General features: G+C 70.6%; 46 protein-coding genes (1 of these 46 cut by a window edge). 22 read left to right on the top strand and 24 right to left on the bottom strand.

All coding sequences use genetic code 11. The features are described from left to right. From ABZT49_RS05820 to ABZT49_RS05810, 3 genes are all read right to left on the bottom strand, one after another. Window positions 1-251: the 5' portion of a putative quinol monooxygenase gene (locus ABZT49_RS05820; protein WP_355284252.1), read on the bottom strand. Its footprint begins 73 nt before the window's first position; only the first 251 of its 324 coding nucleotides appear in the window; the start codon lies at window positions 249-251; its stop codon lies beyond the left edge, outside the window. A 63-nt stretch (window positions 252-314) separates the two neighbouring features. Then, window positions 315-1676, bottom strand: a complete 1362-nt coding sequence (locus ABZT49_RS05815) for a flagellar biosynthesis protein FlgA (protein ID WP_355284250.1) — start codon at window positions 1674-1676, stop codon at window positions 315-317. 188 nt (window positions 1677-1864) lie between these two features. Further along, window positions 1865-2770, bottom strand: coding sequence for a LysR substrate-binding domain-containing protein (locus tag ABZT49_RS05810; RefSeq protein ID WP_355284248.1), 906 nt, complete (start codon window positions 2768-2770; stop codon window positions 1865-1867). Between the two features lie 231 nt (window positions 2771-3001). Here ABZT49_RS05810 and ABZT49_RS05805 point away from each other — a divergent pair, with 231 nt between their 5' ends. Together ABZT49_RS05805 and ABZT49_RS05800 are read left to right on the top strand one after the other, a co-directional pair. Further along, window positions 3002-4027: a TRAP transporter substrate-binding protein gene (locus tag ABZT49_RS05805; protein WP_355284245.1), complete on the top strand. Its 1026-nt coding sequence runs from the start codon at window positions 3002-3004 to the stop codon at window positions 4025-4027. Continuing rightward, a complete protein-coding gene (locus tag ABZT49_RS05800) occupies window positions 4024-5898 on the top strand; it encodes a TRAP transporter large permease subunit (protein ID WP_355284242.1) in 1875 nt (624 codons plus the stop codon). Before ABZT49_RS05805 ends, ABZT49_RS05800 begins: the two co-directional genes overlap by 4 nt. A gap of 258 nt (window positions 5899-6156) precedes the next feature. Here ABZT49_RS05800 and ABZT49_RS05795 read toward each other — a convergent pair whose 3' ends face one another. From ABZT49_RS05795 to ABZT49_RS05780, 4 genes are all read right to left on the bottom strand, one after another. Beyond that, complete coding sequence (locus ABZT49_RS05795; protein WP_355284239.1) at window positions 6157-7884, bottom strand: FAD-dependent oxidoreductase; 1728 nt, start codon at window positions 7882-7884, stop codon at window positions 6157-6159. Between the two features lie 9 nt (window positions 7885-7893). Beyond that, window positions 7894-9120 carry an NADH:flavin oxidoreductase/NADH oxidase gene (locus tag ABZT49_RS05790; protein ID WP_355284236.1) on the bottom strand — a complete coding sequence of 409 codons (1227 nt, stop codon included), beginning with the start codon at window positions 9118-9120 and terminating at the stop codon, window positions 7894-7896. 206 nt (window positions 9121-9326) lie between these two features. Continuing rightward, the gene (locus tag ABZT49_RS05785) at window positions 9327-10016 is read right to left on the bottom strand and encodes an EthD family reductase (protein ID WP_355284234.1); all 690 of its coding nucleotides are present in this window, start codon (window positions 10014-10016) and stop codon (window positions 9327-9329) included. A gap of 11 nt (window positions 10017-10027) precedes the next feature. Next, window positions 10028-10777, bottom strand: a complete 750-nt coding sequence (locus tag ABZT49_RS05780; protein ID WP_355284231.1) for a glucose 1-dehydrogenase — start codon at window positions 10775-10777, stop codon at window positions 10028-10030. Window positions 10778-11026: 249 nt separating this feature from the next. On the opposite strand from ABZT49_RS05780, the gene ABZT49_RS05775 reads away from it, so the two are divergent. The 5 genes from ABZT49_RS05775 (at window position 11027) to ABZT49_RS05755 (ending at window position 17057) form a co-directional block, all read left to right on the top strand. After that, window positions 11027-12253, top strand: a complete 1227-nt coding sequence (locus ABZT49_RS05775; protein ID WP_355284228.1) for an ABC transporter substrate-binding protein — start codon at window positions 11027-11029, stop codon at window positions 12251-12253. A gap of 30 nt (window positions 12254-12283) precedes the next feature. After that, window positions 12284-13216 (top strand): branched-chain amino acid ABC transporter permease, encoded by a 933-nt coding sequence (locus tag ABZT49_RS05770; protein WP_355284225.1) that lies wholly within the window; start codon window positions 12284-12286, stop codon window positions 13214-13216. 5 nt (window positions 13217-13221) lie between these two features. Next, on the top strand, window positions 13222-15018 hold the full coding sequence (locus ABZT49_RS05765) for a branched-chain amino acid ABC transporter ATP-binding protein/permease (RefSeq protein WP_355284222.1): 1797 nt from the start codon (window positions 13222-13224) through the stop codon (window positions 15016-15018). After that, window positions 15015-15779 carry an ABC transporter ATP-binding protein gene (locus tag ABZT49_RS05760; RefSeq protein ID WP_355284219.1) on the top strand — a complete coding sequence of 255 codons (765 nt, stop codon included), beginning with the start codon at window positions 15015-15017 and terminating at the stop codon, window positions 15777-15779. The genes ABZT49_RS05765 and ABZT49_RS05760 overlap by 4 nt, the downstream gene beginning before the upstream one ends. Window positions 15780-16202: 423 nt before the next feature. Beyond that, window positions 16203-17057, top strand: a complete 855-nt coding sequence (locus tag ABZT49_RS05755) for an IclR family transcriptional regulator (RefSeq protein ID WP_355284216.1) — start codon at window positions 16203-16205, stop codon at window positions 17055-17057. 35 nt (window positions 17058-17092) lie between these two features. Here ABZT49_RS05755 and maiA read toward each other — a convergent pair whose 3' ends face one another. From maiA to ABZT49_RS05725, 6 genes are all read right to left on the bottom strand, one after another. Continuing rightward, window positions 17093-17728, bottom strand: a complete 636-nt coding sequence (maiA, locus tag ABZT49_RS05750) for a maleylacetoacetate isomerase (protein ID WP_355284213.1) — start codon at window positions 17726-17728, stop codon at window positions 17093-17095. Continuing rightward, entirely contained in the window at window positions 17725-19035 is a 1311-nt protein-coding gene (fahA, locus tag ABZT49_RS05745) for a fumarylacetoacetase (protein WP_355284210.1), read from the bottom strand. Before fahA ends, maiA begins: the two co-directional genes overlap by 4 nt. Then, the gene (hmgA, locus tag ABZT49_RS05740; protein WP_355284208.1) at window positions 19035-20396 is read right to left on the bottom strand and encodes a homogentisate 1,2-dioxygenase; all 1362 of its coding nucleotides are present in this window, start codon (window positions 20394-20396) and stop codon (window positions 19035-19037) included. Before hmgA ends, fahA begins: the two co-directional genes overlap by 1 nt. Before the next feature lie 98 nt (window positions 20397-20494). Next, window positions 20495-20728 carry a DUF2783 domain-containing protein gene (locus ABZT49_RS05735; RefSeq protein ID WP_355284206.1) on the bottom strand — a complete coding sequence of 78 codons (234 nt, stop codon included), beginning with the start codon at window positions 20726-20728 and terminating at the stop codon, window positions 20495-20497. Next, the gene (locus tag ABZT49_RS05730; RefSeq protein WP_355284203.1) at window positions 20728-22389 is read right to left on the bottom strand and encodes an FAD-dependent oxidoreductase; all 1662 of its coding nucleotides are present in this window, start codon (window positions 22387-22389) and stop codon (window positions 20728-20730) included. Before ABZT49_RS05730 ends, ABZT49_RS05735 begins: the two co-directional genes overlap by 1 nt. 73 nt (window positions 22390-22462) lie before the next feature. Further along, window positions 22463-23416, bottom strand: coding sequence for an MBL fold metallo-hydrolase (locus ABZT49_RS05725; RefSeq protein ID WP_355284199.1), 954 nt, complete (start codon window positions 23414-23416; stop codon window positions 22463-22465). A gap of 227 nt (window positions 23417-23643) precedes the next feature. Here ABZT49_RS05725 and ABZT49_RS05720 point away from each other — a divergent pair, with 227 nt between their 5' ends. Both ABZT49_RS05720 and ABZT49_RS05715 read left to right on the top strand, forming a co-directional pair. After that, window positions 23644-24093, top strand: coding sequence for a MarR family transcriptional regulator (locus tag ABZT49_RS05720; RefSeq protein WP_355284196.1), 450 nt, complete (start codon window positions 23644-23646; stop codon window positions 24091-24093). A 668-nt stretch (window positions 24094-24761) separates the two neighbouring features. Then, window positions 24762-25994, top strand: a complete 1233-nt coding sequence (locus ABZT49_RS05715) for an ABC transporter substrate-binding protein (RefSeq protein ID WP_355284193.1) — start codon at window positions 24762-24764, stop codon at window positions 25992-25994. 33 nt (window positions 25995-26027) lie between these two features. Here the strand turns inward: ABZT49_RS05715 and ABZT49_RS05710 are convergent, their stop codons facing one another. The 6 genes from ABZT49_RS05710 to ABZT49_RS05685 all read right to left on the bottom strand — a co-directional run bounded on the left by ABZT49_RS05710 (window position 26028) and on the right by ABZT49_RS05685 (window position 32465). Then, on the bottom strand, window positions 26028-26891 hold the full coding sequence (locus tag ABZT49_RS05710; RefSeq protein WP_355284191.1) for a MurR/RpiR family transcriptional regulator: 864 nt from the start codon (window positions 26889-26891) through the stop codon (window positions 26028-26030). Between the two features lie 323 nt (window positions 26892-27214). Beyond that, window positions 27215-27655: an RbsD/FucU domain-containing protein gene (locus ABZT49_RS05705; RefSeq protein ID WP_355284188.1), complete on the bottom strand. Its 441-nt coding sequence runs from the start codon at window positions 27653-27655 to the stop codon at window positions 27215-27217. Further along, window positions 27649-28695, bottom strand: coding sequence for an ABC transporter permease (locus ABZT49_RS05700; RefSeq protein WP_355284186.1), 1047 nt, complete (start codon window positions 28693-28695; stop codon window positions 27649-27651). The genes ABZT49_RS05705 and ABZT49_RS05700 overlap by 7 nt, the downstream gene beginning before the upstream one ends. Beyond that, the gene (locus tag ABZT49_RS05695; RefSeq protein WP_355284183.1) at window positions 28695-29690 is read right to left on the bottom strand and encodes an ABC transporter permease; all 996 of its coding nucleotides are present in this window, start codon (window positions 29688-29690) and stop codon (window positions 28695-28697) included. The genes ABZT49_RS05700 and ABZT49_RS05695 overlap by 1 nt, the downstream gene beginning before the upstream one ends. Further along, on the bottom strand, window positions 29683-31164 hold the full coding sequence (locus ABZT49_RS05690) for a sugar ABC transporter ATP-binding protein (RefSeq protein WP_355284180.1): 1482 nt from the start codon (window positions 31162-31164) through the stop codon (window positions 29683-29685). The genes ABZT49_RS05695 and ABZT49_RS05690 overlap by 8 nt, the downstream gene beginning before the upstream one ends. A 302-nt stretch (window positions 31165-31466) precedes the next feature. Next, window positions 31467-32465, bottom strand: coding sequence for a substrate-binding domain-containing protein (locus ABZT49_RS05685; RefSeq protein WP_093565686.1), 999 nt, complete (start codon window positions 32463-32465; stop codon window positions 31467-31469). A gap of 257 nt (window positions 32466-32722) precedes the next feature. Here ABZT49_RS05685 and ABZT49_RS05680 point away from each other — a divergent pair, with 257 nt between their 5' ends. The 12 genes from ABZT49_RS05680 (at window position 32723) to ABZT49_RS05625 (ending at window position 48796) form a co-directional block, all read left to right on the top strand. Beyond that, a complete protein-coding gene (locus ABZT49_RS05680) occupies window positions 32723-33712 on the top strand; it encodes a sugar phosphate isomerase/epimerase family protein (RefSeq protein WP_407943448.1) in 990 nt (329 codons plus the stop codon). Between the two features lie 133 nt (window positions 33713-33845). Further along, window positions 33846-34736, top strand: coding sequence for a PfkB family carbohydrate kinase (locus tag ABZT49_RS05675; protein ID WP_355284174.1), 891 nt, complete (start codon window positions 33846-33848; stop codon window positions 34734-34736). Window positions 34737-35192: 456 nt separating this feature from the next. Continuing rightward, on the top strand, window positions 35193-36251 hold the full coding sequence (locus ABZT49_RS05670; protein ID WP_355284171.1) for a phosphotransferase: 1059 nt from the start codon (window positions 35193-35195) through the stop codon (window positions 36249-36251). Further along, entirely contained in the window at window positions 36248-37579 is a 1332-nt protein-coding gene (locus ABZT49_RS05665; RefSeq protein WP_355284169.1) for an aspartate aminotransferase family protein, read from the top strand. The genes ABZT49_RS05670 and ABZT49_RS05665 overlap by 4 nt, the downstream gene beginning before the upstream one ends. A gap of 176 nt (window positions 37580-37755) precedes the next feature. Continuing rightward, the gene (locus tag ABZT49_RS05660) at window positions 37756-38637 is read left to right on the top strand and encodes a polysaccharide deacetylase (protein WP_355284167.1); all 882 of its coding nucleotides are present in this window, start codon (window positions 37756-37758) and stop codon (window positions 38635-38637) included. A gap of 7 nt (window positions 38638-38644) precedes the next feature. Continuing rightward, window positions 38645-38971 carry a hypothetical protein gene (locus ABZT49_RS05655; RefSeq protein ID WP_355284164.1) on the top strand — a complete coding sequence of 109 codons (327 nt, stop codon included), beginning with the start codon at window positions 38645-38647 and terminating at the stop codon, window positions 38969-38971. A 45-nt stretch (window positions 38972-39016) separates the two neighbouring features. After that, complete coding sequence (locus ABZT49_RS05650) at window positions 39017-40039, top strand: GTP-binding protein (RefSeq protein WP_355284161.1); 1023 nt, start codon at window positions 39017-39019, stop codon at window positions 40037-40039. A gap of 104 nt (window positions 40040-40143) precedes the next feature. Continuing rightward, window positions 40144-41817 carry a CocE/NonD family hydrolase gene (locus tag ABZT49_RS05645; protein ID WP_355284158.1) on the top strand — a complete coding sequence of 558 codons (1674 nt, stop codon included), beginning with the start codon at window positions 40144-40146 and terminating at the stop codon, window positions 41815-41817. 19 nt (window positions 41818-41836) lie between these two features. Next, the gene (locus ABZT49_RS05640) at window positions 41837-42742 is read left to right on the top strand and encodes a LysR family transcriptional regulator (RefSeq protein WP_355284155.1); all 906 of its coding nucleotides are present in this window, start codon (window positions 41837-41839) and stop codon (window positions 42740-42742) included. 146 nt (window positions 42743-42888) lie between these two features. Next, the gene (locus ABZT49_RS05635; protein ID WP_355284153.1) at window positions 42889-45081 is read left to right on the top strand and encodes a hydroxymethylglutaryl-CoA lyase; all 2193 of its coding nucleotides are present in this window, start codon (window positions 42889-42891) and stop codon (window positions 45079-45081) included. A 73-nt stretch (window positions 45082-45154) separates the two neighbouring features. Continuing rightward, window positions 45155-46582 carry an MFS transporter gene (locus tag ABZT49_RS05630; RefSeq protein WP_355284150.1) on the top strand — a complete coding sequence of 476 codons (1428 nt, stop codon included), beginning with the start codon at window positions 45155-45157 and terminating at the stop codon, window positions 46580-46582. Window positions 46583-46846: 264 nt separating this feature from the next. Further along, window positions 46847-48796 (top strand): aconitase family protein, encoded by a 1950-nt coding sequence (locus ABZT49_RS05625; RefSeq protein WP_355284148.1) that lies wholly within the window; start codon window positions 46847-46849, stop codon window positions 48794-48796. 26 nt (window positions 48797-48822) lie between these two features. Here the strand turns inward: ABZT49_RS05625 and ABZT49_RS05620 are convergent, their stop codons facing one another. The 4 genes from ABZT49_RS05620 to ABZT49_RS05605 form a co-directional block, all read right to left on the bottom strand. Beyond that, window positions 48823-49698 carry an SMP-30/gluconolactonase/LRE family protein gene (locus ABZT49_RS05620; RefSeq protein WP_355284145.1) on the bottom strand — a complete coding sequence of 292 codons (876 nt, stop codon included), beginning with the start codon at window positions 49696-49698 and terminating at the stop codon, window positions 48823-48825. A gap of 43 nt (window positions 49699-49741) precedes the next feature. Next, a complete protein-coding gene (locus ABZT49_RS05615) occupies window positions 49742-51808 on the bottom strand; it encodes an ABC transporter permease (RefSeq protein WP_355284143.1) in 2067 nt (688 codons plus the stop codon). Then, the gene (locus ABZT49_RS05610; protein WP_355284140.1) at window positions 51805-53352 is read right to left on the bottom strand and encodes a sugar ABC transporter ATP-binding protein; all 1548 of its coding nucleotides are present in this window, start codon (window positions 53350-53352) and stop codon (window positions 51805-51807) included. Before ABZT49_RS05610 ends, ABZT49_RS05615 begins: the two co-directional genes overlap by 4 nt. A gap of 186 nt (window positions 53353-53538) precedes the next feature. After that, window positions 53539-54687 (bottom strand): sugar ABC transporter substrate-binding protein, encoded by a 1149-nt coding sequence (locus ABZT49_RS05605; protein ID WP_355284138.1) that lies wholly within the window; start codon window positions 54685-54687, stop codon window positions 53539-53541. A gap of 212 nt (window positions 54688-54899) precedes the next feature. Here ABZT49_RS05605 and ABZT49_RS05600 point away from each other — a divergent pair, with 212 nt between their 5' ends. Further along, the gene (locus ABZT49_RS05600; RefSeq protein ID WP_355284135.1) at window positions 54900-55622 is read left to right on the top strand and encodes a GntR family transcriptional regulator; all 723 of its coding nucleotides are present in this window, start codon (window positions 54900-54902) and stop codon (window positions 55620-55622) included. Window positions 55623-55895: 273 nt separating this feature from the next. Here ABZT49_RS05600 and ABZT49_RS05595 read toward each other — a convergent pair whose 3' ends face one another. Further along, window positions 55896-56843 (bottom strand): AEC family transporter, encoded by a 948-nt coding sequence (locus tag ABZT49_RS05595; protein WP_355284132.1) that lies wholly within the window; start codon window positions 56841-56843, stop codon window positions 55896-55898. Window positions 56844-56971: the final 128 nt, after the last annotated feature.

Below are 56971 nucleotides of genomic sequence, written 5' to 3'. Positions count from 1 at the left end.
AAGCCGGCCCGGAACCGGGCGAGGTGCGGGGTCTCGAGATGCGCGTCGAAGGCGGTGCGGTCGTCGTAGACCTCGTAGAATACCACCGCGAGCGGGTCGCTCTCGCTCACCGCGACGTCGAAGGCGCGGCAGCCGGGCTCGTGCGCCACCGAGGAGCGGGCGTCGTCATGGGCGAGGGCGAGGAACGCGTCGAGCGAGCCCGGCCGCACCCGAAACTCGGCGATGACCACGAAGGGCCAGGAAGGTGACATGATGGACCTTGTCGGAAGAGAGCGCGCGGCGCCGGACGATCCGGCGCCGCCGATGACCGGGGATCAGGCCGCCTTCGGGGTGGTCGCCTGCCGGGTCGTGTCTTCCATCTGGCGGCGTAGGGCCACCACGTCGAGGTCGTTGACGAGCTCGACGTCGTCGACGCTCACGATCTGGTCGCGGGCGACCGGGCGCTTGAGCTTGACGTTGTGGGCGAGCCCGATCGGCAGGGCGCCGAGCGCCAGGCTCTTCGAGGCCGGGATCGCGTTCGCCCACACCGCGTAGCCGCCCTCGCCGTCGAGCATCTCGCCGGCTTTCAGGTCGCTCTTGGCGGTGGCGACGGCGTCGCCGCGGAACTCCTTCGAGCAGCCGGTCGGCTCGTTGCGCAGCACCGCCGAGAGCACGCTGACGCTGGTCTCGAGCCCGATCATGTGGAACGGGCGCCACATCGAGCCGTACCAGCCCGACGGATCGGTGAGCAGGCCGTACTGCTTGAAGCAGGCCCGGGTGTACTCGCTCGTCGCCTTGAAGGTGACGAACACGCCGTAGCGGATGTTGTTGAACACCTCGCGCCCGTCCGGCTCCTGGCTCGCCGCGATGTCGACGAGGCCCGCGCGCGGCAGCCGCCCGCCGTCGCTCACCGGGCGGAAGACCTTGGCGAGGTCGTGCAGGCCGGTCGGCGGGAAGGCGAGGCCGTCATCGGGGCAGTCGAGCCCGGTGCCGTTGGCCACCGCTGCCATCTCGATCGCCGCCTTGGTGCCGTCGGTGAACGAGTTGTACATCTTCGGGTTGAAGTCGCCCTTCCGCACCTCCTCCTCGGACCAGCCGAAGAAGCCCCAGACGGTGTCCGGGGTCGAGTAGCGGTAGCGCGGCTCGAAGTTCATGCCCTTGCCGGCCGAGGTTAGCTCGAAGCCGCAGGAGCGGGCCCAGTCGACCAATTCGCAGATGATCGCCGGCTGGTCGCCATAGGCCATCGAGTAGACGACGCCCTGGCGCCGTGCCCGCTCGGCGAGCAGCGGCCCGCACAACACGTCGGCCTCGACATTGACCATCACGACGTGCTTGCGGGCGTCGATCGCCTGGATCGCGTGGCGGATGCCGGCGATCGGGTGCCCGGTCGCCTCGATGATGCACTCGATCTCGTCGCAGGCACTGAGCGCCCCGGCATCCTCGGTGATGAAGGTGCGGCCGCTCTTGACCGCGTCGCCCATCGAGGTCGCCGCATAGCGCTCCTCGGGCCAGCCGACCCGGGCGAGGGAGGCGCGGGCGCGGCCGGCATCGAGGTCGGCGACGGCGACGACGTGCATCCCCTCGATGCGCTGCGCCTGGGCCAGCACCATCGAGCCGAACTTGCCGGCGCCGATCAGGCCGACGCGGACCGGACGGCCGGACGAGGCGCGGGCGAGGAGCAGGGTGGAGAGGTTCATCGGTTTCCTCCAGCGGTTCTCTTCTTGCCGACCGGTCTCTCGCCGCCGATCCTCGAAGGATGGCAGGGCCGGTCTCGGCGCGGTCCCGGCATGGTCTCGAACGGCCCGCCGGGATCTGACGGCCGGAACGCTAGAAGCCGGCTCCGTGAAGGACAATCCAGATTTCCGAGGCGACCGTGAAGCGCGGCTTAAAGGTTCGCGGCGTCGCGCTCCGCCGTCCAGAGGTCGCGCTCGCGGCGGATCCAGTCGAGGAAGGCGCGGACCTTGCGGTGGCGCAGGTGGTCGGGCGGGCACGTCACCCACTGGGTGACGAGGGTGATCCGCGGCGGCGAGGCGAGCGGGCAGGCGAGCCGCCCGGCCCGCAGGTCGCCCCACAGCATCAGGTCGCTCTCGAGCGCGATGCCGAGCCCGCCGGCGGCGGCGTCGATCGCCATGTGGGTGCGGTCGAACAGGAGCCGGCGCCAGCGCGCGGCCGGCCGGATCCCGGCGCGGGTGAACCAGTGCGGCCACTGCACCTGCGACTTCACCGAGTGGATCAGCAGGTGGCGGAAAAGATCCTCCGCCGCGAGGCTGCCGGGCGCGGCGAATGATGGCGCGCAGACCGGCCGGAAGCTCTCCTCCACCAGCCCCTCGGCGAACAGGCCGGGCCAGCCGCCGGTGCCGTGGCGGATCTCGATGTCGACGTTCTCCTTCTGGAACGCCGTCGGCTCGTTGGTGCCGTCGAGGCGCAGCTCGATGTCGGGATGGGCGGTGATGAAGCCGGAGAGGCGCGGCAGCAGCCACTTGGTCGACAGGCTCGGGGTCGCCCGCACGGTCAGCGTCGTCACCGAGCGGAAGCCCTGGATGCGCTCTGTCGCCTCCATGATCCGGTCGATCTCGGGCCCGATCATCTCGAAATAGCGCTCGCCGGCCTCGGTCAGCACGATGGCGCGGCCGGCCTTGCCGATCAGCGCGGTGCCGAGGGCGAGTTCGAGGGACTGGACCTGCTGGCTCACAGCCGAGGGCGTGACGCCGAGCTCCTCCGCCGCCCGGGTGATGCTGCCGGAGCGGGCGACGGCGTGGAAGACCGTGATGGCGCGGAGCGGGACCGACATCCCGACACTTTAGCCGCGCTACACGAAACCGCAAATAATCTGGATTGTCCTACATCGACGCGGTTCCTACTCTCGGCGACCAAGCGAGACGAGCCGTTCCGGATCCAAGGAACGCCGCAGGGGAGGATGACGGGCGCGAACGCCGCGCGCCCGAGCCTGCGCCTCCTCCGTCTCGACCCAAACGATGCCGCACCGCGGGCCCCGCGGATGACGGCGCGCCGGAGGAAACCCATGACGTCCACGCCCCAATCAGGACCGTCGCGCCGCCTGTTCCTGGCCGGCGCCGCCGCCTTTCCGCTCGTCGCGATCCGTACGCAGCCGGCGCGGGCGGCGGAGTTCACCTACAAGCTCGCCACCGGCCAGTCTCTGACCCAGCCGATCAACGCCCGGCTCGACCAGGCCTGCCAGCGCATCCGCGAGGCGTCGGGCGGGCGGATGGAGCTGAAATTCTTCCCCGCGAGCCAGCTCGGCTCCGACACCGACCTGATCACCCAGGTGCGCTCGGGCGGCATCGAGTTCCTCAACATCGCCGGCTCGGTGATCTCGACCGTGGCCTCGGGCGCGGCGATCACCAATGTCGGCTTCGCCTTCTCGGACTACGACCACGTCTGGCGCGGGGTCGACGGGCCGGTGGGCGAGTATGTCCGTACCCAGATCGAGAAGGCCGGCCTGATCGTCGCGGCGAAGGCCGCCGATAACGGCTTTCGCCAGATTACCTCGAACGCCAAGCCGATCAAGACGCCCGACGACCTCAAGGGCTACCGCATCCGCGTGCCGGTGGCGCCGATCTTCACTTCGCTGTTCTCCAGCCTCGGGGCGAGCCCGACCTCGATCAACTTCAACGAGCTCTACACCGCGCTGCAGACCCGGCTGGTCGACGGCGAGGAGAACGGGCTGGTGACGATCGAGGCCGGCAAGCTCTACGAGGTCCAGAAATACCTCACCGAGACCAACCACATCTGGGACCCCTTCTGGCTCGTCGCCAACCGGCGCGCCTTCGGCAAGCTGCCCGGGCCGCTCCAGGAGATCGTCCGGCGCGAGCTCGACCGGGCGGCGATGGAGGAGCGCGAGGACGTCCAGCGCCTGACCGGTACGCTGAAAGGCCAGCTTACCGCCCGCGGCCTCACCTTCGAGACCGCCGACAAGGCCGCCTTCCGCAAGGCCCTGACCCAGGCCGGTTTCTACCGCGACTGGCGCGAGAAGTTCGGGCCCGAGGCGTGGAAGGCCCTCGAAGCCGTGACGGGGGATCTGGCATGAGCGCGGTGGCCGACCTCCACGCCCGGCCGGCGGCCGCCCTTCCGGCGGCCGACTGGCTCTCCTCGGCCGAGCGGGCTCTGCGCCTCGCCGTCGAGGTGCCGGCGGCGGTTCTCGTCGCCGCCGAGGCGGTGATCCTGTTCGCCGGCATCGTCTCGCGGGCGATCGGCCACTCGATCATCTGGAGCGACGAGCTCGCCTCGATCCTGTTCCTGTGGCTCGCGATGCTCGGCAGCGTCGTGGCGGTGCAGCGGGGCGAGCACATGCGGCTGACCTTCGTGGTCGGCGCGCTCTCGCCCCGGGCCCGGGCCTGGTGCGAGGCGCTGGCCATCGGGGCGGTCTTCGCCTTCCTGGCGCTCCTGATGCACGCGGCCTACGACTACACCGAGGACCAGTCCTTCGTGGAGACGCCGGCGCTCGGCTGGTCGGGCACGGTGCGGGCGCTCGCCGTGCCGGTCGGCTTCGTGCTGGCATTGCTCTCCTGCGCCTTGCGCCTCGCCCGCCACCGTCCGGCCGACCTGATCGCGGTCGGCGCCGTGCTCGTCGGGATCGTCGCGCTCCTCGCCCTCGGGGCACCGTGGCTCACGGCGATGGGCAACTGGGCGCTCCTGGTGTTCTTCGTCGGCCTCCTCGGGATCGGGATTCTCGCCGGCGTGCCGATCGCGTTCTCGTTCGCGCTCGCCACCTCCGCCTACCTGCTCACCACCACCTCGACGCCGCTCACCATCGTGGTCGGGCGGATGGACGAGGGGATGAGCAGCCTGATCCTGCTCGCCATCCCGCTCTTCGTGCTCCTCGGCCAGCTCGTCGACGCAACCGGGATGGCCCGCGTGATGGTGGCGTTCCTCGCCTCGCTGCTCGGCCACGTGAAGGCCGGCATGTCCTACGTGCTGCTCGGCGCGATGCTGCTCGTCTCGGGCATCTCCGGCTCGAAGACCGCCGACATGGCGGCGGTGGCGCCCGTCCTGTTTCCCGAGATGCGCAAGCGCGGGATGAAGGACGGCGAATTGCTCTCGATCCTCGCCGCCTCGGGGGCGATGAGCGAGACGATCCCGCCCTCGATCGTGCTGATCGCCATCGCCTCGGCGACGGGCGTGTCGATCGCCGCCCTGTTCACCGCCGGGATCCTGCCGGCCCTGGTCCTCGCCCTCGTGCTGGCGGCGGTGGCCCGCTACCGCGCCGGCAAGGAGGAGGACGCCGTCGTGATCCCGCGCGCGCCTGTTTCAGTGGTGAAGAAGACGCTGCTGATCGCGCTGCCGGCCCTGCTGCTGCCGTTCCTGATCCGCACCGCGGTGGTCGAGGGCGTCGCGACCGCGACGGAGGTCTCGACCATCGGCATCGTCTACTCGCTGGTGCTCGGCCTCGTGATCTATCGCGGCGGGCTCAAATCGCGGGAGATCCTGCCGATGCTGGCGCGGACCGCCTCGCTGTCGGGGGCGATCCTGTTCATCGTCGGGGCGGCGAGCGCGATGGCCTGGGCGCTGACCCAGTCGGGCTTCTCGCACGACCTCGCCCGGGCGATGGCGGCGGTGCCGGGCGGCAAGACCGGCTTCCTGTTGATCTCGGTCGTCGCCTTCACCGTGCTCGGCAGCCTGCTCGAAGGCATCCCGGCGATCGTGCTGTTCGGTCCGCTGCTCTTCCCGATCGCGCACCAGTTCGGGATCCACGAGGTGCATTACAGCATGATCGTGATCCTCGCGATGGGACTGGGCCTCTTCGCCCCGCCCTTCGGCCTCTGCTACTACGCCGCCTGCATCATCGGCGGGGTCGCGCCCGAATCGGGGATGCGCCGGATCTGGATCTATCTCGGCGCGCTGTTCCTCGGGCTCTTGGTCCTCACCTTCGTGCCGTGGTTCTCGATCGGGTTCTTGTGAAGGCGTGTCTGCCTCTCTCGACGATCCTGAAACCCTCCATCGTCATCCCGGGGCCGCGCAGCGGAACCCGGGATCCATAACCGCCGACGGTTGAGAATGAAGCGGACGGCGTCCCGCTTCTTCCTGGAGCGTCAGCGGTTATGGATCCCGGGTTCTCGACTTCGTCGAGCCCCAGGATGACGTCGAGAGTTGTCGAATGCACCGGAGGATGAAAGCTCTGCCGGGGCGCTTGCTTGAACGGATCGAGAGGATCCCGCCTCACGCCGCATCAGGCCGGGCCGGCGCGAGGGCGGCCGCCTCCCCGGCGAGGTGACGGCCGGCGATGTAGCCGAAGGTGAGCGCCGGACCGAGCGTGATGCCGCCGCCCGGATAGTTGCCGCCCATGATGCTCGCCATGTCGTTGCCGGCGGCGTAGAGGCCCGGGATCGGGCGGCCGGCCCGGTCGAGGACGCGGGCGTGGCCATCGGAGCGCAACCCCGCGAAGGTGCCGAGATCGCCCACCACCACCTCGACGGCGTAGAACGGCCCGGTCGCGATCGGCGCGAGGCACGGGTTGGGCGTGAAGTCCGGATCGCCGTTGAAGCGGTTATAGGCCGTCGAGCCCTTGCCGAAGGCCCGGTCCTCCCCGTCCTGCACGTCGCGGTTCCAGGCGGCGACCGTCTCCTCCAGACCGCCTGCGTCGATGCCGGCGTTGCGGGCGAGCTCGGCGAGCGTCCGGCCGGTCTTCAGGTAGCCGGAGCGGATGTTCGGGCCGACCGGGACGGGGAAGGGCTTGACGAAGCCGAGGCCGAAGCGGGTCAGGAACGGCTTGTCGACGACCAGGAAGGCGCGGGCCGCCTCGCCCTGCGCCTTGGCGGCGAACAGCGCCTGCACGAAGTCGTGGTAGGAATTCGCCTCGTTGACGAAGCGCCGGCCGTTCGGCAGCACGGCGATCAGCCCGGGCTTGGCGCGGTCGATGAAGTGCGGGAAGACACCGAAGCCGCCGCCCTTGCGCGGCACCCGCGACACCGGCACCCAGGCGGCGGCGTTGGGGTAGCTGTCCTCGACCACCGCCCCGGCCTCCTCGCCCAGGCGCAGGCCGTCGCCGGTATTGCCGGCCGGGGCCGGCGAGAAGTGGCCGCGATTGTCCCGGTCGTGCGGGAACATCGTCCGGCGGCGGCTCTCGTCGTTGGGAAAGCCACCGGCGGCCAGCACCACGCCGCGCCGGGTCCGCACCGTCACGGCCGCGCCGTCCCGTTTGACCGTGGCGCCCTGGACCGCGCCGTCCTCGACGATCAGCCCGGTCGCCGGCGCTCCGGTCCAGACGTCAACGCCGAGGTCGAGGGCGCTGCGGAAGAGCCGGGCCGCCAGCGCGTTGCCGTTGGTCAGGAGCATGCCGCGCCCGCTCTTGAGGAGGTCGCTTGCATGCGAGGCGAGGCGCTTGCCGACGTAGAGCGCCGAGGCGAGCGAGCGCGTCACGTTGAAGAAGTGCTTCAGCTCCGGTCCGGAGCCGATCATCAGGCCGACGAAGGTCAGCTCGGGCAGGGGCGGGCGCAGCCGCTTCAGCTCAGCTCCGAGTGCCTCGCCGCGAAAATTCTGCGCCTTGATCGAGCGCCCGCCCGACCGGCCGCCGGGCGCGGTCGGATGGTAGTCGGAGAAGGCCGAGGCCGGCTCGAAGGTGACGGCGGTCCGGCTCTCGAAGAACGCGATCGCCTCCGGCCCCTGGGCCAGGAAGGCGTCGACGCATTCCGCGTTGAAGTGGTTGCCGGCCTCGTGGCGCAGGTAGGTGCGGGCCTCCTCGACGCTGTCGGCGATGCCGTCGCGGCGGGAGACCGGGTTGTTCGGCACCCATAGGAAGCCGCCCGAATAGGCGGTGGTGCCGCCGACGAACTCGGCCTTTTCGGCCAGGATCACCGAGAGGCCGTGCGCGGCGGCCGTGACCGCCGCCGCGAAGCCGCCGGCGCCGGACCCGACGACGAGGACGTCGCATTCCACTGTCTGGCTCATCTTCGTCTCTCAGGCGTTCGTCGGGGGAGGGGCGCGCAAGGTGCGGCGGCGGTCGCGCAGGAGCGCGCCCATCGCCTCCTCGCGCTTGGCGAGCCACGCGCCGTGGCGGACGGGCCAGCCGGCATAGTCGGGGGGCAGTCCCAGCGCCTCGGCGGCGCGGCGCGGCCAGTAGGGATCCTCGAGGGCGGCCCGCGCGACCGCCACGAGGTCGGCGGCGCCGGAGCGCAGGATGTCCTCGGCCTGCGGCCCGTCGACGATCATCCCGACGGCCTGGGTGGAAATCCCGGCCTCGCGGCGGATCCGCTCGGCGTAAGCCACCTGGAAGCCGAGGCCGCGCGGCACCGTGATCCGCCGCGTCTCCTCGGCGAGGCCGCCCGACGAGACGTCGACCACGTCGATTCCCGCCGCCTTGAGGGCGCGCGCGAGGACGACCGAGTCGTCGAGGTCCCAGCTGTCGGAGGCGCCGTCCACCGCCGAGATGCGGCAGAACAGGGGACGCGACGCGGGCCACTCGGCCCGTACCCGCGCCGCGATGGCGAGCGGCAGCCGCATGCGGTTATCGCGCGAGCCCCCGAAGGCATCGTTGCGCCGGTTGGCGAGCGGCGAGAGGAAGCTCGTGGCGAGGTAGCCGTGCCCGAAATGCAGTTCGACGACGTCGAATCCGGCCGCGACGGCGCGCCGGGTCGCGGCCGCGAACTCCTCGATCACCCCGGCGATCCCGGCCTCGTCGAGGGCATCGGGCGTCGTCCAGCCGGGTCCCGCCGCGACCGGGCTCGGCCCGAGCCGGCGCATCCCGTGGGCGTCGAGCTCGGCCTGGGTGAAGGCGTGGCCGCCATCCCAGAGGGCGTGGCTCCCGGCCTTGCGGCCGGCATGGGCGAGTTGCACGCCGATCAGCCCGCCCTGGCCGTGGACGAACTCGACCACCCGGGCGAGCGGCGCGACCTGGGAATCGTCCCAGAGCCCGAGATCCTTGAGGCCGATCCGCCCGTGCGGCGAGACGGCCGTGCCCTCGGTCAGGATCAGCCCGGCCCCGCCGAGGGCGAACTTGCCGAGATGGACGAGGTGCCAGTCGGTGGCGCAGCCTCCTTCGGCGGCGTGCTGGCACATCGGCGAGATGACGATGCGGTTCGGCAGCGTCACATCCCGCAGGCGTAAGGACGAGAACAGCAGCGGTCGGTCCGACGCCTGGGCGGGTTCGTCAGACGACGGCTCAACGTCTGTTTGATTGGCTTTCATGGAGCTGACACCCTCCGGGTCATTCCGGGGCCGCGCAGCGGAGCCCGGAATCCAGAGCCGCCGACGCTTCAGGAACGAGCGGCGCGCGATCCGCTTGATTGACGACCAACTGAGTGTCTGGATTCCGGGCTCCGCTGCGCGGCCCCGGAATGACCAGCAGGGTGTCAAGACTGGCGAGTAAATCAGACCGGCTCTTGGACAACGACTTAGACAACGACGTGCACCTCGACCAGGAACGGCGTGATCTCGGCGATGAAGGTGTGCGCGTGGGCCTGCGAGCGGACCGCCGCCGCGTCGGCGAAGGAGGCGTCGAGCGCAGCCTCGTCGGCGAACCACATCTCGACGATGCCGTCGGCGGGAATCGCGTCGTAGCCCGCCGAGCGGCCGGGCGGGGCCTGGCGCGACAGGATCAGGTTCTGCCGGTAGCCGAGGAGCGTCGGGAAGGCGCGCACCAGCGGGGCGTGGACCTCGAACCACTCTTGCCGGAACCGCTCCGGCGTCACATGCACCGGCCGGCGCAGGAACGACATCCGCTTGATCGAGCGAGGGACCGACGGATCGAACGGGACCACGGTTCTCTGCTCGACCGTGACGATGCGCGTCTCGGCCAGGAACGCCGCCTCGTCGGCGCGGGTCGGCGGGTAGGCGGGCGAGTCGATCGCCGCCCGCATGGCGTCTTCGGACTCGAACCACAGCTCCGAGATGCCGTCGATGTCCCAGGCGCCGCGGGCGTGGTCGATGCCGAGCTGGCGGCGGTCGACGACGTGGTTCTGGTGGTAGGCCACCAGCCCCGGGAACCGGGCGGCGATGGGACCGTGGACGTCGCGCCAGTGGCGGCGGAAGGCCTCGGCCGACAGGTCGGGCCGGCGGCGCAGGAGGCCCATGCGGACGAACATGGCAGGGATCCTCAGAGCGCCAGATAGCCGCCGTCGACGACGAGGGTCGTCCCGGTGACGTAGCTCGACATCGACGAGGCCAGGAACACGACCGGGCCGACGAGCTCCTCCGGCTCGCCGTAGCGGCCCATCGGGATGCGGGCGAGGAAGCGCTCCGAGCGCTCGGGGTTGAGGCGCGTCGCCTCGGTCATCGGCGTCGCGATGGTGCCGGGGGCGATCGCGTTGACCCGGATCCCCTCCGGCGCGAGCTCGTGGGCGAGGCTCTGGGTCAGCGCGCGCAGGCCCGCCTTCGAGACCGGGTAGCTCACCGAGGTCGCGGTCGAGACGAACGAGGCGATCGACGCGATGTTGACGACCGTCCCCTTCGTCCGCCGCAGAGCCGGCAGAAAGGCCACTGTCAGGGTGAGCGCGCCGGTGAGATTGACGTCGAGGGCCGCCTGCCAGTGCCGCTCGAGATCGGGGCTGTCGACCGGGTGACGCGGGCAGATGCCCGCATTGTTGACGAGGATCGAAACGCTGCGCGACGCCGCTTCGAGCTCCGCCGCGAGCCGCCCGGCCCCCGCCTTGTCGGCGACGTCGAGGGCGTGGGCCGTGGCCTCGCCGCCGTCCTCGACGATCGCGCGGGCCGTCCGGCCGGCGGCGTCCCCGTCGATGTCGGTGCAGACGAGCGCGGCGCCTTCCTTCGCGAGGCCGCGGGCGATGGCGGCGCCGTTGCCCTGTCCGGCGCCGGTCACCAAAGCGGTTCGTCCCTGCAGCAGCATGCGCCGCCTCCCGTCTCGTCCGGCCCCATTCGAGGAGGCCTTGTCAGTGCTCGATGTCGCATATGACGATGTCGTTCGCAACAAACAAATTCGTTGCTTGCGAACGCAGTCGCTGTCAGCTAATGCTTGTGCAACGATCCGGAACGCTGCGCAGGCGGGGGCGCCGGACGACAAAGACGGGCCGCGGCGGGGTGCGCCGTCGCGGCGGCGGCCCTGCGCCGCGCCAAAAAGCGCACCGTGGGAGGACACATGACGGATCTCGGTCTCACCCGGCGTGGCCTGGTCGGCGGCGCGCTCTCGCTCGGTCTCGCCGCCCCGCTGGTCGCCGGCGTGCCGCGCCGCGCCTGGAGCGCAGGCGAGATCAAGATCGGCTTCAACGGCGACCTCTCGGCCTCGCCCTCGGCCCAGTCCGGGCGCGCCGCGGTCGCCGGCATCCAGGCCGCCCTGGAGGACCTGAACGGCAAGGGCGGGGTGCTCGGCCGCAAGATCGAGCTGGTGGTCCGCGACGACCTCTCGCAGCCGCCGAAGTCGATCCAGAACATGAGCGACCTGATCGACAACGAGAAGGTCGTCGCGGTGCTGGGGCCGACCAATTCGGGCAACGCGCTCGCCTGGAAGCAGATTCCCAACCAGAAGCGCATCCCGGTGATGGGCTGCATCGGCTCGGCGACCGACATCACCAAGCCGATGAGCGCGAATGCCGACAACTACATGTTCCGCGTCGGCAGCGTCGACCGTTTCCAGGTGATCGCCGTCGTCGCCTATGCCAGGAAGAACCCGGCGACGAAGAAGGTCGGCCTCCTCACCGAGACGACCGGATACGGCCAGAGCGGCCTGAAGGACCTCATGGAGGTCACCAAGGTCCAGGGCATCGTGCCGGCCGCCAGCGAGAAGTTCGGCGTCAACGACACCGACATGACCTCGCAGCTCGCCAAGCTAAAGAGCGCCGAGGTCGACACGGTGCTGCTCTGGGCGCAGGGCACGCCGATCGGGCAGGTGATGCGCAGCATGGACAAGATCGGCTACTTCCCGACCGTCCTGACGAGCTGGGCCGCCGACAACCTGAGCTTCCTCAATGCGGCCGGGCCGACTTTGGCCGAGAAGCCGATCTTCCTGCGCACCGTCTCGGAGACGCGGACGGCGCGCCAGCAGGCCTTTTTCGAGCGGATCCGCCCGAAGCTCGACGCCGATTCCGCCTTCTCCTTCGCGGTCCACGCCTATGACGGCACGATGCTGCTGGCGCTCGCCATGGCGCAGGCCGGCTCGACCGACGGCGCGGCGGTGCGGGCCGCGCTGGAAGGGCTGAAGGCGCCCTACGAGGGCAGCGCCAAGACCTACGCGCCCCCGTTCTCGCGCGAGAGCCATGAGGGGCTCGGGGCTGCCGACCAGCACTGGACCTGCTGGCGCGGGGGGAAGCTCGCCGCCTTCGAGGATCCGATCGTCGCCTCGCTGAAGCCCGAGGATTTCAAGGGCTAAGCCCGAACCCGCGCGACGGGAGGTGCAGCGATGACGACACTCATCCAGGTCCTGGTGAGCGGGCTCGCGATCGGCGGCGTCTACGCCCTGATCGCCATGAGCTTCAGCATCACCTTCACCACGACGAAGACCCTGAACTTCGCGCAGGGCGAGTTCGTCGCCGTGGGCGCGTTCCTCGGCGTCACGGTGCTCTACCTCCTCGCGCGGGCAGGAGGGGGCGGGGAGGTGTCCTTCGCCTCCCTGCCGCCATGGGCCTCCGCCGGCCTGAACTACCCGGTCGCCACCCTCGTCGCCGGCCTCGTCCTCGGGGTGCTCGGCCTGCTCCTGTTCGTGGTCGCGGTCCGCCCCTTCGCGGGCAAGGCCGGCATGAACTGGGTGATGAGCACGATCGGCTTCGGCATCATCGTGCAGAGCCTCGGCCTCGCGGTGTGGGGACCAGCCCCGGTCAACGTGCCCTCGCCCTTCGGCGACGACGTGATCCGGGTCGCGGGGGCCGGCATCCGGCCGCAGGAGATCCTGATCCTCGCGGTCGCGATCCTGCTGATGCTCGGGCTCGACCGGGTGATGCGTGGCACCCGGATCGGCAAGGCGATGCGGGCGGTCGCGTCCAACCCCCAGGCCGCCTCCCTGATGGGCATCAACGTGGCGGCGATGATGCTCGGGGCCTACGCGCTGTCGAGCCTGCTCGCCGGCATCGGCGGCCTCCTCGTCGCGCCGATCGCCTCGGCCTCGCTGTTCCTCGGCATGGGCATCGCCCTCAAGGCGTTCTCGGGCGCCATCGTCGGCGGCCTCGACAATCCGCGCGGCTGCATCGTCGGCGGCTTCGCGCTCGGCCTGCTCGAATCCGGGGTGGCGTTGTGGAGCGCGGAGTGGCGGGAGATCGTGATCTTCCTCCTCATCATCCTCGTCCTGGCCGTGCGGCCGAACGGGCTCTTCGGCGCCCAGTCCCTCGACAAGGTCTGACCGTCATGCGCGACATCCTCATCGCGGTCGCGGTCGCGCTCGCGGCGGCAGCCCTCGCGGCGGCCACCGACAACGACTTCTACCTCCGCATCCTGTTCTCGATCTGCGTCTACTTCCTGTGCGCGACCGGGATGAATGTGCTCCTCGGCTTCGCCGGCCAGAAGTCGCTGGGCCAAGCGGGCCTGTTCGCGGCGGGCGCCTACGCGGCCGCGCTCCTCACCACCGCGGCGGATCTCGACCCCTGGCTCGCCCTCGTCCTCGCGACCGCGATCTCGGCGTTCTGCGGCGTCCTGATCGCGGCGCCGTCCCTGCGCGTGAAGGGCCCGAGCCTCGCCATGGTGACGCTCGCCTTCGGCATCGTGGTCGAGAAGCTCGTCACCGAGGTGTCCGACGTCTTCGGGGGCGCCATGGGCATCTACGCGATCAAGCCGCTCACATTCGGGGGCCAGCCGCTGACGATGGCGGGCTGGGTGTGGTTCGCGATCGGCCTGTCGCTCGCCGTCCACCTCCTCGTGCGCAACCTCCTCGTCGGGCGCTTCGGCCGCGCCTTCCGGTCGATCCAGGCCGACGAGGTCGCGGCGAGCGCGGTCGGCGTCCCGGTTCTCCGTTACAAGGTGCTGGCCTTCGTCATCGCGGCGGCCACCTGCGGCCTCGCCGGCGCCCTGGTGGCGCAGCAGAACCAGTACATCAATTCCGATTTCATCACCTTCAACCTCTCGGTCTTCATCCTGCTGACGGTGCTGTTCGGCGGCAGCGGCTCGCTCGCCGGCCCGCTCTTCGGCGCGGTGATCCTCACCGTCCTGTCGAGCGTGCTGGCGCGCTGGACCTGGATCGAGCATTTCGTCAACGGCGCGCTGCTGCTCTTCGCGCTCTACGCGATGCCGCGCGGCGTCGCGGGCGTCGTCACCGACCTGATCGGCCGCCTCGTCCCGGGCCCGCGCGCCGCGGCGGACGGGTCCGCGCCGGTCGCGCCCGCCCTGCCGACCCGGCCGGGCGCCCCCTCGGACGCGGCTCTCCTCCAGGCGGTGTCGCTGTCGAAATCCTACGGCGGCGTGAAGCCGGCGCGGGACGTCAGCGTGACGCTGACGGAGGGGCACATCCACGCGCTGATCGGGCCGAACGGCGCCGGCAAGTCGACCCTCATCAACATGCTGTCGGGCATCGTCCGCCCGAGCGAAGGACGAATCCTGTTCCGGGGCCGCGACCTGGCGCGCAAACCCGTCCACGCGATCTGCCGCCTCGGGATCGGCCGGACGTTCCAGAACCTCCGGCTCTTCCGCGACCTCACGGTGCTGGAGAACGTGCTGCTCGGCAGCCACGACCGGATGCGCAACGGATTCCTGCGCTCGCTCCTCGGGCTCGGCGGGCCGGAGGAGGAGGCGGCGCGCCGGCGCGCCCGGGACATCCTCGCCTTCGTCGGCCTGTCGCACCTCGCCGCGGCCAAGGCCGGCGGCCTCGCCTACGGTCTCCAGCGCCGGGTGGAACTGGCCCGCGCGCTCGCCACCGAGCCCCGCCTCCTGCTCCTCGACGAACCGGCGGCCGGCCTCAACCCGCAGGAGACCGACGCGCTCGGCGACCTGATCCTGCGCATCCGCGACCAGGGCATCACGATCCTGCTGGTCGAGCACCACATGGACATGGTGATGCGGATCTCCGACCACGTCGTCGTGCTCGATCACGGCGAGCGGATCGCCGAGGGGCCGCCCGCCGCGATCCAGCGCGATCCGCGCGTCACCGCGGCCTATCTCGGCAGCGACGACGTCACCCTGTCCCTCGCCCGTCCGGAGGCCCTGGCGTCATGACGATCCAGTCCATCGCCCCCTTCCGGGCCCGGACCGCGGAGGCGCCGGCGCTCGAGGTCGAGGCCGTCAGCCTCGCCTACGGGCCGATCGAGGCGGTGAGCGGCGTCTCGCTCAGCGTGCCGCGCGGCGCAGTCGTCGCCCTCGTGGGCGCCAACGGCGCCGGCAAGACGACCTTGCTCAAGGCGATCTGCGGCCTGATGCCGGTCGCCTCCGGGCGGATCCGGTTCGAGGGCCGGGACATCACCGCGATGCCGGCGCACCGGCGCGTGGCGGCGGGAATCGCCCTCTCGCCGGAGGGCCGGCAGGTCTTCCCCGACCAGTCGGTGGCCGACAACCTCGAACTCGGCGCCTATGCTCGCGGCCTCTCGGGCCCGGCGCTGGCGGCGGCCATGGAGGAGCAGTTCGCCCTCTTTCCGCGGCTGAGGGAGCGCCGCGACCAGCCCGCCGTGACCCTGTCGGGCGGCGAGCAGCAGATGCTGGCGATCGGCCGCGCCCTGATGGCCGGCCCGCGGGTGCTCCTGCTCGACGAGCCGTCCCTCGGCCTCGCGCCGCTGATCATCAACGACATCTTCCGGGCGATCGCCCGATTGCGCGACGGCGGCATGACCATCCTCCTCGTCGAGCAGATGGCGAACCTCGCGCTCGCCATCGCCGACACCGCCTACGTCCTCGAGACCGGCCGCGTGATCCTGTCGGGCCGGGGGCAGGATCTGCTGCGCGACCCGCAGGTGCGGTCGGCTTATCTCGGCAGTAGGCATTGAGGGGGCAGGGGTAAAGAACGTGCAGGTCCTCCTCTCCCTGCGGGAAAGATTGTCCGGGGAAAGAAGAGGCGCGGGTCCCCCCTCTCCCGTGTGGGAGAGGGGCCGGGGGTGAGGGTGACACGCTTCAGTGTAAAGCACTGAGCGTCGTGCTGGCAGCGTCACGGCTCAGATCTATCCTGAAGCGTGTCACCCTCACCCCTGCCCCTCTCCCACACGGGAGAGGGGATCCCGAGCTCGAACTTGAAAGGATCTTTCCCCCGACACCCCCACGCCTGCCGGAAGGGAGGACCAGATGTGCGACCCGAAAAGGCGGGACCGATTGTGCGGTCGCCCGCGGAGTCCCTAATGGAGAGCGATCGGTCGCGCGGGGGCGCCTCTCCGCGGCAGGGCCGCGAGGCGCAGGCGAGGAGGAGCGCTGTCGTGATGAGCAACGTCGAGGGGCGCGGCGTCCAGTCCGTCGAGGTCGGGGCGCGGATCCTGCACGCGATGGTCGAGATCGGCGCGGCGGCGATGCTCCGGGACATCGCGGCGCGGGCCGACATCGCCTCGGCCCAGGCGCATGCCTACCTGGTCAGCTTCCGCAAGACCGGCCTCGTCGAGCAGGATCCGCAGACCGGCCGCTACCTGCTCGGGCCGTTCGCGCTGCAACTCGGCCTCGCGCGGATGCGGCAGGTCGACACCCTGCGCGTCGCCGGGAGCGCGGCCGCGGACCTCGCGACCGAGTTCGGCCTGATGGTCACCCTCGCCGTCTGGGGCACCCACGGCCCGACGATCGTGCAGGTCCAGGAGGCGGAGGTGCCGATCCACGTCAACCTGCGGGCGGGGGGCGTCTACACGCTCACGGGAACGGCGACGGGCCGCCTGTTCGCCGCCCACCTGCCGCCGCGCATCGTGGCGCCGCTGGTCGAGGCCGAGCTGCGCGCCGGGTCGCAGGGGCGCGGCATCGGCGTGCCGACCTCGCTCCCCGCCCTCGTGACGGCCGCCGAGCAGATCCGGATCGAGGGCTGCTCGACCACCGCCGGCAGCCCGGTTCCCGGCATCAACGCGATCGCGGTGCCGGTCTTCGACCATACCGGCCAGCTCCAATGCGCCCTCACCCTGATCGGCCCCGAGAGCGCGGTCGATCTCGGCCAGGCGAGCCCCACCGTGGCGCGGGCCCGCGCCTTCGGCCAGGAGATCTCCGCCAGGCTCGGCTACCGCGCCGGCGGGACGGAGGCCGCGGCCGAGCCCCCCGCCACGGGCGGCCGCCCGCGCCGCACCGCGCGGGCCGAGGGCTGAGGGACCGTCGGGACCGCGCGGGGCATCCCCCCGGACTATTCGGCGTCGGGCTGGCGCGAGGGGTGGGCGGCCTGGAAGGCCGGATGCGCCTCGGCGAGCGCCGCGGCGCGGGCGATCCGCGGAAACGCCTCCAGCGGGACGGCGAAGCGGCGGGCGGCGTAGACCTGCGGCACCAGGTAGACGTCGGCGAGGCCCGGCTCGGGGCCGAAGCAGTACCCCTCGTCACCGATCAGCGCCTCGATCGCCGCGAATCCCTCGGCGATCCAGCGCCCGATCCAGGCCGAGACCGCCTCCTCGGACTGGCCGAGATCGCGCCGCAGGTGGTTGAGCGGCCCGACATTATGCAGCGGATGGATGTCGCAGCCGATGATCGCCGCCACCGCCCGCACCCGCGCCCGCGCGACCGGATCGCCCGGCAGGAGCGGCGGATGGGGGAAGACCTCTTCCAAGTATTCGATGATCGCCGGGGACTGGATCAGCACGCTGCCGTCGTCGAGGGCGAGGCTCGGCACGCGTGCCTGCGGGTTGATCCGCCGGTAGGCCTCGCTCCGATGCTCGCCGCCGTTGCGCACGAGGTGCACCGGGATCTGGTCCGGGGTCACGCCCTTGAGCGTCAGCGCGATGCGCAGGCGGTAGGACGAGGTCGAGCGCCAGTAGCCGTAGAGCTTCATGCGACCGCCCCGAGGATGACTGCCCGGCACTCGCCGAACCCGATCGGGGCAAAGCCCTCGCGGATGCCGCGGGCCCGCAGGATGATCTCGTCGCCGTCCTCCAGGAACCGGCGCTCCTCGCCCGAGGCGAGGCGGAGCGGCTCCCGGCCCCCGAGCGTCGCCTCGACCAGGCTGCCGCAGGCGGCGCGGTCCGGCCCGGAGATCGTGCCCGTCCCCAACAGGTCGCCCGGATGCAGGTTGCAGCCGCCGCTGGCATGGTGGGCCACCATCTGTCCAACCGTCCAGTACATGTGCCGGGCGTTCGAGGCCGAGACCCGGTGCGGGGGAAGGCCGGCCGCCCGCAGGCCCGGGGTTACCAGCAGCACGTCGAGGCTGAGGTCGAGGGCGCCGCTCCTCTGGTCGGCCTCGTCGCGGAGGTAGGGGAGGGGTGTCGGATCGCCCTCCGGCCGCGGACTTTGCGCGATGCGGAACGGCGCCAAGGCTTCCGGGGTGACGATCCAGGGCGAGATCGTCGAGGCGAAGTTCTTGGCGAGGAAGGGCCCGAGCGGCTGGTACTCCCAGGCCTGGATGTCCCGCGCCGACCAATCGTTGAGCAGGCAATAGCCGGCGATGTGGTCCTGCGCCTCGCCGATCGGGATCGGCGTGCCGAGCGCGTTGCCGGGGCCGATCCACACCCCGAGCTCGAGCTCGAGGTCGAGGCGGGCGGAGGGGCCGAAGCTCGGCGCGGCTGCGTCCGGCGCCTTCGACTGGCCACGCGGCCGGCGCACCGGCACCCCGGAGGGCCGGATCGAGGAGGCGCGGCCGTGATAGCCGATCGGCACGTGCTTGTAGTTCGGCAGCAGCGGATTGTCGGGCCGGAACTGCTTGCCGATATTCTCGGCGTGGTGGATGCCGACGTAGAAATCGGTGTAGTCGCCGATCCGGGCCGGCAGGTGCAGGGTGCAGGCGCTCGCTTCGTGCAGGAGCGGCGCGACCCGGTCGCGCTCGGCCGCGCCCTCGCGCAGCAGCGCCGACGCCTGCGCCCGCAGGGCCCGGCGCGGTCCCGCCCCGAGGGCGAGGAGGGCGTTGAGGGCGCCGCCCCCGGCGGCCTCGGCGGCGCGCGCCGCCTCGCCCTGGAGCAGGCCGGTGGCGAGGAGCGCCGTCAGGTCGAGGATGTGGTCGCCGATGGCGACGCCCGGCCGCATCACGCCGTCCGCAGGCGAGAACACCCCGAGCGGCAGGTTCTGGATCGGGAAATCGGGATGCCCGTCGGCCCCCGGGACCCAGGAGCGCAAGGTCGCATCGTGCGTCTGGTCGAGCGTCGTCATCAGCGTGCCTCGGGCCGGGTGGGATCGAAGTGCTTGGCGAGCTTGCGCCCGTAAGTCCCGTAGTCCTTCTGCAGCGCTGGCGTCTCGGCGGCGAAGCGGCTGACCTTCTGGGGAAACCGCGTCTCGAACATGAAGGCCAGCGTCCCTTCCAGCTTGTGGGGCTTCAGCTCGACGGTCGAGGCCTTCTCGAACGCGTCGACATCCGGCCCGTGCGGCAGGAGCGTGTTGTGCAGCGAGGCGCCGCCCGGCTGGAAGCCGCCGCCGGTCTTGGCGTCGTAGACGCCATAGACCAGCCCCATGAACTCGCTCATCACGTTGAGGTGGTACCACGGCGGCCGGAAGGTGTTTTCCGCCACCAGCCAGCGGTCGGAGAAGATGACGAAGTCGATATTGGCGGTGCCCGGCGTCTCGGAGGGCGAGGTCAGCACCGTGAAGATCGACGGGTCGGCGTGGTCGAACAGGATCGGGCCGACCGGCGAGAACTTTCTCAGGTCGTACTTGTAGGGCGCGTAGTTGCCGTGCCAGGCGACGACATCGAGGGGCGAATGGGCGATCTCGGCGGCCCAGAGGTTGCCGCCCCACTTCACCAGCATCGTGCCGGGCGCGTCGCGGTCCTCGTAGGCCGCCCCCGGCGTGAGGAAGTCGCGCTGGTTGGCGAGGCAATTGGCGCCGATGGGCCCCCGCTCCGGCAGGGTGAAGGCGCCGCCGTAATTCTCGCAGACATAGCCCCGGGCCGGGCCGTCGAGGAGTTCCACTGCGAACTTCACGCCGCGCGGGATCACCACGATCTCGCCGGGCTCGACCTCGATGACGCCGAACTCGGTGCGGAAGCGGAGAGCGCCCTGTTGGGGCACCACCAGCATCTCGCCGTCGGCGTTGTAGAAGTACTCGTCCTGCATCGAGCGGGTGGCGAGGTAGAGATGCGCTCCCATGCCGGCCTGGGCGCCGGCGTCGCCGGCCGTCGTCATGGTGCGGATGCCCTCGACGAAGGAGAGCGGCTCCGTCGGGATCGGGATCGGATCCCAGCGCAAGGGGGCCGGCGGCAGGTCGGCGGCGTCGGCCGGGGCGGTGAGCCAGAGGCGGGCGTCGACCTTCCGGAACGCGCCCCAGTGCATCACGGTCGGGCGGATGCGGTAGAGCCACGAGCGCTCGTTGGTGGTGCGCGGCGCGGTGAAGGGCGAGCCGGAGATCTGCTCGGCATACAGACCGTAGGGGCACTTCTGGGGGGAGTTGCGGCCGACCGGAAGCGCCCCGGGCAGGGCCTCGGTCTCGAAGCCGTTGCCGAAGCCCGACAGGTAGCCCGGGTGGATCGGCCGCGCGGCGGGTTCGCCGGCCGGAGCGGGGCGGGTCTGCTGGTTCATGGATGGGTCTCCCATACCGTGAAGAGATTGTTCAGGGGCCGAGCGGGCTCGGGCAAAATCGTGGCGAGAGGGCGCGCTCTGTTCTGAAGCCCGCCGGATCAGGCCGACATCGCATGATCAGAACTCGCCAAGCCGAGCGAGCGCCGCGCCAGCGCGATGGCCTCGGCCAGCAAGGCGGGATCGCCGACCTCGTGGGCGAGGATCAGCACGAGCCGTGCGTTGAGCGCCGCGCTGTCCTCGTCGCTCAAGCCGTGATGCGCCCGGATCAGGGTCTCGTAGACCTCGTCCGCCCGTCCGGCGAAGCCGTCGTCCTGTCGCAACCGTGCCGTCATCACGCCGCCTCCTGGACCGATGCGCCGGACCGGCCGCGCGCGCGATCGAGCGCGTCGGCCACCTGCGCGCCGTCGAGCGCCGCGAAGCGGGCGGCGACGTGCGCGTCGGGCCGGATCAGGGTGGCCGCCACGGATCCGGCCCCGTAGCGCCGCCCGGCGAGGCCATCGGTGTCGCACAACACCTCGGCCCCCGGCACGGTCATCGGCCGCTCGGCCACGACGACGCAGCGCAGGCCGGGCGGGAGACCGGAGAGATCGGGCGCCTCGGCACCCGCGAGGATCAGGAGCGCGAACGACCCGCCGAGGTGGTCGAGCAGCCAGGTGCTGCGGCCGGTCGCGTCGACGACCGGGGCGTCGAGGCAGGCCTCGCCGGGCCGCAATCCCCCGGCCAGCGGGACCCGGTCCGGGGTCTGGAGCGCCATGCCGGCGAGGCTGCACGGCCGCGAGAGGCGACCAGCATTGAGGAGGGAGCGGGCGAAGGGCGCCTCCGCGGCGAGATCCAGCACCCCATCGCGGAAGTGTCGCTCGGCCCGGGTCTTCGGGGTCATGAAATTGGTGGTGCGGCTGGAGTTGAGGATGTTCTCGTCGGCGCCGGCCCCGCGCTCCTCGTCGTAGGTGGTGATCAGGCTCTCAGGAGCCTCGCCGCTCACGATCAGCGCCAGCTTCCAGCACAGGTTGTCGGCGTCCTGGATGCCGCCATTGCCGCCCCGCGCCCCGAACGGGCTCACCACGTGGGCACTGTCGCCGACGAACACCACGCGCCCGTGCACGAAGCGCTCCAGCCGCGCGCAGCGGAACGAGTAGACCGAGCACCATTCGAGGGTGACCGGGTTGTCCTCGCCCATCACCGCCCGCACCCGCGGCATCACCCGCTCCGGCTGGCGCTCCAGCTCGGGATCGGCCTCGGGGCCGAGCTGGAAGTCGATGCGGAAGACGTCGTCGGGCTGGCGGTGCAGGAGCGCGCTCTGGCCGGCATGGAAGGTCGGGGCGAACCAGAACAGCCGCTCGGTCGGGAAATCCGCCCGCCGCGTCGCGTCGGCGAGCTTGACGTCGGCGATCAGGAAGCGCTCCTCGAAGCGCTGGCCGGGGAAGGGCAGGCCCATCCGGGTCCGGGTCGGAGAGCGCGCTCCGTCCGCCGCGATCACCCACTCCGCATCGAGAGTACAGGCGCCGTCCGGCGTCGCGATGTCGAGGCGCACGCCGTCGGCGGTTTGGGTCAGGTTGGTGACCTCGTGGCGCCAGCGCAGCGCGATCAGGTCGGACAATTCCGCCGCCCGCGCGATCAAATATTCCTCGACGGTGTATTGCTGCAGGTTGACGAAGGCCGGGCGACGGTGCCCGCCCTCGGGCAGCAGGTCGAAGCGGTAGAGCTCGCGCGCGCCGTGGAAGACCCGCCCGACCTGCCAGGTCACGCCCTTGTCGACCATGCGCTGCCCGACGCCGAGACGGTCCCAGATCTCCAGGGTGCGCTTGGCCCAGCAGATCGCCCGGCTGCCGGTCGCGACGGTGTGGTCGTCGTCGAGCACCACCACCGGCACGCCGCGCGTCGCGAGGTCGATGGCGCAGGTGAGCCCGACCGGTCCGGCACCGATCACCACGACCGGCCGGCGGCCGCCTGTTTCGGACGATGAGTGAGAGGCGAAGCGGGGGCGAGAGGTCATGGCGTTTCCTCGGGCGATGGCGGCGCGCCCGGTTGGCCCGGGCGTCGCTCTCGTGTTGCTTAGCGGGAGGGGTTCAGCCCTCCAGCGCCCGCCACATCTCGATGTCGCGCTCGGCGGTCCAGATCCGGGGCGTGTCGATCCCCTTCGCCTCGTCGTAGGCGCGGCTCACGTCGAACGGCATGCAATGCTCGAAGATAACCCAATGCCCGTATTTCGGCCGCATCTCGCTCATCGCCCGGGCATAGACCGTCTTGAGGTCGTGCCCGGCCGCGACGCCGGCCTTGGCGATGGTGAACAGGTCGCGCAGGAAGGCGCGGGTGCCCTCCAGCCCCTCGCGGATCTGGTCCGGGCTCGTCAGCGCCTCGCCGCGGCCCGGCACCAGGGCCTTGGGCTTCAGGGCCTCCAGGCGGTCGAGGGTGGCGGGCCAGTCGCCGTAATGCGCGTCGCCGCAATAGGGGGTGGCGCCGTACTCGACGAGGTCGCCGGAGAACAGCACCTCTTCCTTCGGCAGCCACGCGATGGTGTCGCCGGCGGTGTGGCCACGCCCGGCATGGATGATCCGCACCTCGCGCGAGCCGAGCCACAGGGTCATCTCGCCGTGGAAGGTCAGCGTCGGCCAGGTCAGGCCCGGGATCTCCTCACGCCCGCGGAAGAGCCGCGGGAAGCGCTGGATCTCCGAGTCCATGTCCTGCTGCCCGCGCTCGACGATCATCGCCCGGGCGACGTCGCTGGCGATGACGTTGACACGGTCCGGATAGCCGGCGACGCCGAGCACCCGCACGGCGTGGTAATGGGTGAGCAGCACGTGGCGGATCGGCTTGTCGGTAACCTCGCGGACGCGGGCCACGAGGTCGCCGGCCATGCGTGGGGTGGCGCGGGCGTCGATCACCAGCACCGAATCGTCGCCGACCACGATGCCGGAATTCGGGTCGCCCTCGGCGGTCAGCGCGTAGACGCCCGGCGCCAGCTCGGAGAAGGTTTCCTTCTTCTCGACCAGGTCACCCTGGCTGGCGAAACCCTTGCTCATGCGGTCCTCCTCCCTGGTCTTTCCCGCCTCGTCCGTCCGGCGCGTGAGCGTATCACCCATTTGGGCCGATCGGGCAGGCGGCGCGCTTCGGCGTTGCAAAGTGGCGGCAGCCATGCTTGTTGCGGGTGCAACCATTCATAATCAGTTGCGATCGCAACCGTCAAGCGGCATGGAGGCCTGATCGCGACGCCGCCTCACGGCGGCCGAGAGAGGGCGAGGGAGAGGGGATGAACCGACTGGACTTGCTCGGCTTCATGCCGTTCCGGCTCAACCGCCTCGCGACCGAGTTCAGCAATGCGCTCGCGGCAGATTACGCACGCTTCGGCATCGACATTCCGGAATGGCGGGTCCTGGCGACGCTCGGCATGCACGACGCGCCGCGGAGCGCTAACTACGTCGTGCGCTGCACGCGGACGCACAAATCCCGCATCAGCCGGGCCGTCGGCCATCTGGCCGAACTCGGCTTCGTCGAGCGCCTGGAGAGTGGCGACGACCGGCGCGAGATCATGCTCCAGCTAACGCCGCGGGGGCGCGAGGTCTACGAGGAACTGCTGCCGCTCTTGCGCGCGCGCGAGCAGGCGCTTCTGTCCTGCCTCAGACCCGCCCAGGCCGGCGCCCTCGACGACATCCTGTTCACACTCGAACGGTCGCTCGACCTGGTTGTTCACAAGAGATAATGCACATTTAATTTGTTTCTTTCATGTAATTAGCGTCAAAAATTTTGGCAAAATCCAGTGATGTCTCTCAAAAATGATTAATTAATAAATTAAAAAATTCGATATTGATCTCCCTTTTCCCGGACGACTGAAGCGATAGCGGAAGAAGATCCGGGATTCAGGAGAAAATTGCCGCGAAGCGGCTCTGTCTGTCGCACCGTTGCAGACGACGGACGCTTCGCGACTTTTCGTGCTGGATCCCGGGTCTCCTTCCGCTTCGTTACAGTCGTCCGGGAAAGGGGAGAGGCGGGTACCGACATGGCATGAACAACGCATTCGGGTGTGGCGGCATCGCCCCGCTCGCGCCCTCGCACGTTGCGAGTGGGGCGCTGGTACGACGCGTTGGAGCTCGTGCAACCGAGGCCTGCCGAACGTCGAAGTTATTCAACCGTCGCTTTCGACGTCGATCCGGCGCCGCTTCATCCCGAGGGATACGTTAGACGAGGTTAGGCATCCATCGACCGGGAACAATCACCCGATGGACACTTTGCAGTGCAACATAAAAAGGCGTTAAAATCGCGCGCCGTCAGCATTAAATCTTGGCAACACGCCTGTTTCGCCGTTGACACAAGTATCGCGAACGATCCTCATGGTTCGAGAAGATGACGGGATGTAAGAGGATCACGCCGATGCGGACGACCCGACGTCAGGTGCTGGCTGCCGGTGCCGGGTTCGGCCTCATGCCGATGCTGCCGCGGTTGTCGCGGGCGCAAGCCGCGAACACGATCCGGATCGGCGTCCTCAACGACCAGTCCGGGCCCTATCGCGACATCAGCGGGCCCTACGGCGTCGCCCTCACCCAAATGGCGGTCGACGAGTTCGGCGCCCGCGGCTTCCGGGTCGAGGTGATCTCGGCCGACCACCAGAACAAGCCCGATGTCGGGGCCGGCATCGCCCGGCAATGGTACGACCGCGACGGCGTCGATCTGATCATCGACGTGCCGACCTCATCGGTCGGGCTGGCCGTCAACCAGGTCGCCCGGGAGAAGAACAAGGCCTATATCAACACCGGCGCGGCCACCTCGGACCTGACGGGAGTGCAGTGCACGCCGGTCACGATCTCCTGGATGTACGACACGTACATGCTGGCGAAGTCGACCGGCGGCGCCATGGTGAAGGCGGGCGGCGATTCGTGGTTCTTCATCACCGCCGACTACGCCTTCGGCCACGCGCTGGAGCGCGACACCGGCACCTTCGTGAAGGCCAATGGCGGGCGCGTGCTGGGCAGCGTGCGCTATCCCTTCCCGTCGACTGCGGACTTCTCGTCGTTCCTGCTCCAGGCCCAGAGCAGCGGCGCCAAGGTGATCGGGCTGGCCAATGCCGGGGCGGACACGGTCAACGCGATCAAGCAGGCGGCCGAGTTCGGCCTGACCCAGCAGGGCTTCAAGCTGGCGGCTCTGCTGATGTTCCTGTCGGACGTGCACGCGCTCGGCCTTCCGGCGGCGCAGGGCCTGGTCCTGACCGAGAGCTTCTACTGGGACCTGAACGACCGCACCCGGGCGGTGACGCGCCGGGCGCTGCCGCGGCTCCGGGGCATGTACCCGAACATGGCCTCGATCGCGAACTACTCGGCGGTGCTGCACTACCTCAAGGCCGTCGCCGATATGGGCGTGCCGGCCGCCAAGGCCTCGGGCGTCGACGTCGTCAACCGCATGAAGGCGATGCCGACCGACGACGACGCCTTCGGCCCCGGCCGCATCCGCGAGGACGGGCGCAAGCTCTGCCCGGCCTACCTGTTCGAGGTGAAGAAGCCCTCGGAGAGCAGCGGGCCCTTCGATTACTACAAGCTCGTCGGCACGACCCCGATCGACGAGGCCTTCCGGCCCCTCGACAAGGGCGGCTGCCCGCTCGTGCGGGCGTGAGGGATCGGGGGCCGGCGCCCCTGTCCGCCCGGCTCACCCCCGGCGCTTCGCTCGCACCGCGTCCTGGGTCAGCGCGAGATTCGCTTCCGCCGCCTTGATGTCGCGCTGGGCCACCAGCACGAAGATGGCATCGAGGAGGCTCAGCTGCGCGATGCGCGCCGCCGCGTTCTCGCCGAGCAAAGGCGAGCCGCGCGCCGTCGAGCACAACACCACGTCCGCCACCTCGGCCAGGGCCGAGTGCGGGTAGTTGGTGATCGCGATGGTGCGGGCCCCGCGCCGCCGGGCGATCTGCAGCGCCTCCAGCGTCACCAGGGTCGCGCCGGTATGCGAGAAGCCGACCGCGACGTCCCGCGTGCCGAGGAGCGAGGCCGACATCGCCATCATGTGGGCGTCGTCGTAGACCGAGGCGCGGATGCCGATGCGCAGGAACTTGTGGGCGACGTCGCGGGCGATCTGGGCCGAGCCGCCGATGCCGTAGAAATCGCGCTGGCGGCCTTGCGCGATGAAATCGGCGGCGCGCTCGAAGGCGGCGACGTCGGCGATGGCCAGCGTCTCCTCCAGCGCCTGGATCGAGGCCCGGAAGACCTTGCCGACGATCTCGGCGCCGGAATCGTCGGGCGACAGGTCGTCGTGCATCTCGGCGACCGAGAGGCGGACGTAATCGGCGACGTTCTGGCGGAAATCGCGGTAGCCCGAGAAGCCGAGCTTCTTGGCGATCTTGACCACCATCGCCTCCGAGACGCCGGCGGCCTCCGCCACGTCCTTCAGGGCGGTCTCGGCGCTGAAGTCGCGCCGCTCGAACACGCTGTCGACGACCCTGGCTTCCAGCGGGGTCAGGTTCGGCCGCATCATGCGGATCCGCGGCCCGACCGACCTCGGATCCATTCCGTCGCTCATCGCGTCCGTCTCCTCGCGGGCTGCGCCGCTCTCACGTCCGGCAAGGCCCGTACCAGCCAGGCTTGCCCGGCCGAACTGTCTCAGAGCCTGTTTGATCGGCTGCGTTGATTGATCCGGCATAGCCACCGACAACTCTCGACGTCATCCCGGGGCTCGCCGAAGGCGAGAACCCGGGATCCATAACCGCTGACGCTCCCGGACGAAGCGGGACCTCTTTCGATTCGATCTCAACCGTCAGCGGTTATGGATCCCGGGTTCCGCTTTCGCGGCCCCGGGATGACGTTGGAGGGTTCAAGTCCGATCGCTCCAGTCAAAACAGACTCTCACACCACGCCCTTGCGCAGGATGAAGCAGCCGTAGGGTCCGGGATCGGCGGTGCGCACGACCGCGAAGGTGCGTTTGCCCGCCTCGTAGAAGGCGAAGCGCTCCAGGGCCTCGACCCGGACCGGCCGGCCCTTGGCACGGTCGACCACCTCCTGCATCCGCGCATGCGCCGGCATCAGCCGGTCGGGGTCGCCCACCACCTGCATCCGCCACACCGGCGCCGTCACGAAGGTGTCGAGCGGCATCACCGAGAGGATGGCCTCAGCGGCGCGAGGCAGATCGCAGCCGGCCATGTCGATCACGCGGCCGTGCACGCTGTGGCGGGCGATGCTGGCGGCGGGGTGGTTGACGTCGCAGAGCAGGAGATCGACGCCGTGTCCCATCGCCATCAGGACGCCGAGCAGCTCCGCCGACAGTGCGCGGTCGAGTCCCTTCAGCATGAGGGCTCCTCCCGGCCGCGGGGCGCCGCGGGGCGGATGAGCGGCCCCCGCAAGGTGGCGAGGACCGGGCGCAGCTGGTCGCGGACCGCCGCGATCAGGCTGACCGCGAGCAGGATCCCGCCCCAGATCGCCAGGGTGAGGAACTGGCTGAGGTCGAGGAGCACGCAGGCCGTCGAGATCAGCTGCAGGACGACCAGGGCCAGGACGAGCCCGCCCACCCGGCCGAAGCCGCCGGTCGGGCTGATGCCGCCGAGGACGCAAGCGAGGATCGTGACGAGGAGGTAGCTCTCGCCGTAGGAGGCATTGGCCGAGTTGAAGCGCGCCAGCATGACGAAGCCGGCGGTGGCCGCGACGAGGGCGGTGACGACGTAGATCCGCAGGAGCGCCGCCCGGGTGTTGATTCCGGAGAAACGCACCGCCTGCTGGTTCGAGCCCATCAGCGCCACCACGACGCCGAACGGCGTGCGGGTGAGGAGGATGCCCAGACCGAGGGCGACCAGCCCGAACAGCAGCAGCGGCATCGGCACGCCGCCGACCGTGCCGCCGCCGAGGAACAGGATCTCGGGCGGGAATTCGGACACGACGCCACCCCGGGTGAGCCCGATCGCCAGTCCCTTGACGAGGGTCATGGTGCCGAGGGTCGCCAGGATCGGCGAGACGCGCAGGTAGCCGATCAGCGTTCCGTTGAGGGCGCCGACGATAGCGGCGGTCGCGAGCCCGCCGATCAGCGCGGCCGCCTCCCAGGCAAGGAGGAGCGCGCCCGACGTGCCGTCGGGGATCGCCTTCAGGATCGCCGCCATCGCGAGGGCGGAGAGGTTCGCGGTCGCGATGATCGACAAATCGAGGCCGCCCGAGAGCAGCGCCACCATCATGGCCAGCGAGAGCAGTCCCAGCTCCGGCAGCTGGAAGGCCATCGAGCGCAGGCCCGCCGGGGCGAACAGCCGGTCGCCGACGAGCGGGGCGGCCGCGAGGCACAGGACGGCGAGGAGGGCGAGGAGCCGCAGGTTGGTGCGGCCGATCGCATTCAGGAGATTCGGCATCAGGCGAGCCCCGGCGCATCGCGCCAGCGCCGGCGGGCGCGGGACGCCATGGCGGCCACGGCCGCGACGATGACGAGGCCGGTGAAGAAGTCCGACCAGTAGGACGACACGCCGAGCAGCGCGAGGCCGTTCTTCATGATGACGACGAGAGCGAGCCCGAGGATCGCGCCGAGGACCGAGCCGCTGCCGCCCTCCAGGCTCGCGCCGCCGAGCACCGCGGCGGCCACCACCTCGAGCTCGCGCCCGACGAGGGCGGTGGGCGACACCGACTGGGTGTACTGCGCCTGCACCAGCGAGGCGAGGCCGGCGACCAGGCCCATATAGCCGTAGACGAGCAGGTTGAGCCGCATCGTCCCGAAGCCGACGCGGCGCGCCGCCTCGGCATTGCCGCCGAGCGCGAAGACCTGCCGGCCGAAGTGGGTCCGGTTGAGCAGGAACCAGGTGGTCCCGAAAGCGAGGACCAGCCCGACGATCTGCAGGCTCAGCACGTAGGCGTTGCCCTCGGCGTCGTTCACCACGAGGAGGTCGAGCCCCGACGAGAACCAGTCCGGCAGGGCGAAGATGTCCTGGCCGCGGGTCACGGTGAGGAGCACGCCGTAGATCACGCTCTGGGTGGCGATGGTCACGATGATGCTGGCGATGCCGAGCGTGCTGACGAGCAGCCCGTTGACGAGGCCTAAGCCAAGCCCGATGCTGCCCGCGATGGCGACGACCTCGCCCAAGCCCGCCCCCGTCGCGTTGGCGACGGTGAGCGCGGTGTACTGCGCCACCGAGGCGACCGCCGCGAACGAGATGTCGATGCCGCCGGCGATCAGCACGACCAGCAGGCCCGCCACCAGGATGCCGTTATAGGCGGTGGCGTTGAGCATCTCCAGGATATTCTGGAGGCTCAGGAAGTTCGGCCGCAGCAGCGACAGGACGACGATCATCGCCAGGATGACGAGTCCGAGCCGGAGTTCCTGCGGCGCACGTGCGAGACGTGACTTCTCACGCATGGACCATGCTCCTCAATTCGGGCTCGGTGACATGGTGGGCCATCACTTCCCCGTTCAATCGTCCGTCGCGCATCACCAGGATGCGGTCGCAATGGTAGAGGACTTCCGGGATCTCGTCGGAGATCATGATCACCGCGAGCCCTTGCGCGGCGAGATCCTTCACCAGCTGGTAGATGCCGTCCTTGCCGTGCAGGTCGACGCCGACCGTCGGGCTGTCGAGGATCAGCACGCGGGGCTTGGTGGCGAGCCACTTGGCGATCACCACCCGCTGCTGGTTGCCGCCCGACAGGGTGCGGACCGGATCGTCGGGCGTGCCGATCTTGATCGCGAGGCCGCGGATCCAGTCGCGGATGAGGCCGGCCTCGCGGCGACGGCGCAAGAGGCCGACCCTGTCCTTCAGCGTGTCGAGCACCGGCAGCGTGATGTTCGATCCGATCGACTGGTCGAGGACCAGGGACAGCGACAGCCGGTCCTCGGGCACGTAGGCGATGCCGCGCGCGATGGCGTCGCGGTTCGACCGGAAGGTCACCGGCTCGCCGTCGATGCGGATCGTGCCGGAATCCGGCCTGTTCATGCCGAAGAGCGAGAGCGCCAGTTCAGTGCGGCCGGCCCCCAGCAGGCCGGTGAGGCCCAGGATCTCGCCGGGATAGAGCGAGAAGCCGACGTCCCGGTACTCGCCGGCCTTCGTCAGCCCCTCGACGCTCAGGACCGGGCGCTGGCGCGGCACGGCGCGCTCGGCGGTCTCGTAGGTGAAGGATTTGCCCGACATCAGCACCGCGAGGCGCTGCTCGGTCATGTCCTTGGCGTCATAGGTGCCGAGCTTCACGCCGTCGCGGATCACCGTGACCCGCTCGGCGATCTCCAGGACCTCGTCGAAGCGATGGCTGACGAAGAGTACGCTGATGTCGCGCCGCTTCAGTTCGAGGGTCAGCGCCAGGAGCGCGTCGACCTCGTGGCGGGTGAGCGAGGCGGTCGGCTCGTCCATGATGACGAGGCGGGCATCGGCGGCGATGGCCCGGCAGATCGCCACCAGTTGCCGCTGGGCGATCGACAGGTGGGCGACGCGCTCGTCGAGGTCGAGGGCGACGTCGATGCGCTGCATCGCGGCTTGCGCCGTCGCCCGCAGCGCCTTTTTGTCGACGAGGCCGGCGAGGTTGCGGTGCTGCGCGATGGCGATGTTCTCCGCCACCGTGAGGTTCGGAAACAGCGACAGGTCCTGGTAGATCACCTGGACGCCGAGCGCGCTGCTCTCGACCGGGGTGAGCTTGGCGTGCTCGCGCCCCTCGACGACGATGCGCCCGCCCGGATCGGGGCTCTGCACGCCCGAGATGATCTTGATCATCGTCGACTTGCCGGAGCCGTTGCCGCCGACGAGACAGTGGATCTCGCCGCGCGCGAGGTCGAAGTCGAGGTCGGACAGGGCCTTCACCCCGCCGAACCGCTTCGACACGCCCCGCAGTTCAAGGAACATCATCGCTTGGTCCATGTCGGTGGGGGTGTGCTGGCCGGTATCACTGGAATGCCGGGAGACAGACGAGGCGCGGGTGACCCATCCCCCCCGCGGGGGAGGGTGGCGAGCGGAGCGAGCCGGGAGAGGGACAGCGCGACGCTGATCCAGGGTTCGCCCTTCAGAACGGTTCCGTCATTTCCGGAGGCGTGGTTCCCCTCTCCCGCCCGGCTCCGCCGGGCACCCTCCCCCGCAGAGGGGGGAGGGGGAAACCCGCGCCGTTCCTTCCCCGGGACAGCTTCACGTGCCGGCAATACCAGCAGGCGGCCTCACAACCCCTGCTTCACCAGATCCCCGACCGTCGTCTTGTTGATCGTCAGCACCCGGTCGACCTCGATCACCCGCTGCGCCTCGTCCACCGTGGCCCGACCCAGCGTCGGGATCTCGGTGCCGGTCTTGATCGGCGTGCCGTCCAGCGCCATGCGGGCGACCGCCACCATGCCGTAGCCGGCATCCTTCGGGCTCCACAGGAAGCCCTCGCGGATCGCGCCGGCCATGATCAGCGGCTGGGCCTGGGCGGGGATCGTCGTGCCGACGAGGGCGATCTTCTTCTCCAGGCGGCGCTGGCGGATCACGTTGCCGGCGCCGATCGGGCCGTTCGAGCCCATCGACATGATGCCGCGCACGTTCGGGTAGGCCTGCAGCACCTGCTGGGTCACGCGCGAGGATTCGTCGATGAGATCCGCGCCCGGGAAGCGGTCGGCCGCCTGCTTCATCTTCGGGAAGTGGGCCTTCTGGTAGGCGACCGCCGCATCCGCCCAGGCATTGTGGCCGGGCGTCGTCAGCGTGCCGACATAGATGACGTACTCGCCCTCCTCGCCCATCTCGCGGGCGAGCGCCTTCATCTGCATCTCGCCGTAGCCCTTGGCGCTGATCAGCTCCAGGTCCCAGGTCTTGCCGTCCTGGTTGGCGCCTTCCTGCGTGATGACGACGATGCCGGCGTCGCGCGCGCGCTGCACCGCCTGGCCCGTCACTTTCACGTCGAGCGGCACGAGGCCGATCACGTCGACCTTCTTGGCGATCAGATCGTCGATCAGCTTGACCTGCTGGGCCGGATCGACCGTGGCCGGGCCGACCATGGTGGTGGTGATGTTGAACTCCTTGCCGGCGGCCTCGAGCCCCTGGTTGAGGATGTTGAACCAGGGAATGCCGGCGGCCTTCACCACCGTCGCCATCGTCTTCGGCGCGGCCGCGAAGGCCCGGCCGGCGCCGAGGGGCCCGGCCACCGCCAGGCCACCGAGCATCTTCAACGTGGTGCGCCGATCCATGCTGCGTCCCTCCACCCGGTCGCGACCTGTCGTGTTGCGGTCGCGTTATTCACTGCAACACAGGTATGCGTGAAGCGAGGGGCGAGTCAAGCCGGTTTCGGTCGCAACGCTTCGGAGTCCCGCTCTCGCACCTGCGAAACGTTTCCGCTCTGCTTCTCTTGCGAAGCACTGACGAAGGGCATCCTCGGCGAGCCGCCACGTACTTTACAATTTCACGGAAAAGTGTGATGTGTCGGTCAAACGCAGGAGACTCGATCGTGACATCCGACCCGGTCCGCTTCGCGACGCGGCTGAACTCCTTCGCCTCGAAGCCTGATGCCTATTGGCCGGCCGGCCACGGCAAGCCGGGCCCGCTGGACCTGGCGGCCCGGGCCGCGACCGCGCGCGGACTCACCGATGTCGACCTGAACTATCCCGACCATCTCGGCAGCGATGCGCGGGCGACCGGAGCGGCGATCCGCAACCTGGGCCTTACCGTGAACGGCCTGGCGATGCGCTACTACTCGAACCCGGCCTTCAAGATCGGCGCCCTCACCAACCCCGATCCGGCGGTGCGGCGCGAGGCGATCGACCTGACGAAGCGCGGCATCGACGCGGCGCGGGAGGCCGGCTGCTCGCTGATGACGCTGTGGCTCGGCCAGGACGGCTTCGACTACGCCTTCCAGGCCGATTACGCCAAGCTCTGGGCCGACGAGATCGCGGGCATCCGCGAGGTCGCCGAGCACGATCCCGACTGCCTGATCAGCATCGAGTACAAGCCGAACGAGCCGCGCTCCTACAGCCTGATGCCCGACTGCGCCACGACGCTGCTGGCGCTAGGTGAGGTCGGCCTGCCGAATCTCGGCGTCACGCTCGATTTCGCCCACGTGCTCTACGCCGACGAGCAGCCGGCCTTCGCGGCGGCGCTGATCGCGCGCCACAGCCGCATCCTCGGCGTGCACCTGAACGACGGCTACGCCAAGCGCGACGACGGTCTGATGGTCGGCGCCGTCCACCCGATCCAGACGATCGAGCTGCTGCGCCAGGTCCGCCGCGACGGCTTCTATGGGCCGATCTACTTCGACACCTTCCCCGACCTCTCCGGCCTCGATCCGGTCGCCGAGTGCGAGGCCAACATCGCCACCGTGACGGCGATGCTGAAGGTCGTCGACACGCTCGACGCCGACCCGGACCTCGCCGCTTCCATCGCCCGCCAGGACGCGGTCACGAGCCACACCATCGTCCGCCGGGCCATGTTCGGGCGCTGACGACACCTTCAGGCGCGCGAGCCGGCGACGGACCGGCCGCATCATCGATCCAGGAGGAACCCATGCAGTCCCCGACGCCGTCCGGCCCCATCCCGCTCGTCGTGCCGGTCGACCGGATCGCGCGGGGACGGGCATGAGCCCGGAGAGCGGGACGGTGCCTCCCGCGGTGATCGTAGTCGGCAGCCTGCACTACGACATCACGGTCGACGCGCCGGACCGCCCGCGCAAGGGCGAGACGGTGACCGGCCGGGCCTGGGCCCCGGCCTTCGGCGGCAAGGGCGGCAACCAGGCCTTGGCTGCGAGCGGGCAGGGGGCGTCGACCGCGATGGTCGGCGCGGTCGGCGACGACGATTTCGGTCGCACCCTGCTGGCGGGGCTCGACCGCGCCGGGGTCGACCGCGCCGCCGTGGCGATCCTGCCGGGTGCGGGCTCGGGGATGAGCGTCGCGATCTTCGACGACGAGGGCGATTACGGCGCCGTCATCGTCTCGGGCACGAACCTCGCGATCACGCCCGGCCAGCTGACGGATGCCGTGCTGGCGCAGGCCCGCGTGCTGATCCTGCAGAACGAGATCCCGGAAGCCGTCAACGCCGCCCTGGCGGGCCGCGCCCGGCGCCTCGGCGTCACGACGATCCTCAACGCGGCGCCCGCCCGGCCATTCACCACCGACCTCGCCGATCACGTCGACATCCTGATCGTCAACGCGGTCGAGGCCGAGATGCTGGGCGCCGGGGCCGTGAGGGCCCTGCCGGACGCCGTGCGCGCGGCCGAGGCGCTGGCGGCGCGCTGTCCCACCGCGATCGTCACGGCCGGCGGCGGCGGCGTCGCCATGGCGGGCCGCGCCGGCGCCGCCGCCCTGCCCGGGATCCCGGTCACGGTCGTCAGCACCCACGGTGCGGGCGACAGGTTCGTCGGCACCTTCGCGGCCCGGCTCGCCCGGGGCGAGGCGGCACCGGACGCCCTCGCCGCCGCCAACGCGGCCGCGGCGCGCCTGGTCTCGACGCCGCGCGATCGGCGGGGGTGAGAGCCTATGCACTGACCGGCAGTTTCATCCCACCCACGACCTCATCCTGAGGTGCGAACGAAGTGAGCCTCGAAGGAGGCCTCCAGAGACATCAGCGATCATTGGAGGCCTCCTTCGAGATCAGTCGATTTTCAATCGACTAACACCTCAGGATGAGGTCGTGAGTGGGATGAAATCATACCGATCAATCAAATAGGCTCCCTGACAGCCCCGCCCGACGAGGACCGGATCCGGGCCGTCGAGCGGTGCGTGGCACGCGCGAACGGCGTCGGCGTCCATCACCGAGGGCACCATCCGGTCGCGCTGTCGGCGGTGGCGCCCTAGCCCGTTGATTCTGCCGCATTTTCCGACGAACCGGCCTCCATTTCGTCGGACAATGCTCGATGAATCGACGTGCCGATGCGTCAGCGCGCTGATATAACGCCGCCCTCACACCCCGTTGACGAGGATCCGCGCATGACGGCGGCGGCGGCCCCGAACTCCGTGCACACGACCAGCGCGCCGGTCATCGGCGAGGCGGAGGCGGAGGCGCTGGTCCAAGACGCCTATGGCCTCGTCGCCACCGTCCGGGCGCTGACGAGCGAGCGGGACAAGAATTTCCACGTCGTCGCCGAGGACGGCCGGGCCTTCGTGCTCAAGATCGGCAACGCCGCCGAGGACGTCGCGATCAGCGACTTCCAGGCCCGCGCCCTGCAGCACATCCGGGAGCGGGCACCCGGCCTGCCGGTTCCGGAGGTGCAGCCCTCCCGCGCCGGCGAACCGCATTTCGTGGCGCAGGTAGCGGCGGGCACCCGTCACGTCGTGCGCATGCTGAGCTACTTGCCCGGCACCCCGCTCCATGCGGCGCCGGCCTCGCCCGGGCAGACCCGCAACCTCGGACGCTGCCTCGGCCTGCTGGACGCGGCGCTCGCCGGCTTCGATCATCCCGGCGCCCGGCACGAGCTGATCTGGGACCTCCAGCACATCCCGCGCCTGCGGCCATACCTGCGCCACGTCGCGGATCCGGGCCTGCGCCGCCTGGCGGACGAGGGCCTCGACCGCTTCGAGCGCAAGATCGGCCCCCGGATGGCGGGCTTCCGGCGCCAGGTCGTCCACAACGACTTCAACCCGCACAACGTGCTCGTCGATTCCGTGGATCCGGCGCGGGTGACGGGGGTGCTCGATTTCGGCGACATGGTCGAGACGCCGCTCGTCAACGACGTGGCGGTCGCGGGGGCCTACCAGGTCGAAGGGCCCGATCCCCTCGGTCGGCTCGCGACCTTCGTCGCCGCCTACCACGCGGTCAACCCGCTGCGGGACGAGGAGGTGGCGGTCCTGTTCGACCTCGTGATGCTGCGCCAGGCCATGACGCTGATCATCGCCGAGTGGCGCGCGAGCCTCTACCCCGAGAACCGCGCCTACGTGCTGCGCAACCATCCCCGGGCGGCTGCGGCGCTCGCGGCTCTGGCCGGGATCGGCCGGGCCGAGGGACAGGCGCGGCTGCGCAATGCCTGCAGCCTGGAGACGACCGCATGAGCACGCTGACGAGCGCCGGCATGGTCAATGCCTACGTGCCGGGGGCCTCCTCCCGGATCCCGGAGGAGGACCGGGCGATGATCGAGCGGCGGGCGGCTCTGCTCGGGCCGGCCTACCGGCTGTTCTACGAGGAGCCCGTGCACCTCGTGCGCGGGGAGGGGGTGCATCTCTACGACGGCGACGGCAACGCCTATCTCGACGTCTACAACAACGTCGCCTCGCTCGGGCATGGCCACCCCGCGGTGGTCGAGGCGGTGAGCCGGCAATGGGCGGTCCTCAACACCCACACCCGCTACCTGCACGACGCGATCCTCGCCTATGCCGAGCGGCTGAGCGCGACCTTCCCGGCTCCCTTGAGCCAGGTTATGCTCACCTGCACCGGCTCGGAGGCCAACGACCTCGCCTACCGGATCGCCAAGCACCGCACCGGCGGTACCGGCGTCATCGTGACCTCGCTCGCCTATCACGGCGTGACGGATGCGGTGAGCCAGTTCTCGCCCTCCCTTGGGGCGAGCGTGCCGCTGGGCGCCCATGTCCGCACGGTGCCGGCCCCCGACCTGTACCGCCGCAACACCGACGATCTCGGGCGCGACTTCGCCGACGATGTCCGGGCGGCGCTCGCCGACATGCGGGCGAGCGGCATCCGCCCCGCCATGATGATCTGCGACACGATCTTCTCCAGCGACGGGGTCCTGGCCGATCCCCCGGGCTTCCTCGCCGAGGCGGTCGCGGTCGTGCGGGAGGCCGGCGCCCTGTTCGTCGCCGACGAGGTGCAGCCGGGCTTCGGGCGGACGGGCGACGCGATGTGGGGCTTCGAGCGCCACGGCATCCTTCCCGACATGGTCAGCCTCGGCAAGCCGATGGGCAACGGCCAGCCGGTTGCCGGCCTCGTACTGCAGCCCGACGTGGTCGCCGATTTCGGCGCCAAGGTCCGCTACTTCAACACCTACGGGGGCAACCCGGTCTCCTGCGCCGCCGGGATGGCGGTGCTCGACGTCATCGCCCGCGAGAACCTCATCCAGAACGCCCGCAACACGGGAGCCTACTTCCTGGAGCGCCTGCGCACCTTCGCCGAGTGCTACGCGGCGGTCGGCGACGTGCGGGGCAGGGGCCTCTTCATCGGGGTGGAGATCGTGCGCGACCGGGCAAGCAAGGAGCCCGACGCGGCGCTCGCCGGCCACCTCGTCAACGCGCTGCGCCGGAGGCGGGTGCTGATCAGCGCGTCGGGCCCCCATGCCAACATCCTCAAGATCCGGCCGCCGATCGTGTTCTCCCGCGAGAACGTCGACACCTTCATGGACGCGTTGGAGGGTGTCGCGGCGGAGTAGGCATCGGGAGGGGCGTGCTGGTGACAGGGGTGCAGTCCCAACCAGTCTCCTATCACTGTCAAGAACCGTGCGGTTTCCGGCCGTCCCGGCCAGGGTCTTGTTCTACCGCAGATTTCCGTCGCAGACTCGGCCGCCCCTGCTGCGAGACCGGCTGAGCTTAGGAAAGGCCCCTCCCGATGGCGAAAGACATCCTCTGCGGCTTCGGCGTCGACGTCGACGCGGTCGCCGGCTGGCTCGGCTCCTACGGCGGCGAGGACTCGCCCGACGACATCTCCCGCGGCCTGTTCGCCGGCGAGGTCGGCTCGCCCCGCCTCCTCCGGATGTTCGATCGCCTCGGCATCAAGACGACCTGGTTCATTCCCGGCCACTCGATCGAGACCTTCCCGAACGAGATGAAGGCGGTCGCCGAGGCCGGTCACGAGATCGGCATCCACGGCTACTCGCACGAGAACCCGATCGAGATGACGCGCGAGCAGGAGATCGAGGTCCTCGACAAGTGCATCGACCTCGTCACGACGCTCTCGGGCAAGCGGCCGACCGGCTACGTCGCGCCGTGGTGGGAGTTCTCCACCGTGACGAACGAGCTGCTGCTCGAGCGCGGCATCAAGTACGACCACTCGCTGATGCACCACGACCACCAGCCCTACTACGTGCGGGTCGGCGACAGCTGGACCAAGATTGACTATTCGAAGAAACCTTCGGACTGGATGGTGCCGCTCCGGCGCGGCCACGAGACCGACCTGATCGAGATCCCGGCCTCCTGGTACCTCGACGACCTCCCGCCGATGATGTTCATCAAGAAGTCGCCGAACAGCCACGGCTTCGTCAATCCGCGCGACATCGAGCAGATGTGGCGCGACCAGTTCGACTGGGTCTACCGGGAATACGACTACGCCGTGTTTCCGATGACGATCCACCCGGACGTGTCGGGGCGGCCGCACGTGCTGATGATGCTGGAGCGCTTGTATCAGTACATGTCGTCGCATCCCGGCGTACGATTCGTCACGATGAACGAGATGGCCGACGACTTCGCTCGGCGCTCCCCGCGCAAGCCGTAGGCGGGCGATGTGCGCGCTCTGCGGCGTCCTCGGCGGCGCGGAGCACTGGGCCGACGCGCATGCGCGGCCCGGTGCCTTCACCCGCAACACCAGCCCCCTCGCGCGCCGCCGCGAGCGCGCCCGCCGCGTCGCGGAAGCCAACCGCATCCTGGCCCTGTTCGGGCTCAAGCTCTCGGACTGGCAGGGCACCGCCTTCCGGCTCGCGACCCGCACCGGCAAGGTCGAGCTCGTGGGCGACCTCGGCCATCTCTGGGCCGCGGCCGAGAGGCTCCTCGGACGCCCGCTCGATCCCCTCGACCCGGCGCTGCTGGCGCGGCTGGAGCCCGAGGCGTGAGCGCCGGAGGCGCGACGTCTACCGCCCCCACGAGGCAGCGCGGCGATGGCTGATCCCGGTTTTACCCCCGTGATCCTGCTCACGGGCTTCCTCGGGTCCGGCAAGACCACGCTGCTGTCGCGCCTGCTCGCGGACCCGGCGCTCAGCGACACCGCGGTCCTGATCAACGAGTTCGGCGAGGTCGGCCTCGATCATCACCTGCTCGACCGCATCGACGAGGAGATGGTGCTGCTCTCCTCCGGCTGCGTCTGCTGCACGATCCGCGGCGAATTGGCCGCCGCCATCAAGGCCTTGCACTCCCGCAGGGCGCGGGGCGAGGTGCCGCCCTTCCGCCGGATCGTCGTCGAATCGACCGGCCTTGCCGACCCCTTGCCGGTGATCGCCACCGTCACGGCCGACCCGGTGCTGAGGCACCATGTCCGCATGGGCGCGGTGGTGACCACGGTCGACGCCGTCAATGGCCCCGACCAACTCGCGCGCCAGCCGGAGAGCGTCGCGCAGGCCGCCGTCGCCGACCGCCTCGTGCTCACCAAGACAGACCTCGCCACCCCGGCGCAGGAGGCGGCGGCGGTCGCGGCGTTGCGGGCCCTCAACCCCGACGCCCCGCTGGTGCGCGCCGCGGACGCACCGCTCGACGCCGCGGCGCTGCTCGGCGGGCGCCAGGCCCTGACGACAATGTCCGAGGGCTTCCGCTGCATCCCGGCGCCGGCCGGGGCCGAAAATCACACTGCCGGCGTGTCAACCTTCGCCCTCGTCTTCGAGGCATCGATCGACTGGACGCGGTTCGGCCTGTGGCTGACCATGCTGCTGCACCGCCACGGCAGCGCCGTCCTGCGGGTCAAGGGCCTGCTGAACGTCGCCGGCGCCAACACGCCGGTGGCGATCCACGGCGTGCAGCAGCTTGTCCACGTGCCGACGCACCTGCCGGCCTGGCCCGATCCGGCCGACCGTAGCTCGCGCCTCGTCTTCATCACCCGCGGCCTCGATGCGGGCCTGATCGAGCGCTCGCTGCGGGCCTTCGGCCTGATGCCTGCGGGCGCCCCGGAGGGTGTCGAGCAAGGCCAGTAGACTCTCGGCATCCACCCCTCGCCAAAGCGCGCCCGGGATGCTCAGATCGCCGGAACGGTGGCCGCCGACGAACGGCCTGCCGACGGACGTGGGAGGATGCGGTGATGAAGCGGGTGATCGGGGCCATCGCCCTGTGCCTCGCGGCGACCTCGGTCGGCGCGGACGTGTTTCCGATCGGGGCCGGCACCGAAAATCGCCAGTGGCTGCCGGAGGCACCGACGGCCGTAAACCCGATGAAGCGCTACCCCATCACGCTGGAGGACGGGGTGATCGTCACCGCGCGGGACGGCGTGCGGCTCGAGGGACGCCTCTTCCGCCCAACGCTCGCATCCGGCGAGAAGCCGACGCCCTGCGTTCTGATGACCGACGGCTACGGGCGGACGAGCAACTCGGGCGCGTCCTTCGACGGGCCGCTCTTCGACATCGCCAGCCGCGGCTACGCGGTGCTCCACCTGTCGCTGCGCGGCTCGGGGAAATCCGAGGGCAGGGCGGATCTCTATGCCCATTTCGGCGAGGACGGCTACGACGCGATCGAATGGATGGCGGCGCAACCCTGGTGCAACGGCCGCGTCGGCATGGTCGGCCCCTCGCTGCTCGGCATCAGCCAGTGGCTCGCCGCCAAGGAGGCGCCGCCGCACCTGAAGGCCATCGTGCCCGAGGTCGCCTGCGGCGATTGCTACGGCGAGCTGTGGTATCCCGGCGGCATGCGGCCCGGGCCCGGACGCGAGGCGCGCAAGCTGTCGCCGGGGGCGGAGGCCGAGTACGCCACCGCCATCGCGCATCCCGATTTCGACGCGTGGTGGAAGGCGCGCACGACGCTCGCCGAGGCGGCGGCCGAGATCGGCAAGCGCGGCGTCGCGGTCTTCGTCGCCGGCGGCCAGGACGACTATATCTCGCCGGCCAACTTGCGCCTCTACACCCAGCTCGGCGCGGAGGCGAAGAAGCGCCTGTTCTTCGGCCCCTACGCCCATGGCTGGCATATCGGACTGATCCAGGAATTGCAGGTCCAGTGGCTCGACCGCTGGCTGAAGGACGAGGCGAACGGCGCCGACACGGACGCGCGCGTCATGGTCTACGTCAAGGGTGCGAACCGCTGGCGCACCGAGGCCGACTGGCCGCTGCCCGACGCCCACCCGACCCGCCTGTTCCTCTCGGGGGAGCGCAGCGGCTCGGCGGGGAGCGCCAATGACGGCGCGCTCACGACCCGGAAGGCCGCCGGCGCGGCGGTGACGGTGGCCTACTCGCCCGAATCCGGCCCGTTCCTGCCGGTGCTCCTGAGCGCCACCAAGGGCCGGTCGGGGCTCGACCAGCGCGCGGTCGAGGCGAAGGTCGCGACTTGGACGACCGCCCCGCTCGCAGCGGCGACCGAGGTGACCGGCTATCCCCGCGTCTCACTCTGGGCGAGCACGACGGCGCCGGACGCCGACCTCGTCGTCAGCCTCAACGACGTCGCGCCCGACGGCACCTCGCGGCAGGTGATGCAGGGCTACCTCAACGCCCGGCACGCGAAGGACCTTCAGGCCGCACCGGTGACGGTCACCCCCGGGGAACTCAGGCGGTACGACCTCGACCTCTATCCCGTCGCCTACGTGTTCGGCCCCGGGCACCGCATGCGCCTGGCGATCGCGGGCGGCGCGGAGCCGCCGGCCGGGCTGCCCTTCCCGCAAGGCCCGGGCAAGAACCCGACGGCGAGCCAATGGTCGATCGCCATGGATGACGAGCACGCCGCGACGCTCGACCTGCCGATCATCGGCACCGGGTGGCAGGCGCTGCGATAAGCCCGACCGTCGAGGCACCATGGCGCCGGACTGGACCACCCTGCGCATCTTCCTGGCGGCCCTCGAGCTCGGCAGCCTGACCGGCGCGGCGTCCCGGTGCGGCATCGCGGTCTCGGCGGCGGCGCGGCGGATCCAGGATCTCGAGGCCGCCCACGGCGTGCAGCTCCTCGCGCGCTCGGCCCGGGGCGTGCGCCCGACCGCCGCCGGCGAGGTGCTGGCGGCCCATGCCCGCGCGCTCCTGGCGATGGAACAGCGGCTCGGCGACGACCTGCGGGCGATGGCCGCCGGCGAGACCGGGCGGGTGCGCCTCGACGCCACTGCCTCGGTGATCGTCGGCCACCCGCTGCCCGAGCGGCTGGCGGCGTTCCGGGCGCGCTATCCCGGCATCGCGGTCGAGCTCGCCGAGGTCACCAGTGCCACGGCCCTGCGCGACGTCGGCGAGGGCCGGGCGGATCTCGGCTTCATCACCACCGCCAAGCTCGTGCCGCCGGAGATCGAGGTGCGGCCCTGGCGCGAGGACCGGCTGCTCGCCGTCGCGCCGGCGACCTGGCGATCCCGGCTGCCGGAGCGCCTGTCCTTCGCTGCCCTGATCGACGAGCCGCTGGTCGGCCTCGTCGCCGGGGGCGCCCTGGCGGTGCTCCTCGACGAGGCGGCCGAGCGGCTGGGCCGCGCCCTGCGCTACCGCTTCGTCACTGCGAGCCCGGACGCCGCGGTGCGCTTGGTCGCCGCCGGCCACGGCATCACGGTGATGCCGGACGGGGTGATGCGGGTCTACGGCGCGCATCTCGGCCTCGTCGGCATCCCCCTCGACGAGCCGTGGGCGCAGCGCACGATCCGCCTCGTCAGCCGGCCCGGACCGGAACTGCCGGCCGCCGCCCGGCGCCTGCTCGGCGTTCTCGTGAGCAGCGAGGACGGGGCGGCCTGAGCCGCCAGTCTTCTCCACCCGCGAACGCTCCCTTCGCCAATCAGCGCTTCCCGCCTCTCCGCGCGGGGCGCAGTCTCCCGCCGACAGCCCGACACGGCCGCGGGAAGACGCGGGAGATCAGGGCGGGAGAGCAGGGAGAGAGCGCCATGGCCGAGATTCCGGCTGCGCCCGCAACGGTGATCCGCGAGGTCGGCCCGCGCGACGGCCTGCAGAACGCGAAAGCCGTGATGCCGACCGCGGCGAAGCTCGCCTGGATCGCCGCCATGGCGGAGGCGGGCCTCGCCGAGATGGAGGTCGCGAGCTTCGTGCCCCCCGCCGCGATGCCGCAGATGGCCGACGCCGCGGAGGTGACCCGGATCGTCCGGGCGCGGCACCCCTCCTTGCGCGCGGTGGCGCTGGCGCCCAACCTGCGCGGCGCGCAGAACGCCGCGGCGGCGGGCGCCCAACGCATCATCGTCCCGGTCTCGGCGAGCGAGGCGCATAGCCGCGCCAATGTCCGGCGCGCGAAGACCGAGCAGGTCGCGGAGGTCCGCCGCGTGGTCGAGTGGGCCCGCGAGCTTGGGCGCGACCGGCCGGTGATCGAGGCCGGCATCTCGACCGCCTTCGGCTGCTCGCTCCAGGGCCTCGTCCCGGAGCGCGACGTGGTCGACCTGGCCCGCGCCCTGATCGAGGCCGGCGCCGACGTGGTGGCGCTCGCCGACACGCTCGGCTACGCCACGCCCTCCCACATCCGCCGCCTGGTGCGGGCCGTGCGGGCCGAGATCGGCCCCGACCGCCTCGGCAACCTCCATCTCCACGACACGCTGGGCACGGCGCTCGCCAACGCGATGGCAGGGCTGGAAGAGGGCGTGCGCGGCTTCGACGGGGCGCTCGGCGGCCTCGGCGGCTGCCCGTTCGCGCCAGGATCGGTCGGCAACGTCGCGACGGAAGACCTCGTCCACCTGCTCGAGGCCGAGGGCGTGCGGACCGGCATCGACCTCCCCCGCCTGATCGCCGCCCGCGAGGCCCTGCGCGCCGGCCTGCCCTCCGAGCCGCTGCAGGGCCGGGTGGCGGCCGCCGGCCTGCCGCCGACGTATCGCCCGGCCGCCGGTCCAAAGCCGCAGCCGACGCTGCGGGAGACGTCCCCCGGCCCGCTCGCCGGCATCCGGGTGGTCGAGTTCAGCCACATGGTGATGGGGCCGAGCTGCGGCATGATCCTGGCCGATCTCGGCGCCGACGTGATCAAGGTCGAGCCGGGGCCGCGGGGCGACAACACCCGTCGGCTCACCGGCGCGGCCCTCGGCTTCTTCCCGACCTTCAACCGCAACAAGCGCTCGATCTGCCTCGACCTGAAGCGGCCGGAGGGCGCGGCGGCGGCGCGCCGGCTCGTCGCCGGGGCCGACGTGGTGCTGGAGAATTTCAGGCCCGGCGCGATGGAGGCTCTTGGCTTCGGCCACGCCGCGCTCGCCGCCCTCAACCCGCGCCTCGTCTACTGCTCGTGCAAGGGCTTTCTGCCCGGCCCCTACGAGCACCGCACCGCCCTCGACGAGGTGGTGCAGATGATGGGGGGCCTCGCCTACATGACCGGCCCGCCCGGCCGCCCCCTGCGGGCCGGGTCCTCGGTCAACGACATCATGGGCGGCATGTTCGGGGCGATCGCGATCCTCGCGGCCCTGCGGGAGCGCGAGGCGACGGGGCGCGGCGGCCTCGTCCAGTCCGGCCTGTTCGAGACCAACATGGTCCTGATGGCCCAGCACATGGCCCGCGCGGCGATCGAGGGCGAGGATCCCGAGCCGTTCGGCGATCCGGCGATGCGCAAGCCCTGGCCGGTCTACGACGTGTTCGCCACGGCCGAGCCCGACGAGCAGGTCTTCGTCGGCGTCGTCGGAGAGGGGCAGTGGCGCGCCTTCTGCGACGCCTTCGGCCTCGCCGACCTGCGCGACGATCCCGCCCTCGCGACCATGCGCGACCTCGCCGCGTCGCGTCCGCGCATCCTGCCGCGCGTGGCCCAGGTCTTCGCCGCCCTGCCGAAAGTTGCGCTGATGGCGCGGCTCGAGGCGCTCGGCGTGCCCTTCGCGCCGATCGCCAAGCCCAGCGACCTCTTCTCCGATCCGCACCTCCTCGCCTCGGGCGGGCTGCTGGCCGTCGATCTCGCCGGCGCCGAGGGCGCGCGGGAACCCCGCGCCGCGCGGGCCGGCCTGCCGGGCCTGCCGGTCACCTTCGGCGTCGGCCGGCCCGGCCTGCGCCGCCAGCCGCCGCGCGTCGGCGAGCACGGCAGCGAGGTGCTGCGCGAGGCCGGCCTCACCGCGGCCGAGATCGCGGATCTCGCAGCGACCGGCATCCTTGCCGGCGCCGCCTGACTTCGAATCCCCCGCAACGGCGCGCCAGACGCCGGCGGGGCCCCCTGAGGAACCGCCCACGAGGAGACGCCCCATGACCCTGTCCGTCGCACAGGCCGTGCCCATCGCCGCCGCCGAGGCCCCCGTCGTCGCCGGCGCCGGGACGATCTCGGCCCGCCTCGACCGGCTCCCCGCCACCCGCACCGTGTGGCGGCTGGTGATGCTGCTCGGCCTCGGCTTCTTCTTCGAGCTCTACGACCTCCTGTTCACCGGCGTCGTCGCGCCGGGGCTGGTCAAGTCCGGCATCCTCACGCCGACCACCCATGGCCTGTTCGGCACCACGGGCGTCGCGAGCTTCGTCGCCGCCCTGTTCTCGGGACTATTCATCGGCACGATCGCCTGCGGCTTCCTGTCGGACCGCTTCGGGCGCCGGTCGATCTTCACCTGGTCGCTGCTGTGGTACTGCGCCGCCAACGGCGTGATGGCGTTCCAGGACACGGCGTTCGGGGTCAATCTCTGGCGCTTCATCGCCGGGCTCGGCATCGGCGTCGAGATCGTCACCATCGGCACCTACGTCTCGGAACTGGTGCCCAAGCACCTGCGCGGCCGCGCCAACGCGCTGTGCCAGGCCTTCGGCTTCTCGGCGGTGCCGATCGTCGCCTACCTCGCCTACCTGCTGGTGCCGCACGCGCCGCTCGGCCTCGACGGCTGGCGCTGGGTGGTGCTGATCGGCTGCGTCGGCGCGGTCTTCGTCTGGTGGCTGCGCCGCGAATTGCCGGAGAGCCCGCGCTGGCTCGCCATGAAGGGCCGGCTCGACGAGGCCGACCGGGTGATGACCGGGCTGGAGCGCAGCGTCGAGCGCGACCTCGGCCGCCCGCTGCCGCCGCCGGGCCCGGCCGAGACGGTGGTGCACCACACCCGGTTTTCCGAGATGTGGGCCGCGCCCTACGGCCGGCGGGCCGTGATGATGATCCTGTTCAACATCTTCCAGACCATCGGCTATTACGGCTTCGCCAACTGGGTGCCGACGCTCCTGATCAAGCAGGGCATCACCGTGACGACCAGCCTCGGCTACACCACGCTGATCGCGCTCGCGGCGCCCGTCGGCCCGCTGCTCGGGCTGCTCATCGCCGACCGGTTCGAGCGCAAGCACGTCATCGTGGCGATGGCAGGCGTCAACATCGTCTGCGGGCTGCTGTTCTCGCAGGCGTCGAGCGCGGTGGCGATCGTCAGCCTCGGGGTGATGCTGACGCTCGCCGGCAACATCATCTCCTACAGCTACCACACCTATCAGCAGGAGCTGTTTCCGACCGGCATCCGCACCCGGGCGGTGGGCTTCGTCTATTCCTGGAGCCGGTTCTCGGCGATCCTGAACGCCTTCCTGATCGCCTTCATGCTGGAGCATTTCGGGGTGACCGGGGTGTTCGTGTTCATCGCCGGCGCGATGAGCGTGGTGATGCTGACGATCGGCCTGATGGGCCCGCGCACCACCGGGCTCGAACTCGAGAAGATTTCGCATTGAAGTGGGGTTGCGCTTGACTGGGACTCGAAAATAGAGCGCGGGATCCCCTCTCCCGTGTGGGAGAGGGGTAGGGGTGAGGGTGACACGCTTCAGTGTAAAGCTGTGACCATCGTGCCGGCTGCTCTGCGGTTCGAGCCAAACTCAGAACCGTAGCACCCTCACCCCCAACCCCTCTCCCACACGGGAGAGGGGAGACGCGCTCTATCCTGAGCCGAACGGATCAAGCGGAGATCGTATAACGGGAACAGATCACATGGACGCCGCATGAGCGACCCCTCCACCCTCGCACTGCCCGGGCGCGTCCTCTGCCTGACCGCGGACGCGTCCCTCATCCGCCGTCAGCTCGCCGGCGAAGACATCGATCTCGAAGCAGCCCTTCCCCTGCGGGCCGAGATCTCCACCGACGAGATCACGCCGGTGCCCTCGCTGGTCCATTTCGACGCGCGGCTCGCCGACCACGCCCATCTCGGCTTCCGGGCCGGGGACGAGATGCCGATCGGGCTGGAGGTGCTCAAGGCCGGCGGGTTCTCGGTGCTGGTGGGCGGCGCCCGCTACGGCAAGGGCTCCTCGCGCGAGCACGCGCCGCTCGCCGAGCGGCTCGCCGGCATCCGCCTGGTGATCGCGGAGAGCTTCGAGCGCATCTACCGCCAGAACGCCGACAATCTCGGCCTGTTCACCTCGACCGATCTCGGCCTCGTCGCCCGGATCCGGGCCGGCGAGGCGGTGACGGTGGACGAGCTGGTGGCCGGCCGCGACCCCCTCGCCGCGGCGATCCTGCGCGCCGGCGGGCTCCTGGCCTACGGCCGGGCGCAGCTCGCCGGGGCCCGGCCCGCGCCGCTCCCCGACGACGGACGGCCTCGGACCTACTTCGAGAAGGTCGTGCGGCGCCACGCGCTGGCGACAGCATCCTGCCCATCGGTGGGAGAGGCGGGCGCGAGCGGTTTCGTGCGCGCGGACCTGCGCTTCATCCACGACATCTATACCGGCATGGCCCGCCACCTGCTCGACGAGATGGTCGGCGCCGGCCTCACGCTGCACGATCCCGCCTCGATCCTCGCCTTTGAGGACCATTATTCCTACACCCATCTCAGCCGCGCCCACCGGGAGCTGATGCCCTTCATCCGCGAGGCGTCGCGGGCCCACCGCGCCTTCGTGGCCGAGCACGGCCTGACCCATCACGGGTACCTGCCGGATGGGCCGGGCTCCGAGGGCATCTCGCACGCGCTAATGGCCGAGCGGTACGCGCTACCGGGCCACCTCGTCGTCGGCACCGATTCGCACACGCCGCATGCCGGCGCGGTCGGCTGCGTCGCCTTCGGGGTCGGCACGACCGACATCGCCAACGCCTTCGTCACCGGGGCGGTGCGGTTCGCGATGCCCGAGAGCATCCGGGTCACGCTCGACGGCGCGCTCCCCCCGGGCGTCGGCGCCAAGGACATCGTGCTGCACCTCCTGGCGCTGCCGGAGATCCGCGCCGGTCTCGGCGTCGGCCGGGTGTTCGAGTTCGCAGGCGAGGCGGTCGCTTCGCTCTCCACCGACGAACGGGCGACGCTCACCAACATGACGGCCGAACTCGGCGGCTTCACCGGCCTCGTCGCGCCCGACGCCGAGACCCTGCGCTTTCTCAGGGAGCGCCGCGGCGCCGCGCCCGCCCTGGAGGCGTGGATGCGGAGCGATCCGGGCGCCCCTTACGCGGCCGAGATCGGCATCGACGTCGCCACGCTGTCGCCGATGCTGGCGCGCCCGGGCGATCCCGGCAACGGCATCCCCCTCGACGCCCTCGACGCGCCGGTGGCGATCGACATCGCCTATGGCGGCTCGTGCACCGCCGGCAAGCGGGAGGATTTCGACCGCTACCACGAGGTCCTGTCCTGGGCGGCGCAGAACGGCCTGACGGTGGCGCCCGGGGTGCGGCTGATCCTGCAATTCGGGACGATCGACGTGCGCCGCTACTGCGAGGAACGAGGCTATCTCGACGCCTTCGCGGCGGTCGGCGCGGAGGTGATGCAGCCGGCTTGCGGCGCCTGCGCCAATTGCGGCCCGGGCGCCTCGGAGACCCGCGAGCAGGTCACGATCTCGGCCATCAACCGCAACTTCCCGGGCCGTTCGGGGCCCGGGCAGGTCTGGCTCGCCAGCCCCGCCACGGTGGCGGCGAGCGCGATCGCCGGGCGGATCGCAGGCTTTCAGGATCTGAAGCGAAATCCGCCGGCGTGATCCGAGTCACGGTGCCCGCCGGGCCGTCACCCGGCGAAGCGCATCTCCGGGACCCCGCGCACGCCGAGATCGTGGATGGCGAACAGGCTGCCTCGCAGCGGCCCGTCGCCCGGGAAGCGCGGCAGCGGGGGCTTGGCCATCGAGGTCACGTAGAGGACATCGAGATCCGGGCCGCCGAACATCACGCTCGTCACCTTCTTGACCGGCATGTCGATGACCCGGTCGACCGTGCCGTCCGGCCGGTAGCGGACGAGCTTGCCGTCATAGACGAGGGCGTTCCACAGGCAGCCTTCAGCGTCGACCGTCGAGCCATCGGCCGCGCCGCCGCGCGAGGTATCGACCGTCGCGAAGGTCCGCCGGTTCGAGACGTTGCCCGTCGCGGTGTCGTAGTCGTAGGCCCAGATCTCGCCCGACCAAGTGTCGTTGAAGTAGAAGGTGGCGCCGTCCGGGCTCCAGCACGGGCCGTTGGAGCAGATGATCCCGCGGTCGAGCTCGTGCACGGTGAGGTCGGGATCGAGACGGTAGAGCGCGCCGTTGGCGCCTTCCTCCATCGTGTCCATCGAGCCAGCGACGAAGCGGCCCTGCCGGTCGACCTTGCCGTCGTTGAGCCGGTTCGCCGGCCGGCCGGGCTCGGGATCGTGGATCAGCGTGACCTCGCCGGTCTCGAAGTCGAGGGCGTGGAACCCGCGCTGCAGCGAGACGATCGCCCCGCCGCCGCGGCGCAGCGCCATGGAGCCGATCTTCTGCGGCACGTCCCAGGCCCGGATCTCGCGCCCGTCCGCCGTGCAGCGGAAGACCCGCCCGTCGAAGCTGTCGATCCAGTAGAGGCGCTGCTCGTCGGTGTCCCAGAGCGGGCCCTCGCCGAGGGTCGTCTTCACGTCCGCCAGGATCTCGATGCGCATGGTGTACCTCCCATTCGTGTCGTTTCAGGCGTCTTGGTCGCCCTCAATCGCGCAGGGCGAGCACGGCCCCGAGCACGACGAGGCCGAAGATGATGTCCCGCACCGCGTGGGGCAGCATGGTGCCGGCGAGCAGGGTCGAGAGCGCGGTGAGCAGCAGCACGCCGCCGAGCATGCCCGGGTAGCGGCCCCGGCCGCCGGTGATCAGGCTGCCGCCCACCACCACAGCGGCGATCGACGGCAGCAGATACTCGTCGCCCATGCCGAGGCTGGCCTGGCCGCTGAACGAGGCGAGCAGGATGCCGACGAGCGCTGCGCAGAAGCCCGACAGGGCGTAGACCCCGATCAAGGTGCCGCCGACGCCGACGCCGCTGAAGCGGGCCGCGAGCGGGCTGTTGCCGACGGCGTAGACGCGGCGCCCGAACACGCTGCGGCCGAGCAGGATTGTCGCGGCCAGCGCGAAGGCCGCGACGCCCCATACCACCGGCGTGGCGCCGAGGAACCGGCCGGTCATGACCCAGCGCATCGCCGGCGAGGCGAAGCCGGCCGGGGTGCCGCCGCTATAGACCAGCGCCGCGCCCTGGAGGATGCCGTTCATGGCGAGCGTCATGACGATCGGCGGCAGGCCGAGGAGCACGATGCCGAGCCCGTTGACCGCGCCGAGCGCCGTGCCGAGGCAGAGCCCGAGCGGCACCGCCCACAGCGCCGCCTGGTCCGAGCCGCTGACGAGGCCCGCCACCACGATGCCGGTGAGCGAGATCATCCACGGCAGCGACAAATCGAGGCCGCCGGTCAGGATTGCCGTGCCCTGGCCGAGCGCCAGGATCGCCAGGAAGGATGACAGGACGACGAGGGAGTTGAAGAAGCCCGGATTGGTCAGAGCGTTGCCGTTGAGCGCTTGCGTCGCCACCAGCACCAGGACGAGGCCGGCATAGGCGGGAAGCGTGTATTTGAGCGCGTCGCGGTTCCGCACGAGCCAGCCGGACGCGGCGGGCTCGTGGCTCCGGCGGGGGCCCGCCGGCAGGACGAGGGCCGCGCGGTCCGACCGGCGGGCAGAGGCCAGGGTGCCGTCCCGGCGCGCCTTGAGGGTGAGGACCCCGAGCCGGAGGGTGTTCGCCAGGGGAGAGTGCCGGCCGAACGAGCCGCCCACCACCGCGAGGATGAGCAGGGTCCCCTCGGCCACCGACGAGTAGAAGGCCGGGACGTCGAGGGCGAGCAGGAGGTTGACCGCGATCATCAGCGTGTAGGCGCCGATGATCGAGCCGATCGCCCCGCCGCGGCCGCCGCCGAGCACCGTCCCGCCGAGCGCCACCGCGGCGAAGATCTGCAGCAGCATGGCATTGCCGACGAGCGGGTCCGCCGACCCGGTCTGCGCCGACACGAAGGCGCCGGCCGCGCCGTAGAAGGTACCCGCCAGCACGTAGGCCCGGAAGGTGACGAAGCGCGTGGCGAGACCCGAGGCGAAGGCCGCGTCCTCGTCGCTGCCGACGGCGTAGAGGCCGATTCCGAACCGCGTCGCCCGGACGAGGAGCCAGAGGGCGGCCGCCCCCGCGACGACGAGCACCGGCGCCGGCAGGATCCCGGGGATCGCGTCGCCGGTAAAAAAGGCCACGAATTCGGGCGCGATGGTGCCGCCCGGCTTGTCGCTGATCAGCAGCGTCACGCCCTGGACGATGAACATCGTCGACAGCGTGACGACGATCGGCTGCATCCGGACGTAGGCGACGAGGACGCCGTTGACCGCCCCGACCACCGCCCCGATGCCGAGCGCGAGAAGCCCGAACAGGATCTGCGAGCCGATCCCCGCCCCCATCCCGGTGCCGAGCACGACGTTGACGAGGGAGACCACGGCGCCGGCCGAGAGGTCGAACCCGCCGGTGAGCACCACGAAGGTCTGCCCGACGGTCGCCAGCGCCAGGGCCGCCCCGCCGGAGGCGATGAAGCTGAACTGGAAGTAGTTGAAGCCCGAGACGAGGACGACGACGGAAAACAGCACCGCGAAGACCGCGAGCGCGATCAGCGCGCCCCGGTGCCGCGCGAGGGAGGACAGCCCGACACCGGGGCGCGACGCGGGACTTGAAGCCCGGACGGGTGTCTCGGCGAGGGTCGTCATGCCGGCGCTCCCTGGCGATGGATTCCGGATCCGCCGAGGGCCCCGCGCATGATCCGCTCCTCGTCGATCGCCCCGGCCGGCATCTCGTCGACGAATGTGCCGCCGTAGAGGACGAGCACCCGGTCGCAGAGGTTGACGAGCTCGGTGATCTCCGTCGAGTAGAACAGCACCGCGCCGCCCGCCGCCGCGAAATCCCGCATCAGGACGTAGAGCTGGTGCTTGGTGCCGATGTCGATGCCGCGGGTCGGATCGAACATCAGCAGCACGCGGCCGCCGGTGATCAGCCACTTGGCGATGGCGATCTTCTGCTGGTTGCCGCCGCTGAACGCGCCGGCCTGGGTGAAGATCGCGCGCGGATGGATGTCGACCTGCGCCAGCGCGGCCGCCACGTCCCGCCCCTCGGCCGCCGTGTCGACGAGCCCGAGGCGCGAGTAGCGGTCGATCACCGGCAGCGAGACGTTGAAGCGGCCGTCCCGCTTGAGGAACAAGCCTTCGGTCTTGCGCTCCTCCGGTACCAGCGCGAGGCCGATTTCGGGCCGGATGGCGTCCTGCGGCGAGCGCAGGGTGATGGGGCGTCCATCGACCGAGAGGGTGCCGGCTGTGAGCGGAGCGAGGCCGAAGCAGGCGTGGAACAGGTCCTGCTGGCCCATCCCGGCCAGGCCCGCGATGCCCAGGATCTCGCCCGGGAACAGCGCGAAGCTGGCGTCGCGCAAGCGTCCATCCGTGCTCAAGCCCTCGCCGCTCAAGACCGGGACGGCCCCCGCCGGACGGGCCGCAGGGGCCGGCCGGGGCGGGAACGTAGCCTCGAGCGAGCGCCCGATGATCATCCGGATCACCGTGTCGTCGTCGACCTCGTCCACCCGCGCCGCGCCGGCATCCTTGCCGTTGCGCAGAACGGTGAGGCGGTCGCAGAACCGGCGCACCTCGGCCATGCGGTGGGAGATGAAGATCGTCGTCACCCCTTGCGCCTTCAGCCCGGCAATGAGGCCGCCGAGCCAGTCGATGTCGCCGCCCGACAGGGCCGAGGTCGGCTCGTCGAGGAGGAGGATGCGCGGATCGCGGAACACGGCGCGCGCGATCTCGATCTTCTGCCGCTGCGGCAGGTCGAGGGCGCGGATCTCGGCGCGGGGGTCGATCGACGCCAGCCCGATCCGCTCCAGATGGGCGCGAACCTGCGCCTCGCCCTCGCGCCGGCGCAGGAGTCCCAGGCGGTTGCGTGGTCCTCCGGGCAGCAGCATGTTCTGCGCGACCGTGAGGTCGGGCACCAGGCTGATCTCCTGGAACGCCGTCTGGATGCCGAGGCGATGCGCGTCGGCGGGCCGGGCCATCGCCACCTCGCGGCCGAAGACCCGGATCGCGCCGGCGCTGGGCCGGATCAGGCCCGACAGCAGCTTGACGGTGGTCGACTTGCCGGCCCCGTTCTCGCCCAGCAGCGCGTGGACCTCGCCGGTGGCGATGGTGAGGGACGCGCCGCCGAGCGCCGTGGTCGCGCCGTAGGTCTTGACGACCCGGTCGAGCGTGAGCGCTTCGAAGCTGTCGGTCATGCCCTGGCTCTCAAGCTGATGACGCGCGGCACGGCGGAGTCCTGGGGCCGCGCGAGGCGGCTCCGAGCCGCCCTAGAGCAATTCACGATCGCGCTGCGATCACGAAGCGCTCTAGGTTTTTGATTTTGCCGCATTTTCTTCGACGAACCGGAATCCACTTCGTCGGAAAATGCTCCGGAGAACCGGTCAGCGGACCGGTTCGGGCTCGCCGTTCAGCGCCGCCTTGAGGCCGACCTCGGGCGTCTCCGCCGAGAAGATCGAGGCGAACCAGCCGGGATTCGACACGGAGGCTGGCTGGAACGCGTTGCAGCCCTCCGACATCTCCTGCCAGGTGCCGGTCTTGCAGAGCTTCACGGTCTCGTTCGTCACCACCGGCAGCGGCAGGATCGTCTCGCGCCGGACCTCCTTGCCGTCGAGCTTCTGGAGCACGAGCTTGAGGGCGTAGGCGCCGGAATAGGGCGGCGAGGCGTAGGAGATGCGCGGCGCGCCCATCGGCGCGTAGGCGCCGTTCGCGCCCTCCACCGCGGTACCCTTCGGCAGCATCTGGATGCGGCCGCCATTCGAGCCCTCGCCGGCGCAGGGCTTCAGCTTGTCGGCGGGGATGCCGGCCTCGAGCTGCATCTGGTTGGCGGTGAAGCAGCCGACCTGCATCCACAGCCCGTCGATCTTGTCCCAGCCCTGGGTTGCGAGGATCTTCGAGAGCTCGGTCCGGGCGACCGCCTGGCTCCACATCCCCGGAGCCTCGGCCACGATCTTGAGGCCGGGATGCTTGGCGAACACCGCCTTGGCGGCCTCGGTCCGGCCGCTGTCGACCGAGGTCCCGGGCACGCCGGTGATCGCCACGATGTTGCCCTTGCCGCCGAGCTTGCCCGCCAGCCACTCGGCGGTGACCCGGCCCGCCTCCTGCTGATCGATATGGACGTTGTAGGCGCAGGGCTCGGTGATCTGCCCGTCATAGGCGATCACCATCACGCCCTTCGCGCAGGCGTTCTTGACGACCTGGTTGAGGGCGGTGGGCGAGATCGGGAAGACCAGGATCGCCTTGGCGCCGGCCTGGACCATGGCGTTGATCTGCTGGATCTGCTTCTGGGCGTTCGGGCCCGCGACCTGGACCTGGAGGTCGATCTTCGACGCGACGGCGGGGCTCGCCGCCATGGCCTTGATCATGTTGGCGGCCTCGGCCTGCCAGTCATTCCCGATATAGCTCATGCTCAGGAAGACCTTGGCCTTCTCTTGGGCTTTCTCCTGCGCCTTTTCCTGGGCCGATGCCGCGTGCGTCAGCCCCGCCGTCAGGCACAGGGCCGCCATCGCGGCCGAAAGCAGCGTCCTGGTCATCTCTACGTCCCCTCCCGGTCGCCTCGTCGGCGTTCGACGCGATGTTCGTGCGTGCGATGCTCGCGTCTGGTTCTTGGACGGTTGGTCCTTGGGCGTCCGACGCGTTATTTGATCAAAAATCACAGATCGAAAATCGCGACAAGGCCTTTTTCCGGAAGCCGGTCTCCGGTAGGATCCGGGCACACCATTCCCAGAGAGACGAGCGGATCCCCATGGCGCCCCCGCGCGCGCAGCCTGTGCTGCCGTATTCCCCCGTGTCGCGGGCGACGCTGCAGGATCACGTCTACGTCCGGTTGCGCGAGCTCATCCTCACCGGCGGGATCGAGCCCGGACGCACGGTGACGGTGCAGAGTCTCGCGGAAGCCTTCGGCGTCAGCGCCATGCCGGTGCGCGAGGCGATGCACCGCCTCGTCGCCGAGAAGGCGCTGACGAACGTCGCCGGGCGCTCGGTCGGCATCCCGTTCCTGTCGCCCGAGCGCCTGGCGGACCTGCAGCGCGTCCGGATCGAGGTCGAGGGCACGGCGATCGGATGGGCGGCCGAGCGCATGACGCCGGAGGAGCAGGGCCCGCTCGACGACCTCATCGCGGAGATGGAGGAGGCCAGGCAGCAGGGCGACCGCGCCCGCTACGTTCCGGCGAACCGGGCGTTCCATTTCACGATCTACCGGGCGTCCGGATCGGACGCCCTGCTGTCGATCATCGAGTCCCTCTGGCTCCAGATCGGCCCGTTCTTCAATCTTCTCGGGGCGAGCGGTGCCTGGGGCGCCTCGAACGACCACCACCGGGTGATGCGGGCCGCCATCGCCGGGCGCGACCCGGCCGAGGCGCGGCTGGCCCTGCAGCGGGACATCGACGACGCCGCGCTGATGCTGGGCAAGGTGCTCGGTGAGGAGGCGGTACCGGCACCGCGGGCCAAACGCCGGACGGCGTCTTGAAGTCCTTTGGAGTGGCCTCTACAGACTGATCACACTCCGAGTCATTCCGGGGCCGCACAGCGGAGCCCGGAATCCAGAACCGCGGATGGTCCAGGATAAAGCGAATGCCTATTCGCCTCGTTCTGTGCGACCTGAGCGTCTGGGCGTGCCTTCGGCACTCCGGGCTCCGATGCACGGCCCCGGAATGACCATGAGGGTGGAAAGACTGTTGAGAGGGTCAAATAAACTCTCAGAATAGTGTCCGACGACGCGAGACGGGCTCGCGGCGGCCGGTCACAGCGCCGCCGAGATGATGGCCGTGAGCGTCGCCACGGAGACGATCGTCGCCACGACGACCGTGGCGGCGGAGACCTCCATCATCGCGCCCGAGCGATGCGCGAGGAGGAACGCGTTCGCGCCCGTCGGCAGCGCCGCCGTGACGACCATGATGATCGAGGCCGGCTGCGGCACGGAGGCCGCCGCCGCGGCGAGACCCATGCAGAGCGGCATGACCGCGAGCTTAACGGCCACGGCGACGAGGACCGGCGGGCCGACGGTCTCCCGGCGCAGAGCAGGCAGCGAGGCCCCCAGGCTGATCAGCGCCAGGGTCGGCGCGGCCTGCGCGAGCAGTTCGAGGATGCGCCGCAGCGCCTCCGGCACGGGGAGGCCGGTCCAGTTCCAGGCCGTCGCCGCCAGGATCGCGGAGATGATCGGGTTCTTGAGGCTGCCGACCACCGTGTCCCGCACCGTGCGGACGAGGTTCTGCCGCTGCGCCCCCCGGTCCAGCTCGACGAGAACCGTCGCCGCCGGCAGGAGCAGCAGCGAGTGCGCCGCGATGATCGACAGGAGGATGGCGAGGCCCGGCCCGCCCCAGATCGCCCCGACGATCGGGATGCCGAGGAGGACGGTGTTCCCGAACGCGGCGTTCAGCCCGAACACCGCCGCCTGAGCGATGGTCATGCGCAACCCCGCGATCCCGCCGAGGACCGACAGGGCGAAGAGCGGCAGGGCCACGGCGAAGTAGACCCCGATCACGTCGAGGCGCAGCGCGCTCCTGTTGCCGACCATCGACAGGAACAGCAGCGACGGCAGCAGGATCCAGAAGATCAGGCTCGTCAGCCCCTTCGTCTCGCCCTTGTCCACGACGCCGAGCCGGATGATCAGGCGACCGATCGCGATCAGGCCGAAGACCGGGAGGATCACCGAGACGAGGGTCGAGGCGATCGTCGCGAGGTGTGACATGCTCTGAAAGGTCCATCCTGCGGGGCTCGACCCTAGCAGCCTGTCGGATTGGTATTTTGCTGTGACGGGCGTGTCGTTTGTGGGGGTGGGGCGGGCCGTAAGGTCTCAGGCGTGGCACAAGCGGTGGA

The sequence above is a fragment of the Methylobacterium sp. EM32 genome, from assembly GCF_040593685.1.
GTDB lineage: Bacteria > Pseudomonadota > Alphaproteobacteria > Rhizobiales > Beijerinckiaceae > Methylobacterium.
Note: the sequence above shows the minus strand (reverse complement) of the source record. Positions and strands in the feature narration are given on the sequence as shown.

What these genes read in the sequence shown, in the direction of transcription:
- ABZT49_RS05635 (WP_355284153.1), top strand. Translation starts at nt 42,889, where the DNA reads ATGGCCGAGATTCCGGCTGCGCCCGCAACGGTGATCCGCGAGGTCGGC.
- ABZT49_RS05785 (WP_355284234.1), bottom strand. Translation starts at nt 10,016, where the DNA reads ATGTTCGTCCGCATGGGCCTCCTGCGCCGCCGGCCCGACCTGTCGGCC.
- ABZT49_RS05795 (WP_355284239.1), bottom strand. Translation starts at nt 7,884, where the DNA reads ATGAGCCAGACAGTGGAATGCGACGTCCTCGTCGTCGGGTCCGGCGCC.
- hmgA (WP_355284208.1), bottom strand. Translation starts at nt 20,396, where the DNA reads ATGAACCAGCAGACCCGCCCCGCTCCGGCCGGCGAACCCGCCGCGCGG.
- ABZT49_RS05735 (WP_355284206.1), bottom strand. Translation starts at nt 20,728, where the DNA reads ATGACGGCACGGTTGCGACAGGACGACGGCTTCGCCGGACGGGCGGAC.
- ABZT49_RS05615 (WP_355284143.1), bottom strand. Translation starts at nt 51,808, where the DNA reads ATGACGACCCTCGCCGAGACACCCGTCCGGGCTTCAAGTCCCGCGTCG.
- ABZT49_RS05675 (WP_355284174.1), top strand. Translation starts at nt 33,846, where the DNA reads ATGAGCCCGGAGAGCGGGACGGTGCCTCCCGCGGTGATCGTAGTCGGC.
- ABZT49_RS05685 (WP_093565686.1), bottom strand. Translation starts at nt 32,465, where the DNA reads ATGGATCGGCGCACCACGTTGAAGATGCTCGGTGGCCTGGCGGTGGCC.
- ABZT49_RS05660 (WP_355284167.1), top strand. Translation starts at nt 37,756, where the DNA reads ATGGCGAAAGACATCCTCTGCGGCTTCGGCGTCGACGTCGACGCGGTC.
- ABZT49_RS05715 (WP_355284193.1), top strand. Translation starts at nt 24,762, where the DNA reads ATGCGGACGACCCGACGTCAGGTGCTGGCTGCCGGTGCCGGGTTCGGC.
- ABZT49_RS05620 (WP_355284145.1), bottom strand. Translation starts at nt 49,698, where the DNA reads ATGCGCATCGAGATCCTGGCGGACGTGAAGACGACCCTCGGCGAGGGC.
- ABZT49_RS05655 (WP_355284164.1), top strand. Translation starts at nt 38,645, where the DNA reads ATGTGCGCGCTCTGCGGCGTCCTCGGCGGCGCGGAGCACTGGGCCGAC.
- ABZT49_RS05640 (WP_355284155.1), top strand. Translation starts at nt 41,837, where the DNA reads ATGGCGCCGGACTGGACCACCCTGCGCATCTTCCTGGCGGCCCTCGAG.
- ABZT49_RS05625 (WP_355284148.1), top strand. Translation starts at nt 46,847, where the DNA reads ATGAGCGACCCCTCCACCCTCGCACTGCCCGGGCGCGTCCTCTGCCTG.
- ABZT49_RS05610 (WP_355284140.1), bottom strand. Translation starts at nt 53,352, where the DNA reads ATGACCGACAGCTTCGAAGCGCTCACGCTCGACCGGGTCGTCAAGACC.
- ABZT49_RS05760 (WP_355284219.1), top strand. Translation starts at nt 15,015, where the DNA reads ATGACGATCCAGTCCATCGCCCCCTTCCGGGCCCGGACCGCGGAGGCG.
- ABZT49_RS05700 (WP_355284186.1), bottom strand. Translation starts at nt 28,695, where the DNA reads ATGCCGAATCTCCTGAATGCGATCGGCCGCACCAACCTGCGGCTCCTC.
- ABZT49_RS05705 (WP_355284188.1), bottom strand. Translation starts at nt 27,655, where the DNA reads ATGCTGAAGGGACTCGACCGCGCACTGTCGGCGGAGCTGCTCGGCGTC.
- ABZT49_RS05710 (WP_355284191.1), bottom strand. Translation starts at nt 26,891, where the DNA reads ATGAGCGACGGAATGGATCCGAGGTCGGTCGGGCCGCGGATCCGCATG.
- ABZT49_RS05790 (WP_355284236.1), bottom strand. Translation starts at nt 9,120, where the DNA reads ATGAAAGCCAATCAAACAGACGTTGAGCCGTCGTCTGACGAACCCGCC.
- ABZT49_RS05780 (WP_355284231.1), bottom strand. Translation starts at nt 10,777, where the DNA reads ATGCTGCTGCAGGGACGAACCGCTTTGGTGACCGGCGCCGGACAGGGC.
- ABZT49_RS05720 (WP_355284196.1), top strand. Translation starts at nt 23,644, where the DNA reads ATGAACCGACTGGACTTGCTCGGCTTCATGCCGTTCCGGCTCAACCGC.
- ABZT49_RS05730 (WP_355284203.1), bottom strand. Translation starts at nt 22,389, where the DNA reads ATGACCTCTCGCCCCCGCTTCGCCTCTCACTCATCGTCCGAAACAGGC.
- ABZT49_RS05800 (WP_355284242.1), top strand. Translation starts at nt 4,024, where the DNA reads ATGAGCGCGGTGGCCGACCTCCACGCCCGGCCGGCGGCCGCCCTTCCG.
- ABZT49_RS05765 (WP_355284222.1), top strand. Translation starts at nt 13,222, where the DNA reads ATGCGCGACATCCTCATCGCGGTCGCGGTCGCGCTCGCGGCGGCAGCC.
- ABZT49_RS05810 (WP_355284248.1), bottom strand. Translation starts at nt 2,770, where the DNA reads ATGTCGGTCCCGCTCCGCGCCATCACGGTCTTCCACGCCGTCGCCCGC.
- ABZT49_RS05665 (WP_355284169.1), top strand. Translation starts at nt 36,248, where the DNA reads ATGAGCACGCTGACGAGCGCCGGCATGGTCAATGCCTACGTGCCGGGG.
- ABZT49_RS05805 (WP_355284245.1), top strand. Translation starts at nt 3,002, where the DNA reads ATGACGTCCACGCCCCAATCAGGACCGTCGCGCCGCCTGTTCCTGGCC.
- ABZT49_RS05600 (WP_355284135.1), top strand. Translation starts at nt 54,900, where the DNA reads ATGGCGCCCCCGCGCGCGCAGCCTGTGCTGCCGTATTCCCCCGTGTCG.
- ABZT49_RS05645 (WP_355284158.1), top strand. Translation starts at nt 40,144, where the DNA reads ATGAAGCGGGTGATCGGGGCCATCGCCCTGTGCCTCGCGGCGACCTCG.
- ABZT49_RS05770 (WP_355284225.1), top strand. Translation starts at nt 12,284, where the DNA reads ATGACGACACTCATCCAGGTCCTGGTGAGCGGGCTCGCGATCGGCGGC.
- ABZT49_RS05650 (WP_355284161.1), top strand. Translation starts at nt 39,017, where the DNA reads ATGGCTGATCCCGGTTTTACCCCCGTGATCCTGCTCACGGGCTTCCTC.
- ABZT49_RS05775 (WP_355284228.1), top strand. Translation starts at nt 11,027, where the DNA reads ATGACGGATCTCGGTCTCACCCGGCGTGGCCTGGTCGGCGGCGCGCTC.
- ABZT49_RS05695 (WP_355284183.1), bottom strand. Translation starts at nt 29,690, where the DNA reads ATGCGTGAGAAGTCACGTCTCGCACGTGCGCCGCAGGAACTCCGGCTC.
- ABZT49_RS05725 (WP_355284199.1), bottom strand. Translation starts at nt 23,416, where the DNA reads ATGAGCAAGGGTTTCGCCAGCCAGGGTGACCTGGTCGAGAAGAAGGAA.
- ABZT49_RS05605 (WP_355284138.1), bottom strand. Translation starts at nt 54,687, where the DNA reads ATGACCAGGACGCTGCTTTCGGCCGCGATGGCGGCCCTGTGCCTGACG.
- ABZT49_RS05670 (WP_355284171.1), top strand. Translation starts at nt 35,193, where the DNA reads ATGACGGCGGCGGCGGCCCCGAACTCCGTGCACACGACCAGCGCGCCG.
- ABZT49_RS05630 (WP_355284150.1), top strand. Translation starts at nt 45,155, where the DNA reads ATGACCCTGTCCGTCGCACAGGCCGTGCCCATCGCCGCCGCCGAGGCC.
- ABZT49_RS05755 (WP_355284216.1), top strand. Translation starts at nt 16,203, where the DNA reads ATGAGCAACGTCGAGGGGCGCGGCGTCCAGTCCGTCGAGGTCGGGGCG.
- ABZT49_RS05595 (WP_355284132.1), bottom strand. Translation starts at nt 56,843, where the DNA reads ATGTCACACCTCGCGACGATCGCCTCGACCCTCGTCTCGGTGATCCTC.
- ABZT49_RS05815 (WP_355284250.1), bottom strand. Translation starts at nt 1,676, where the DNA reads ATGAACCTCTCCACCCTGCTCCTCGCCCGCGCCTCGTCCGGCCGTCCG.
- maiA (WP_355284213.1), bottom strand. Translation starts at nt 17,728, where the DNA reads ATGAAGCTCTACGGCTACTGGCGCTCGACCTCGTCCTACCGCCTGCGC.
- fahA (WP_355284210.1), bottom strand. Translation starts at nt 19,035, where the DNA reads ATGACGACGCTCGACCAGACGCACGATGCGACCTTGCGCTCCTGGGTC.
- ABZT49_RS05690 (WP_355284180.1), bottom strand. Translation starts at nt 31,164, where the DNA reads ATGATGTTCCTTGAACTGCGGGGCGTGTCGAAGCGGTTCGGCGGGGTG.